The 57534-nt window shown below is 33.0% G+C and carries 72 protein-coding genes (1 of these 72 only partly in view); 68 read left to right on the forward strand and 4 right to left on the reverse strand.

The genetic code is table 11. The annotated features are described in order from the left end of the window. Window positions 1-284: 284 nt before the first annotated feature. On the forward strand, window positions 285-1868 hold the full coding sequence (locus ACVYAD_RS22825; protein ID WP_476428040.1) for a DNA cytosine methyltransferase: 1584 nt from the start codon (window positions 285-287) through the stop codon (window positions 1866-1868). A gap of 77 nt (window positions 1869-1945) precedes the next feature. Here ACVYAD_RS22825 and ACVYAD_RS22830 read toward each other — a convergent pair whose 3' ends face one another. Next, complete coding sequence (locus ACVYAD_RS22830) at window positions 1946-2074, reverse strand: hypothetical protein (RefSeq protein ID WP_476428041.1); 129 nt, start codon at window positions 2072-2074, stop codon at window positions 1946-1948. Between the two features lie 356 nt (window positions 2075-2430). On the opposite strand from ACVYAD_RS22830, the gene ACVYAD_RS22835 reads away from it, so the two are divergent. The 4 genes from ACVYAD_RS22835 to ACVYAD_RS22850 all read left to right on the forward strand — a co-directional run bounded on the left by ACVYAD_RS22835 (window position 2431) and on the right by ACVYAD_RS22850 (window position 5622). Then, window positions 2431-3051 (forward strand): hypothetical protein, encoded by a 621-nt coding sequence (locus ACVYAD_RS22835; RefSeq protein ID WP_476428042.1) that lies wholly within the window; start codon window positions 2431-2433, stop codon window positions 3049-3051. 151 nt (window positions 3052-3202) lie between these two features. Then, window positions 3203-3475 (forward strand): winged helix-turn-helix transcriptional regulator, encoded by a 273-nt coding sequence (locus tag ACVYAD_RS22840; RefSeq protein ID WP_476428043.1) that lies wholly within the window; start codon window positions 3203-3205, stop codon window positions 3473-3475. A gap of 151 nt (window positions 3476-3626) precedes the next feature. Further along, window positions 3627-4961, forward strand: coding sequence for a ParM/StbA family protein (locus ACVYAD_RS22845; protein ID WP_476428044.1), 1335 nt, complete (start codon window positions 3627-3629; stop codon window positions 4959-4961). Window positions 4962-5037: 76 nt separating this feature from the next. After that, window positions 5038-5622, forward strand: a complete 585-nt coding sequence (locus ACVYAD_RS22850; RefSeq protein WP_476428045.1) for a hypothetical protein — start codon at window positions 5038-5040, stop codon at window positions 5620-5622. 523 nt (window positions 5623-6145) lie between these two features. Here the strand turns inward: ACVYAD_RS22850 and ACVYAD_RS22855 are convergent. Next, window positions 6146-6382 (reverse strand): helix-turn-helix domain-containing protein, encoded by a 237-nt coding sequence (locus ACVYAD_RS22855; RefSeq protein ID WP_476428046.1) that lies wholly within the window; start codon window positions 6380-6382, stop codon window positions 6146-6148. A gap of 742 nt (window positions 6383-7124) precedes the next feature. On the opposite strand from ACVYAD_RS22855, the gene ACVYAD_RS22860 reads away from it, so the two are divergent. The 54 genes from ACVYAD_RS22860 to yneA all read left to right on the forward strand — a co-directional run bounded on the left by ACVYAD_RS22860 (window position 7125) and on the right by yneA (window position 48096). Then, on the forward strand, window positions 7125-7607 hold the full coding sequence (locus ACVYAD_RS22860; RefSeq protein WP_476428047.1) for a hypothetical protein: 483 nt from the start codon (window positions 7125-7127) through the stop codon (window positions 7605-7607). Window positions 7608-7622: 15 nt separating this feature from the next. Then, window positions 7623-8846 (forward strand): S-layer homology domain-containing protein, encoded by a 1224-nt coding sequence (locus tag ACVYAD_RS22865; RefSeq protein WP_476428048.1) that lies wholly within the window; start codon window positions 7623-7625, stop codon window positions 8844-8846. A gap of 16 nt (window positions 8847-8862) precedes the next feature. After that, the gene (locus ACVYAD_RS22870) at window positions 8863-11247 is read left to right on the forward strand and encodes a hypothetical protein (RefSeq protein ID WP_476428049.1); all 2385 of its coding nucleotides are present in this window, start codon (window positions 8863-8865) and stop codon (window positions 11245-11247) included. Window positions 11248-11260: 13 nt separating this feature from the next. After that, a complete protein-coding gene (locus tag ACVYAD_RS22875) occupies window positions 11261-11704 on the forward strand; it encodes a hypothetical protein (RefSeq protein ID WP_476428050.1) in 444 nt (147 codons plus the stop codon). Between the two features lie 17 nt (window positions 11705-11721). Beyond that, a complete protein-coding gene (locus ACVYAD_RS22880) occupies window positions 11722-12549 on the forward strand; it encodes a CpaB family protein (RefSeq protein WP_476428051.1) in 828 nt (275 codons plus the stop codon). Further along, complete coding sequence (locus tag ACVYAD_RS22885; RefSeq protein ID WP_476428052.1) at window positions 12533-13390, forward strand: hypothetical protein; 858 nt, start codon at window positions 12533-12535, stop codon at window positions 13388-13390. The genes ACVYAD_RS22880 and ACVYAD_RS22885 overlap by 17 nt, the downstream gene beginning before the upstream one ends. A gap of 2 nt (window positions 13391-13392) precedes the next feature. Continuing rightward, a complete protein-coding gene (locus tag ACVYAD_RS22890; protein ID WP_476428053.1) occupies window positions 13393-14799 on the forward strand; it encodes an ATPase, T2SS/T4P/T4SS family in 1407 nt (468 codons plus the stop codon). Window positions 14800-14870: 71 nt separating this feature from the next. Then, window positions 14871-15845: a hypothetical protein gene (locus tag ACVYAD_RS22895; RefSeq protein WP_476428054.1), complete on the forward strand. Its 975-nt coding sequence runs from the start codon at window positions 14871-14873 to the stop codon at window positions 15843-15845. 126 nt (window positions 15846-15971) lie between these two features. Further along, the gene (locus ACVYAD_RS22900; protein WP_476428055.1) at window positions 15972-16727 is read left to right on the forward strand and encodes a hypothetical protein; all 756 of its coding nucleotides are present in this window, start codon (window positions 15972-15974) and stop codon (window positions 16725-16727) included. 143 nt (window positions 16728-16870) lie between these two features. After that, on the forward strand, window positions 16871-17134 hold the full coding sequence (locus ACVYAD_RS22905) for a hypothetical protein (RefSeq protein WP_476428056.1): 264 nt from the start codon (window positions 16871-16873) through the stop codon (window positions 17132-17134). An 87-nt stretch (window positions 17135-17221) separates the two neighbouring features. Then, entirely contained in the window at window positions 17222-17605 is a 384-nt protein-coding gene (locus tag ACVYAD_RS22910) for a DUF4320 family protein (protein ID WP_476428057.1), read from the forward strand. Between the two features lie 287 nt (window positions 17606-17892). Further along, the gene (locus ACVYAD_RS22915; RefSeq protein WP_476428058.1) at window positions 17893-18279 is read left to right on the forward strand and encodes a hypothetical protein; all 387 of its coding nucleotides are present in this window, start codon (window positions 17893-17895) and stop codon (window positions 18277-18279) included. Between the two features lie 75 nt (window positions 18280-18354). Then, window positions 18355-18768 (forward strand): hypothetical protein, encoded by a 414-nt coding sequence (locus ACVYAD_RS22920; RefSeq protein WP_476428059.1) that lies wholly within the window; start codon window positions 18355-18357, stop codon window positions 18766-18768. 39 nt (window positions 18769-18807) lie between these two features. After that, window positions 18808-19731, forward strand: a complete 924-nt coding sequence (locus tag ACVYAD_RS22925; protein WP_476428060.1) for a VirB6/TrbL-like conjugal transfer protein, CD1112 family — start codon at window positions 18808-18810, stop codon at window positions 19729-19731. 1 nt (window position 19732) lies between these two features. Then, on the forward strand, window positions 19733-20086 hold the full coding sequence (locus ACVYAD_RS22930) for a hypothetical protein (RefSeq protein ID WP_476428061.1): 354 nt from the start codon (window positions 19733-19735) through the stop codon (window positions 20084-20086). 2 nt (window positions 20087-20088) lie between these two features. Next, window positions 20089-20490, forward strand: coding sequence for a PrgI family protein (locus tag ACVYAD_RS22935; RefSeq protein ID WP_476428062.1), 402 nt, complete (start codon window positions 20089-20091; stop codon window positions 20488-20490). Continuing rightward, window positions 20432-22846, forward strand: coding sequence for a VirB4-like conjugal transfer ATPase, CD1110 family (locus ACVYAD_RS22940; protein WP_476428063.1), 2415 nt, complete (start codon window positions 20432-20434; stop codon window positions 22844-22846). The genes ACVYAD_RS22935 and ACVYAD_RS22940 overlap by 59 nt, the downstream gene beginning before the upstream one ends. 3 nt (window positions 22847-22849) lie before the next feature. After that, the gene (locus ACVYAD_RS22945) at window positions 22850-25402 is read left to right on the forward strand and encodes a bifunctional lytic transglycosylase/C40 family peptidase (protein ID WP_476428064.1); all 2553 of its coding nucleotides are present in this window, start codon (window positions 22850-22852) and stop codon (window positions 25400-25402) included. Window positions 25403-25429: 27 nt separating this feature from the next. After that, entirely contained in the window at window positions 25430-25699 is a 270-nt protein-coding gene (locus tag ACVYAD_RS22950) for a hypothetical protein (protein ID WP_476428065.1), read from the forward strand. After that, window positions 25683-26366, forward strand: coding sequence for a CD1107 family mobile element protein (locus ACVYAD_RS22955; RefSeq protein ID WP_476428066.1), 684 nt, complete (start codon window positions 25683-25685; stop codon window positions 26364-26366). The genes ACVYAD_RS22950 and ACVYAD_RS22955 overlap by 17 nt, the downstream gene beginning before the upstream one ends. Then, complete coding sequence (locus ACVYAD_RS22960; RefSeq protein ID WP_476428067.1) at window positions 26366-26881, forward strand: hypothetical protein; 516 nt, start codon at window positions 26366-26368, stop codon at window positions 26879-26881. Before ACVYAD_RS22955 ends, ACVYAD_RS22960 begins: the two co-directional genes overlap by 1 nt. 4 nt (window positions 26882-26885) lie before the next feature. After that, on the forward strand, window positions 26886-28454 hold the full coding sequence (locus tag ACVYAD_RS22965) for an InlB B-repeat-containing protein (protein ID WP_476428068.1): 1569 nt from the start codon (window positions 26886-26888) through the stop codon (window positions 28452-28454). Window positions 28455-28636: 182 nt separating this feature from the next. Next, window positions 28637-28849 (forward strand): Maff2 family mobile element protein, encoded by a 213-nt coding sequence (locus ACVYAD_RS22970; protein ID WP_476428069.1) that lies wholly within the window; start codon window positions 28637-28639, stop codon window positions 28847-28849. Window positions 28850-28921: 72 nt separating this feature from the next. After that, window positions 28922-30757, forward strand: coding sequence for a VirD4-like conjugal transfer protein, CD1115 family (locus ACVYAD_RS22975; RefSeq protein ID WP_476428070.1), 1836 nt, complete (start codon window positions 28922-28924; stop codon window positions 30755-30757). Between the two features lie 44 nt (window positions 30758-30801). Then, entirely contained in the window at window positions 30802-31308 is a 507-nt protein-coding gene (locus tag ACVYAD_RS22980) for a helix-turn-helix domain-containing protein (RefSeq protein ID WP_476428071.1), read from the forward strand. Window positions 31309-31333: 25 nt separating this feature from the next. Continuing rightward, window positions 31334-33973: a type IA DNA topoisomerase gene (locus ACVYAD_RS22985; RefSeq protein ID WP_476428072.1), complete on the forward strand. Its 2640-nt coding sequence runs from the start codon at window positions 31334-31336 to the stop codon at window positions 33971-33973. A 185-nt stretch (window positions 33974-34158) separates the two neighbouring features. After that, window positions 34159-34761: a recombinase family protein gene (locus ACVYAD_RS22990; RefSeq protein WP_476428073.1), complete on the forward strand. Its 603-nt coding sequence runs from the start codon at window positions 34159-34161 to the stop codon at window positions 34759-34761. A gap of 275 nt (window positions 34762-35036) precedes the next feature. Further along, entirely contained in the window at window positions 35037-35210 is a 174-nt protein-coding gene (locus ACVYAD_RS22995) for a hypothetical protein (RefSeq protein ID WP_476428074.1), read from the forward strand. Window positions 35211-35691: 481 nt separating this feature from the next. After that, window positions 35692-35898, forward strand: a complete 207-nt coding sequence (locus ACVYAD_RS23000; RefSeq protein ID WP_476428075.1) for a hypothetical protein — start codon at window positions 35692-35694, stop codon at window positions 35896-35898. A 98-nt stretch (window positions 35899-35996) separates the two neighbouring features. Continuing rightward, window positions 35997-36317, forward strand: coding sequence for a hypothetical protein (locus tag ACVYAD_RS23005; RefSeq protein WP_476428076.1), 321 nt, complete (start codon window positions 35997-35999; stop codon window positions 36315-36317). Between the two features lie 26 nt (window positions 36318-36343). After that, window positions 36344-36862, forward strand: a complete 519-nt coding sequence (locus tag ACVYAD_RS23010) for a hypothetical protein (protein WP_476428077.1) — start codon at window positions 36344-36346, stop codon at window positions 36860-36862. 1050 nt (window positions 36863-37912) lie between these two features. Then, entirely contained in the window at window positions 37913-38260 is a 348-nt protein-coding gene (locus tag ACVYAD_RS23015) for a hypothetical protein (RefSeq protein WP_476428078.1), read from the forward strand. 102 nt (window positions 38261-38362) lie between these two features. Next, window positions 38363-38509, forward strand: a complete 147-nt coding sequence (locus ACVYAD_RS23020) for a hypothetical protein (protein WP_476428079.1) — start codon at window positions 38363-38365, stop codon at window positions 38507-38509. Window positions 38510-38763: 254 nt separating this feature from the next. Further along, window positions 38764-39003 carry a DNA-binding protein gene (locus ACVYAD_RS23025; protein ID WP_476428080.1) on the forward strand — a complete coding sequence of 80 codons (240 nt, stop codon included), beginning with the start codon at window positions 38764-38766 and terminating at the stop codon, window positions 39001-39003. Between the two features lie 37 nt (window positions 39004-39040). Further along, entirely contained in the window at window positions 39041-39232 is a 192-nt protein-coding gene (locus tag ACVYAD_RS23030) for a hypothetical protein (RefSeq protein ID WP_476428081.1), read from the forward strand. 252 nt (window positions 39233-39484) lie between these two features. Continuing rightward, window positions 39485-39733, forward strand: a complete 249-nt coding sequence (locus ACVYAD_RS23035; RefSeq protein WP_476428082.1) for an antitoxin VbhA family protein — start codon at window positions 39485-39487, stop codon at window positions 39731-39733. A 41-nt stretch (window positions 39734-39774) separates the two neighbouring features. Next, a complete protein-coding gene (locus ACVYAD_RS23040) occupies window positions 39775-40530 on the forward strand; it encodes a Fic/DOC family protein (protein ID WP_476428083.1) in 756 nt (251 codons plus the stop codon). 752 nt (window positions 40531-41282) lie between these two features. Continuing rightward, window positions 41283-41438: a Spo0E family sporulation regulatory protein-aspartic acid phosphatase gene (locus ACVYAD_RS23045; RefSeq protein ID WP_476428084.1), complete on the forward strand. Its 156-nt coding sequence runs from the start codon at window positions 41283-41285 to the stop codon at window positions 41436-41438. A 114-nt stretch (window positions 41439-41552) separates the two neighbouring features. Then, a complete protein-coding gene (locus ACVYAD_RS23050; RefSeq protein ID WP_476428085.1) occupies window positions 41553-41798 on the forward strand; it encodes a hypothetical protein in 246 nt (81 codons plus the stop codon). Window positions 41799-41817: 19 nt separating this feature from the next. Beyond that, window positions 41818-42375: a hypothetical protein gene (locus ACVYAD_RS23055; protein ID WP_476428086.1), complete on the forward strand. Its 558-nt coding sequence runs from the start codon at window positions 41818-41820 to the stop codon at window positions 42373-42375. Window positions 42376-42427: 52 nt separating this feature from the next. Further along, a complete protein-coding gene (locus ACVYAD_RS23060; RefSeq protein ID WP_476428087.1) occupies window positions 42428-42700 on the forward strand; it encodes a hypothetical protein in 273 nt (90 codons plus the stop codon). Between the two features lie 52 nt (window positions 42701-42752). Beyond that, window positions 42753-43103 (forward strand): hypothetical protein, encoded by a 351-nt coding sequence (locus tag ACVYAD_RS23065; RefSeq protein ID WP_476428088.1) that lies wholly within the window; start codon window positions 42753-42755, stop codon window positions 43101-43103. Window positions 43104-43120: 17 nt separating this feature from the next. Continuing rightward, window positions 43121-43369, forward strand: coding sequence for a hypothetical protein (locus ACVYAD_RS23070; protein WP_476428089.1), 249 nt, complete (start codon window positions 43121-43123; stop codon window positions 43367-43369). A gap of 308 nt (window positions 43370-43677) precedes the next feature. Beyond that, window positions 43678-43959, forward strand: coding sequence for a hypothetical protein (locus tag ACVYAD_RS23075; RefSeq protein ID WP_476428090.1), 282 nt, complete (start codon window positions 43678-43680; stop codon window positions 43957-43959). Next, the gene (locus ACVYAD_RS23080) at window positions 43949-44164 is read left to right on the forward strand and encodes a hypothetical protein (RefSeq protein ID WP_476428091.1); all 216 of its coding nucleotides are present in this window, start codon (window positions 43949-43951) and stop codon (window positions 44162-44164) included. The genes ACVYAD_RS23075 and ACVYAD_RS23080 overlap by 11 nt, the downstream gene beginning before the upstream one ends. Window positions 44165-44760: 596 nt before the next feature. Beyond that, window positions 44761-44913 (forward strand): hypothetical protein, encoded by a 153-nt coding sequence (locus tag ACVYAD_RS23085; RefSeq protein WP_476428092.1) that lies wholly within the window; start codon window positions 44761-44763, stop codon window positions 44911-44913. Between the two features lie 174 nt (window positions 44914-45087). Further along, window positions 45088-45264: a hypothetical protein gene (locus ACVYAD_RS23090; RefSeq protein WP_476428093.1), complete on the forward strand. Its 177-nt coding sequence runs from the start codon at window positions 45088-45090 to the stop codon at window positions 45262-45264. Window positions 45265-45383: 119 nt separating this feature from the next. Beyond that, window positions 45384-45632: an LPD11 domain-containing protein gene (locus tag ACVYAD_RS23095; RefSeq protein WP_476428094.1), complete on the forward strand. Its 249-nt coding sequence runs from the start codon at window positions 45384-45386 to the stop codon at window positions 45630-45632. Window positions 45633-46025: 393 nt separating this feature from the next. After that, window positions 46026-46496 (forward strand): hypothetical protein, encoded by a 471-nt coding sequence (locus ACVYAD_RS23100; RefSeq protein ID WP_476428095.1) that lies wholly within the window; start codon window positions 46026-46028, stop codon window positions 46494-46496. Window positions 46497-46535: 39 nt separating this feature from the next. After that, window positions 46536-46772 carry a hypothetical protein gene (locus ACVYAD_RS23105; protein ID WP_476428096.1) on the forward strand — a complete coding sequence of 79 codons (237 nt, stop codon included), beginning with the start codon at window positions 46536-46538 and terminating at the stop codon, window positions 46770-46772. A 207-nt stretch (window positions 46773-46979) separates the two neighbouring features. Then, window positions 46980-47102, forward strand: a complete 123-nt coding sequence (locus ACVYAD_RS23110; RefSeq protein ID WP_476428097.1) for a hypothetical protein — start codon at window positions 46980-46982, stop codon at window positions 47100-47102. A 143-nt stretch (window positions 47103-47245) separates the two neighbouring features. Beyond that, window positions 47246-47527, forward strand: coding sequence for a hypothetical protein (locus ACVYAD_RS23115; protein ID WP_476428098.1), 282 nt, complete (start codon window positions 47246-47248; stop codon window positions 47525-47527). Next, window positions 47520-47702, forward strand: coding sequence for a hypothetical protein (locus ACVYAD_RS23120; protein WP_476428099.1), 183 nt, complete (start codon window positions 47520-47522; stop codon window positions 47700-47702). Before ACVYAD_RS23115 ends, ACVYAD_RS23120 begins: the two co-directional genes overlap by 8 nt. Window positions 47703-47796: 94 nt before the next feature. Next, window positions 47797-48096 carry a cell division suppressor protein YneA gene (gene yneA / locus ACVYAD_RS23125; protein WP_476428100.1) on the forward strand — a complete coding sequence of 100 codons (300 nt, stop codon included), beginning with the start codon at window positions 47797-47799 and terminating at the stop codon, window positions 48094-48096. A gap of 519 nt (window positions 48097-48615) precedes the next feature. Here the strand turns inward: yneA and ACVYAD_RS23130 are convergent. Further along, complete coding sequence (locus ACVYAD_RS23130; RefSeq protein WP_476428101.1) at window positions 48616-49176, reverse strand: hypothetical protein; 561 nt, start codon at window positions 49174-49176, stop codon at window positions 48616-48618. A 75-nt stretch (window positions 49177-49251) separates the two neighbouring features. Beyond that, window positions 49252-50742 (reverse strand): DUF3801 domain-containing protein, encoded by a 1491-nt coding sequence (locus tag ACVYAD_RS23135; protein ID WP_476428102.1) that lies wholly within the window; start codon window positions 50740-50742, stop codon window positions 49252-49254. 260 nt (window positions 50743-51002) lie between these two features. On the opposite strand from ACVYAD_RS23135, the gene ACVYAD_RS23140 reads away from it, so the two are divergent. The 9 genes from ACVYAD_RS23140 to ACVYAD_RS23180 all read left to right on the forward strand — a co-directional run. After that, window positions 51003-51710, forward strand: coding sequence for a plasmid mobilization protein (locus tag ACVYAD_RS23140; protein WP_476428103.1), 708 nt, complete (start codon window positions 51003-51005; stop codon window positions 51708-51710). Between the two features lie 17 nt (window positions 51711-51727). Continuing rightward, window positions 51728-53041, forward strand: a complete 1314-nt coding sequence (locus ACVYAD_RS23145) for a relaxase/mobilization nuclease domain-containing protein (protein WP_476428104.1) — start codon at window positions 51728-51730, stop codon at window positions 53039-53041. A 75-nt stretch (window positions 53042-53116) separates the two neighbouring features. Continuing rightward, a complete protein-coding gene (locus ACVYAD_RS23150; protein WP_476428105.1) occupies window positions 53117-53320 on the forward strand; it encodes a hypothetical protein in 204 nt (67 codons plus the stop codon). 225 nt (window positions 53321-53545) lie between these two features. Next, window positions 53546-54361 (forward strand): hypothetical protein, encoded by an 816-nt coding sequence (locus ACVYAD_RS23155; protein WP_476428106.1) that lies wholly within the window; start codon window positions 53546-53548, stop codon window positions 54359-54361. Between the two features lie 170 nt (window positions 54362-54531). After that, entirely contained in the window at window positions 54532-54951 is a 420-nt protein-coding gene (locus tag ACVYAD_RS23160; protein WP_476428107.1) for a hypothetical protein, read from the forward strand. 168 nt (window positions 54952-55119) lie between these two features. Next, the gene (locus tag ACVYAD_RS23165) at window positions 55120-56055 is read left to right on the forward strand and encodes a tyrosine-type recombinase/integrase (RefSeq protein ID WP_476428108.1); all 936 of its coding nucleotides are present in this window, start codon (window positions 55120-55122) and stop codon (window positions 56053-56055) included. A gap of 218 nt (window positions 56056-56273) precedes the next feature. Beyond that, window positions 56274-56495, forward strand: a complete 222-nt coding sequence (locus ACVYAD_RS23170; protein WP_476428109.1) for a hypothetical protein — start codon at window positions 56274-56276, stop codon at window positions 56493-56495. A gap of 543 nt (window positions 56496-57038) precedes the next feature. Beyond that, window positions 57039-57254 (forward strand): hypothetical protein, encoded by a 216-nt coding sequence (locus tag ACVYAD_RS23175; RefSeq protein WP_476428110.1) that lies wholly within the window; start codon window positions 57039-57041, stop codon window positions 57252-57254. A 219-nt stretch (window positions 57255-57473) separates the two neighbouring features. Beyond that, on the forward strand, window positions 57474-57534 hold the start of the coding sequence (locus tag ACVYAD_RS23180; RefSeq protein ID WP_476428111.1) for a hypothetical protein. It continues 227 nt past the right edge of the window; only the first 61 of its 288 coding nucleotides appear in the window; the start codon lies at window positions 57474-57476; the stop codon falls past the right edge of the window.

Genomic DNA, 57534 nt, shown 5'->3' on the forward strand with positions numbered 1-57534 from the left:
TTTCCCTTTGGCGCAGCGCAATCTACCAACTTAACGCCTGACATCGGCCTGGAATTGGGCGAGCCTCGCTACTCTTCCCAATCCCCTGCCGTGCAGGCGTAACACAGCTCCAGCAAGGGGCAAAAAACTTTTTCTAAGCATGCCTGGAGGCAGAAAAAGTTTTTGTGCTGTTAACCCTTGCTTCGCTCTGTTGGCGTTGGTTAGCCTGCAGCAACCAAAGGGGAAAAATTATCCCTTTTGGGGAACATTTAGCGCTTTGCCAAAAGCAAAAAGGAGCAGAACCAATGATAAAAACAAGAAAAGCAAAAAAATCAAATCGTGGTTTATATATTCAAGATATTGAGCTTCAGCAAACAAATTTTGAAATCGGTACTCACTTTAAATACATTGTGGATCAGGTTCATAAAAAAATTGTTATTCTGCCTTCAGATGAAAATACTCCTAATATGGTATCTAAAAGAACCGTAAAAAATGGTCAGAAACCTGTTCTTGATATTCGGAATAAAAAAGCCCTGGAAGTATTTGATGATGCTGATTATCTTCAAATTGAAATCCATGAAAATGAAATTTATGTTAGTGGCTATAAAAATGAAGAAAAAAGCATTGGATCTTCACTCAAAAATAAAGTTCAACGATTTATTTCCAAAAAGAAAAATGTAATAGATATTTCTTCTTTAATTAATGTGAAAAAGACTTTCGATGTTGTTTTATCGAAGAAGGAATTAGATGAAGTTGTTGGCCAAAGTGCATATCAACAATTATCGTTATTTGATGAAGTAATTGAACAAACAGAATCATTTACAAAAAAATCGGTTAACTACATAAAAAAAGCAATTCATAATCTTCATATCCAATTAAAAGCTATTAGTTGCTACAGCGGATGTGGCATTATGGATAGTGCCTTTGTAGATGAAGGATATGATGTTGTTTTTGCCTTAGAGCTAGAGGAAGATGCTGTTAAAACATATCGCTATAATCATAAAAACCCTATCCATCATGGAGATATAAGGGAATTTGATAAGTCAATTTTTGGACAGATCGGTGCGCCAGTTATGTTTGCTGGGCCACCATGCCAGGATCTAACGCCAGCAAATCAAAGAAAAGATAAGGAAAAATATTTAGATAGTCCGAAAAATAAATTGCTCAAAGAATACCTTGAATCAGTGAAGGCGAATCCAAATTGCCAAGTAGTTGTGATAGAAAATGTACCTCAGCTATTAACTGCTGGTGATGGACGGTTTAAAAAAGAAATTGAGAACGAGTTATCAGATTTTGAAGTTACTTCAGGTGTACTCACAGCGTCAGACTATGGAGATCCACAAGATAGAAATAGAGCGTTTGTAATTGGATCTAAAATTGGACGAATTGAGCTACCAAAACCAACACATAAACCTGAAGATTATGTAACCGTAGAACAGGCATTTGATGGATTAAATAATGATATACCAAACCAACTTGATTTCTCGAAGCCACGAATAGATACGGTTGAACGAATGTCCCATGTTCCACAAGGTGGTAATTGGAGAAACGTTCCGATGCATTTGCTACCTAAAAGTATGTCAAAAGGGAATACACATAGTTCAATATACAGACGGTTGCAAAATAACAAACCATCTATTACCATCACAAATCCAAGAAAGTCATTAATAACGCATCCTGAATTGAATAGAACATTATCTGTTAGAGAATGTGCAAGATTATTTAGCGTAAAAGATGATTTTGTTTTTAAAGGTAAGCTGGATTCTATGCAACAAATGATCTGTAATGCTGTACCTGTAAAAATGGTAAGAGCAATAGCTAAACAAATCAAAAATAAAATTGTAGAACATAATTCAATGGTTGCTAGAAATAACTTTTCACTTGTTTAGTAAAGTCATTAATAAAATGAATATAGATTTTGTTAAATTTGATTATAAATTTACTAGATGGCCCTTAGAAGCAAAGTTTAACTTTTAGGGGCCTTTTTAGTAGCCTTCTTTTTCTTTTTATTAGGGTAAGTAGGGAAACCATAACGTTCGGATTGTTTTTTTACACCTTCAATAATCTTACGTCTTTTTTCTTCTGTTGTACTCATGTACCTATCACCTCATATTATTTTTTACTTTGAGTATGACCAAAATAAATTTTTCTTAAACTCCTCATACACAACAGATCCAAAAAAATAGCTTTAGTTCAAATTGAATTGAACTAATTTAAACTAATTTAAACTAGTTTAAATTAGTTGTAAGGGCAGATAACCATAAATTTGAATATAACTAAAGAGGACTTAGGACACTAGGCTATTGAGGGACGAGGGAAGTGGAAAAAAATAATCTTCTGTAAACGTTCTAGGACAAGGGCAGATGGCCATAAAGTGGACTATAACTAAAAGAGGACATAGGACACTAAGACACAGTCCTAAAAATATTTTGCTATTGGGGGTTGAGGGAAGTGGAAAAAAAGGGCGAAAGAGGTCAACGTTCAGATAAGAAACGTGATGTAAAGCCCACTTTGAAATTGGATTTAAAAGATGCAATTTATCGTTTATCACACATCACATACACTCCAGTAAAAGACGTTTGTCCATCTCTTTGCATGTACGTCATAAAAGATCGGAATGTAATTGAACACTTGTCTCAATTTTTTAAAAGAGATTTATTGTTTGATACCACTATTTTCCGTGGTCATGTTAGTAACAAAACAGTAGAGAAACGAATTAATGATCCTGGTGAAAGAGTCACAATTAGATTTTCTCAAAGAGAATATTCAGCAATTGCGTTATTAGCTTTTGCACTAGATTGTACTGTATCAAGAGCAACCGCAATTTTATTGGAAATAAGCATGAGCCAAGCAAAGTTTGTAAATGCTTATATAAAAGAATTCTTACAACATGAATTAACAGAGTCAGAAATGAGAGAATTTAAAGAGATATTAAGATATATAAACAGAACAGGTGAATCGCACCATTCTTGGGCCTCGTTGCTTGCACATGTTGTGGATGAGGTAGGTTCGCCAGTGAATAGGATTAAGGAGGCTATTAGTAGTTTCATTGATTTAAATTGGAGAGAATAAAGAAATGTCTAAAATCCAAGACGGCAATTGGCTATCTTGGTCTTTTTTGTATCAATGGTAAAACTTAATGGAAATAATTAATGTAATCGTATCATATTGTATTGTATTATATCGTATAGTATGTTATGATATTTACAAGGAGGTAGAAATCATGCCGTTATCAATTCCACTTGAAGAAGTAATAAAAACATTGAATGACACAAGTTGGCAATTATTAAAGTTGATTCAAGAAAATCCGAATTATTCATTCAAAGATATTCGTAATGAATCAAACCTAAGTCAAGAAAGATGTTATAAGGAACTTTGCAGACTAGAGGGTGGTGTATTGGTTGTAACAAATCGAGACCAATCTGACCGTAGAGTTAATGGATATAGTATTACACAGTATGGTCAAGCTGCACTTGAACATTATTACAAAAAGTAAATTAGTTTAAACTAATTTAAACTAATAGAACTAAATTAATTTAAACTAATTTAGTCAAAATGAAACGAATTAAATTAAATCGAATTAGATAAAAATAACTAAATTAAACTAATTTAAACTAGTTTAAATTAAACTACTAGGAGGGTTTTAAATGAGCAATATTTCAAATAAAGAAACGACAATGATGTTATTTACAGGTATTGATCCAGGGAATATTACTACAAAAATCTCATTTCTAAATAATGCAGGTAATCCAGAAAGCTTTAATATACCAACGGTGATTTCTAAAGCTCCTGAAACAGCTGTAAATTACAATCAACAATTTGATAAAAGTAACTCTCAATTAGTTGAGGATTATATTCATATTAGAGTAAAATCTAATGCTTTAGGTAAGGACGAAAGCAATAAAACATTTTATGTTGGAGAAATCGCTAAAAATGGTGCTGAAAAAGAACAGCCTAAAATGTTAGGGAATGGTGATTCAGAAGATAAATTTACAGATAGCAATAGTAAAGTGTTTATTCTTCCAATTTTAGCTGGTATGGCGATTGCTGCAATTAAAAACGGACAAAGAAATGTTATTGCTCCCTTATCTACTGGCATGCCATCGAAAAGTTATTTGAAGCATGAACAATCATTAAAACAACGATTCATAGGTGAGCATAGTATTACATTTATTGATGGGCCGTATGTTGATCAGGAAGTTAAAATTACAATATTACCGAACCAAGCTCAAATACATGCTGAAAGTGTTACAACTGCCATCGCTTTGAAATATGATGTTCAAAAGTTTCAAATTGTAGAAACGGAACTAAAAGAAAAATTAAATGGCAAAACATATACAATAGCAGACTTAGGAGCAGGTACAAGTGATAAAGCTGTCTTTAGTGAAGATGGACTAGATAAAGTAATGACTCGTTATCTAGCGGAGGCTGATAATCTAAGTCAGGTTGGTACAAACGGCTACATTGACCGTATTATAGATGCTGTTTATAACGATCCAGCTTTTGCTTCTCAACGAGCTATAATTGAAAAAATTGATGATGAATCACGTAAACCTTCAGAATTGACATCACGAGAAATATTTATGAAAAAGATCATTAAGCCAGTAATTGATAATTTCTTTGAATTACAAAAAAATGATCCTGATGTAAAAGTGGAAGATGCTCTGAAATTCCATTTTTCATGGACGAGTGCAAGGAATATTGACATTACAGAGCATGTAATGAAAGAAATGACATCATACGCTGAAAAACAGATGCTAAATATTGAAACAGTATGGGTTAATGCGAATACTGATTACATTTTAGTTGTTGGTGGTGGTTTATTATTCGGTTACTTTGGCGGAATGAATAAACTTGAAGAAATAGGAGCTTTAATTCCTAATTTGTTAGACTCGCAGTATTTTAACAGCAAAGCGTATTTAATTATAAATTATTTAACAAATATGCCGACTGTTGAAGAAGTAGCTAGTACTAATAATTGATTAAAAATAAGAGGTGATAAACTCACCTCTTATAATGATTTTAGTTATCGTGCCTGGAAAGGAGCTGAACTTATTAATGAATAATGAGAAAGGCTATATATCTGCTGGAAAGGGTTTCTCTTTCACTCCTTCAAGAAATGCAAATTGGATTGATGAATATAATGATATGCTGAAGGTTGAAGATGTCAGTAGGAATAAATTAACGGAGAAACTGATTGTTCTTGGCATTGAGGCGAAGAAAAATAATCACAATTTGAATGAAGTGAAAAAAATACATTCAGATGTAGAGTCTTTTGTGATAAATAGTCCGTTGTTTTCAAAAGAACAAATCGAATTGCTTCATACAGCACATTACAGTAAGATAATCGAATCGTTTGTTCTTCAACTATTCAGCTCTACAGCAAGCGTAGAAAAGCAAGTTATGAATACATTTGCTTTAGAACAAAAAGCTATTGAAAGCCCTTCTGTAGTGCCGATTGAAAGCCCTTTGGTAGCCAACGAACCATCAAGTGAGGATTCAAAAGGCGGTATTGTTGTTGAAGCAGTAGCAGCGACTGTTCAAGTTGAAGATAATAAGGAGTCTGAAGGAAATTCGAAACCTTTAAAAAAAGCAAATCCAGCTGAGATCCATAAATTATTGAGAAGTTTTAAAGAAGATTAACACGCTTATTATAGCGTGTTTTTTTATATAAAAGCATACGTATACACGTTTTATCGTAGAAAAGTAAATTAGTTTAAACTAGTTTAACTTAGTTTAAATTAGTTCATTTTTGAACTGAATCTACTTTTCTTGGGTCTGTTGTGTTCGAAATGTTATAGAAATCGCAAGAAATGCATTAATTTCACCGCAAAAAAGTAAACTAGTTTAAACTAGTTCGTTTTTGAACCTAAGTTACTTTTTGAGGTTGTTGCATCCGAAATGCTATGAAAGTAGCAGGAAACAAAATAACCAGACGACTATAACAATCGCCTGGATTAACTAGTATTTTTTCAGCTGGCAAAACTACTAATCTTCTAAGTAGTTAATGATATTTCCGTTTTTATCACATTCAACTAACTCGTTATAAAAATGCCCACGCTGTTCGGCCCACTTTAAGTAGGCATTCACGTTTTCGAATTCCTCTTGTAATGCTTCATCCTCATGGAAGATTTCAGAGTGCTCACGTACTGCAATTTCAGTCCATTCAGCCCATTGTTTTAACTACTTCAGTATCAGTGTTTTTTAAGAACATCTTCTTTTTCTCCAGTCCTTCTAGTCGGTATTTTTTAGGGTTAGATTGCGTTGCGTCAATAGCCCAACTATTCCCGATTTTTTTAGCGACGACTTCACCAGTTTTGCACATACGTTTAATGTGATCTTGACTTAATCCCCATAATTCTGAAGCTTCTTTTGTGTCGATAATGTTATCTAAAATATTCATATTAAACCCCTTTTCGAATTATCCGACATCGGCCATTTGTTAATACAAGTATACCACGGACAATAATGTCCGTCGACGGATAATTGAGGTTGTTTTATTCATTTTAAAACTAAAAAAAATCCTGCTAATTCTGCAGACTTCCCATAAATTATTAGCTTTGTATTAGTGCAATAATTTCATCTTAAAAATCAAGTTAGTTTAAACTAGTTTGAATTAGTTTTTTTATTACAAAAAATAAATTAGTTTAAACTAGTTTGGAGTGGTTTAGGTTAGCTCGTTCTTTAAATTAGAGCTACAGTGGATCCAGGCCAGTTAAATAAATTGCACAACAGAATAGTACTAGCAAGAGCAATCTCAAGATTGCTCTTTTATTTTTGTATGAAATCTTTAGCCAGGCCAGGAAAACAAAAAACGTTCTCTAGTTATCTATAGGTGCCACTGTAGCATTAATAAGATAGTTAAAACTGAACGGATAGAAGTACCTGTGCATGTTATTCAAAACATTGGTAAAACGATAATAAATATAGGAAGTAATTAAAAATCTTAAACTGAAAGTAGCTCAAAACAGCTTTTTATCTATTATTATATTTACAAATTAAATTATATTTTCTTTGTGTATGATATTTACAAGAAACTTTTTTTCATTTATAATATAATAAAAGGTAAATAAACGTAACTTTAGTTTTTATTACTATAAAGGCAAAAGATTATAAAAGGGGGCTAGTTAATATAGAGGTGAAACATGACATTTGAAATTCATATCTTTGAAGTCTTTCTTTTGGTTTATATGGCTTTCAATTGTTACACAGATTTCAAATGGTTAATTACAAAAAATATATGGCACTTAACTTTTCTAAACTGTATAGCTTTTTATTCTCTTGTAGCTAAGTCCACCCCGGACATGTTAATTATGATGATGTTTGGCTTTTTCATTGCTTACACCTTAAGTAAACTACCAGGGGTAGAATTAGGGGCTGGAGACTTCAAAATGCTTTCAGTTATATCATCTTTTTTAGGGGCTGTATATGGAGTGGTAATTAGTAAATTTGCAATCTTTATAGTGCTATATTTATTTAGTGATTTTCTGATCGGTTTAATTTTACGCTTAATTAGTAAGAGGTATAAAAAGATTATCCGTTTTGGAAGTTACAAAGTTGAAAATGGCTATATTGAAATGCCACAGGCTATACCACTTTTTATTGCGTGTGTATCAATAATTATTTAATTGGAGGGAATTGAAGTGAAAAAATCATCAATTTTTGCAATGGCATTAACTGCATCGTTAATAACACCAGCAATTGTTGCTCCTTACGCAACACCTGTAGAGGCTGCAGTTGCAACGACAAAGTTTAAGGATGTTCCTTCGTCTCATTGGGCGTACAAGGCGATTACAGAAGTAGCGAAGAAGGGGCTTGTTACAGGCTATTCTGACGGTACATATAAACCTTCGGCACAAGTTACTCGTGCTGAGTTTGCGACATTCTTATCTAGGGTGTTCGATAGTAAAGATCGCACTACTGCGAAATTTACAGATGTAGGTTCACATTGGGCAATGGATGCCATTCAAGAAGGATTAGCAGTTGGATTTATTCAAGCGAGCGACTTTACGAACAATAAATTTGAGCCAAACAGACCAATGACACGTGGCGAAATGTCACGTTGGCTTGCAAATGGTCTAGCTAGTGCAAATCCTGAATATGCAAAAGCAATTGAGGAAATGGCAAAATCAAGCCTTACCTTAATTCCAATTCCAGAGTTCTACAAAGGTGGGGTAAACAAAAAAGATTTACCGTACATCGGGGTAATGTTAGGCACTGGATTACTTTCAGGTTATGAAGATTTCACATTTAAACCGAATGGCAATACAACTCGTGCTGAGGTTGCAACGATTCTTATTCGCTTTATGGATGCTATGAAGAAATCGCCAAAGGATTTCACTGGATTAGAGGAGCTAAGAGAGGTTGCTAACACAGGTACAAACATCTTAACTCTAACTAACTATGAAAAATCAAAATTTGGTGGTTATGAAGATGTACTAGGAAAGCAACACACTTATTTAAATAAAGCTGGCGTAGCAACAATTGAACGTGCGATTTTTGTTGATACTACAGGTAAAACAGCAAAAGGAATCTATAAAGACATGTTCTTTGACGAGTCCGAGGAAGCATTAAGATTAAATAGAAATTCATATCGTATTTTTTATGAATACACTTTTGAGCCTAGCCGTGATGTAAGTTTCCAAAGTGTTAGGAACGGTTCTGATATGCATTATGCATCACAAGATATTGTGGAAAAATCAAAAATTGAACAATTTAAAATTCCATCTCCTAAAAGTTATATAAACAATGATTTTAAAAAGGGTGAAAATTACAGATTCTGGGGTGCTAACGGAGTTAAGAATGGTGGGGATGTTAGTGGCAGAGCAGATGATGGAAGTCGGTTCTATTATGTAATTCCGAAATAAAGGAGTAGACATGATCGTGAACAAATTTAAAAATAGACTAATTTGTATTATATCGTTCATAGCAGTTTTTATTTTTTGGTTTAATATTGGTGGTTCAATTTCTGCATCGGCAGAACGAATTTATGTTGAATCTAACCCAATCCCAATAAATCCTATCGTACATTGGTGGCAAATAGATGATGGCTCCTTTAAGGCATTGAACTTCGCAGGAGAGATTACATCCCCGAAAGGGTGGAAACAGGACAAGCCTGTTCCAGAAACTAAAATAATAGAAAATAGACTTAATTTAAATAACTATCCAATGCCTAGTGTTTATCGTGATAAAAACGGTATAGAATACCCAGCGTCAGATGTAATAGATAAAGAAGCGATGAACCCTGAGTGGGATAGTCAGTCTGAAGGATACAATTATAGGGGAGTCAGCAAAGAAATTATATATAAGACTACTCTACGAATTTACGTGGAAACTGGCGGTATATATAAATATTCTCTTTACGACGAGTATGGAAAAAATCCGCATGGCGAACCAAAGGTTAACGTTTCCTATCCTACTCCTATGTACATCACATGGAAAGGCTACATAGAAAAAGGTGGCGAATCAGGAGGAGGAGACCCTACTGGGGATGTTTGTCCGATACCAAAAGATGTACCCAAACGATATGAACATGAACTTGATTTAATTGTTAGCCGTTTAGATGCTCGTACAGTAGACATTGATACGAATACGAAAACAGACGTTTATGTAGAAAGAGCCGATTTTTCAAGTTCAAGAGAACAAGCTAAACAAGAATTCAACGATTACATCGAAGATACTAAAGCTAAAAAAGCTGATTGTGAAGCATTGATAAACAAATGGGAAGCAGAAAAGGCAGCGTTAGAAGCGAAAAAATCAAGTTTGGAATCAGAGTATTCAAGTTGTCTAAACAGTGGATGGTACGATGACGATGGAAGGTATCATTCACCGAGCTGTGGCGGGTATTCTAGTCAAATTTCTTCTGTTCAATCAGAAATATCATCGACAGAAGCTAAAATCAGTAAAGGTAAGGCAATGTTGCCGGTTTACGATCAAAAATTAAAGTTGGCCCAGGATGAATTGAATTACATTAAGTCCAATGAAAGTAAATATCAAACGGTACAACCAACAGTAGATTTAAAATATGATGGTTCCGCAGTAGGCCAAATTACAGTTAGCTTAACGGAAGGCCAAAAACAACGCTATTCATTCCCTGGTTGGAAGGTAACACAACAAGGAAAAGACATTATGTCTCAAATTAATAGTAGTGGGCCATATCAAGAATTTAAGTATACGGATTTAAAAGGCCGACAACAGCAATCATTGGGTTATAACACATCATTAGGGCATGTTTTATATTCAAATACAAGCTCTAACAACTGGAAAGATACAGGACAATATGTAGCCACTTATAAAGGCCCGTCATGTCCAGCTTTTGAATCAGACCAATATTTTAAGACTCAAACAGTACAGGATATAGTCCGTACTGTAAACGAAAATGGAAATAAACGTAAAATTTACGAAGTTTTAACAACTAATTTTACAAAACTACCTAGAGAAAAAATGCGAGCAGGGTACGGTTTTGAGTATGTCATTACAAGTGTGTATAAAAATAATGATATGGAACCCGAACCAGCTAATGCAACAGGTACAAAAGAGGTTGAAAGCTACTTCCCAACTTTAAGAAATTATCAACCATATAAAAGAGGTGGCGCACGTACTGAATTCGATTTGTACGGAAACGTTATACCATACGGTGGTATGGATGAAGGGTATTTAGTGCAAATGGAAACAAAAAATGCATCTGTTCAAAGAGATGAAACAAAAAATTGGATTTTACCTCCTGTGGCAGTAGAAGAATTCAGTGGTAACATTTTCACAATGAATAATAGAGACCATATTAATCATGCGAATCGTAACATAAACGAAAACTTATTAACGGTTGATAAAAAAGGGAACCCATTACACAAATGGTATACAAACTTTACCGATCCTGACGGTGTTTATGATTTTCGGGTAAGAACATTAAACGCTGGTGTAAATCATTTAAATACATGTCACAACGCAAAGGTACTAGTTGAAGGAACCATTACCGGTGATCCGAAAGGTAACGATGATTATGTAAAACGTGCTGTAACACCGGAAAATCCATTTCCTGCAGGCGTAGGGTGGAATTGGGATGGTGAAGTTGACAAAATAACTAATCTAACAGATTGGTATTTACATTGGTATGCGAAGCCGTCAGATGCACCTATAAATCAATATAGAAAGACTTTTTATTTAACGCCCAAAATCATGAAAGAAATTAATAAATACACTCAAAAACATCCTCAAATCATTTTAGGGGAGTCAGTAATGGATGAAGTTTCTATTCCTATGGATAAGTAGGAGGAAAAAATAAATGAGAACTTACACCCAAGCTATATTTCTATTTATTGCATTAATGATTATCACAAGTTTTATATTTTCGTTCGAGTATTTCAGTATAGGGGATAGTGATAATCAAACAGCTGTGGTCAACTCAGCTCGAAACGCAATGACTGAAGCTATTAATTTAGGAAACGCAACAGTTAACGAGGAAATAACAATTAATGAAGATGTCGCAATTGAAGCATCATTGCGAATGTACGCTGCTAGTGCGGATTTTTATGATGGAGCGAGATATTTAAGGATTTACGATGTGAAAAGTGAACCAGCTATGATAGCAGCCGAATCCTATTTAGAAATAGGTACGCAATTTAGGAAAATGGCGAAGATATACAAGCCAGACATAGAACTTAAGCCAGACATAGGACGAAGTAGGGAAATAGTAATTTACGAAGCGAAAAGTCTTGTCAAACCATAGGTGAGGAGAGAGAAATATTGAAAAAGAGTTGGAAAAAACGCCTTATTCCGCTGATTATAACTATACTTCTAATTCTAAGTATAGTCGTGTATACGAATATGAAAATTGATTCTGAAGTAAATGAAAAAGTTGTTTACGTTACTAAGGTAGATATTCCACCACGAACAAAAATTACTCAGGATATGATTACTAAACATTCTACACCAAGTAGAGGTATTCCGTTAAATGCGATAACAAAGCCTGAGGATATTATCGGAAAATGGACAGTAGCAGGATATGGATTGTCGGAAAATTCGTTCATTTATGAAGGGAAAATTGTAAATCAAAGTGAATTGCCAGATGCAGGGTTACTAGAACTGAAAGAAGGCGAAATGGCTATACCATTATTAGTTGATTTAGAAACGTCTTTAGGAAATAGCATCATTCCAGATACACACCTAAATTTGAATTTTAGTAATGTTTCATACGAACAAAGTGATGCAAAAGTAATCTTAGGCCCAGTAGTTGAAAATGTTCGGGTGGTAGCTGTTAAAGATTCTCAAGCTTCAAATGTATTTGATGCTGAAGGAAAAGATAAAACGAATACAAATGAAGTAACAAATACAAGTTCAAAATCACTTGCTAAGATCTACATTTTTGCTGTACCTGAAGAGTTAGGGGATGTAGTTCTAAAAGGAAAAGAAATCGGTAAAGTATTCCCTGTTGTTACAGGTGATGCCTACAAAAGTGATTTAAAAGCCGTTTCTACTCAAAATGAAGTAATTGAGTATATTAAAAACGCTTCAAATCCAAAAGGTGTGAATTCTAAAGAAGGAACAGGTGAAGAATATGCCTCAAATAATTAGTTTTTATAGTCCAGCTGAATCACAAGGGAAACGAACACTGTCATTGGCATTTGCGAATTTATTAGCATGTGAAGGCTACTCAACGCTATATGTAGAGCTGAACATTGATAGGCCTTCAATAGCAGTTACGAATCAAATAACTAACCCACTCCGTAATGCAGTTAAATATTTTCAAGCAACAGTTAATAAAAAAGAATTTGGACTTGACGAATATATCATTAATAAAAATGAACTGCTACAAACTGAAAATAAGCAGCTGAAGCGCATATTCAATGAATACCCTAAAGAGTTGGAATTTTTAGTGCTACCAATTGAATACAATGAAAATTCATTTCCACTTATTGTTGATGGAGAAGAAAAAAATGCTGAAAAGACAGCTCATGATTATATACAAACATTTATGTATACTTTGAAATCAACTAACTATCAATTTGTAATATTAAATTTGCCAAATAACATAAGTAGTATATTTGGCTTTGAGGTTATTGGATTATCGGATACCTTGATAAACATAGTTACACCAAGCGCTAATAGAGTTCATGAGAATAGACAAATACTAAACTATTTGACTAACAATATTCCTGGTTTGCAAGAGCGCTTAAAGGTAATTATTAATCAAGCTAGTTCTGCATTGGACATTCAATCTTATAAAGATTTACTAAAAGAATATGATCCTTTTGTTATCAACTTTGACAATGAACGTCAAGCTAAAGAAATGTCTTTAGAAATGGGTTCACCAATCATAGATGATGAGCTTGAACGCCTGGCCCTTCAATTAAGAATTTCGATTGCTCCTAAAGAGAAAAAGAAAGGTTTTTCAATATTTGGTAGGGGGGAATAGTTGTGAAGAAAAATGTCATAAATTTAAAGGGTCATGAAAACAATTCTAGAAATAAAAACACTATTTCATTACAAAAGGCCGTTTTTAATAAAGATAAAGGAGACCTGAAGAAGCCTGAATTAATCATTAACAATTTAAACAAGCAGGTTGTGGATGATGTTAAAAAATTCTTAGGTGAAAAACACGGTATTACTTTACAAAACAGTTTCGCTAATCAAGAAAAGAAAAATGAATTAAAGACAATTATTCACAACTATGTATCAAGCCGTGAGTTTTTGAATTCTTTTAAAAATGTTATTACAGATTATGATTCTGAAGAATTAGCTGAAATTCTAGTAGAAAAAATTGCTGGTCTTAAAGTGCTGCAATCCCTTGTAGACGATAAGAAAGTAACGGATGTTAAAGTTATTAAGTATGACAATATATGGGCAAAACACATCGAGAAGGGATTATATAAAACGGAATTGGCATTTGAAAGTCATGAAGATTACAAAGAGTTAGTAAGCAGATTTGTATATGCTTCAGGTGCCGTTTTTTCTTATGCTAAACCTTCAACTAATGCTAATTTACCTCAAATGAGGATAAATATTGTGGGTGAAGATCTATCACCTACAATAAACACATCTATTCGTTTAATTTCAAAAGAACTACGTTATAACGAAAAAGAAATGATTAGTAGTGGTTTTGCTTCCAAACCAATGATTCAGTTATTAAAAATAACTTTTGCAAGTAATAGTCATTTAATTGGTGGAGAAACAGGCGCAGGTAAAACGGAGGTTTTGAGATATTTTGCGAAATATTTGCCGAATAATAAAGATATTGTAGTGATTGAGGATACTCCGGAAACATACCTAGATGAACTTTATCCGGAAAAGCCAATTATGATGTGGCGAAATAGGGAAGCTTCAGATGATACAAAATCTGAATTTGGCTATTACTATCACATTCGTAATGCATTACGACAAAACATAAAAATTGCTGTCCTTCAAGAAACTAGGGGGGGCGAAAGTTACTGGATTCTTAGAGCAGCTGCTACTGGTGCAAAAGTTTTTACAACACTTCATGCTACAGATGTTCTAGATATGCCACATTCATATATTGAAATGTGCCAAATCGAAAAAGAACTTTCAGATAACTACTATGGTAAACGTATTACTAAGGCATTTCCTATTGGAATTTATATAAAAGAAATAGGGAATAAACGAGTTATTTATCAAATAGCTAATTATATTGGCTTTGAAGATGGCGAGTTAATAGCAAACATTTTGTTCCAATATAACGAGAAAACAGGAGAGCATGATCAAGTTGGAAAATTATCGGAGGAAACATGGAACCAATTGTTAGCTTTCATACAAAACGAATCAGAGACTAAATTATCGACAATTGCAGAACTATCACCGTACATTTAATCGTGATGATTTGGGAGGTTTTAAAATGACTAATGAGACGAAAAAAGATGTAGTGAATAGGGGGAAATGAAATGTATGAGATTCTTTCATATCTTCCACTAATAATTATAGCAGTTTTAGCTTATTTAGCTTTAACAAGGTTTAGTAAATTACGTGAAAAGGTTAAGCGAAATCGTTTGTCTTATATGCTCGATAGTGTGAAAGGGCCAAATAAAAAAGATGAATTAAAGTCTAAGGTAGCTAACAATCGAATTTTGAAATATCTCTCTTTTGAATATATTAATTCAGAAGCAGCTAAAAACGGATATGAAATGTCAAAGCAAGAATATTTAATTCACTTTGTAATTGGAACAGCTCTTGCTTTATTGATTTCCTTTAGTTACCTTAATTCATTCTTTGTGTTTATGATCCCGTTCTCATTATTAGGTGGCGTTCTGTTGATTGAAAACAAATTACACAAGATATGGATAGAAAACACAGAATTGCAAGAGTCCAAAATAATAGTGTATATGTCCGGGGTAACATCGTCTATCGGAACAATTAAGGATGTAAAAGGAGCGTTAGAAAGTGTATTACCAGCTCTGGAAAGTCCGATTAAAGAAGATGTCGAGAAAGCAATGTTGCATTTAGCAGATGGAAAAGATGTAAAAACGGCATTTGAAGAAATGAATGAAAAGTATAGTTTAAATGAGTTAAAGCATTTCCATGAACAAATGGACATCATTGTTAAGAGTGGTTCCTATGATATTGGTGGATTAATTACCTTAGTTAGAAAAATGAGAAATAAATCTAAGTACCGTCGAATTATACAATCAGACCATAGAGCATCATATCGTATTTGGAAGTTATTCGTCAAAATGACATTTGCTATGCCGATTCTTCTTATAGTATTTGGACATTTTGATAAATTTTTTATAACTTTTAAATCACCTATATTAAGTGCAGGATTTCTCTTAGCAATTATTTTAATGATTATTAGCCATCTAAAACTAGAAAAATTGCAACGATACGATCCGACAATAGATGAAGAAATAAGATTAAATTAAAGCGAGGTGATTAAACTGATCTATTCTAGTCAAATTACTCAATATACCATTTTATTAATAATAATTTTTTCATCTTATATCTTGATTGATAAATTTTTCAAAAGAACTAAGAAGAAAAAATTTATTATGAAAAACTTCCTGCAAAAAGAGGAAGAATCAGAGAATAAATTTTCTTATTTAGACAGATTCACTTCGTTTAAAAAGTATAAAAGTTATATCGAAACTGAATTAAGGGAAGCCGATAGTTCAGAAAGTGTAGAGAAATATTTAATAAAAAGAATCGGTTTTTCATTAATAGTATTTCTGCAATTGGTATTTTTATATGAAATTACTAACTTTAAACTCTTTATTATCATTTCAATACCGGTCTCAGTATATGTGTATATCATGCAGAAAAAGAATTTAGCTAAATTGAAAAATAGAAATTATATAAGAAAGAAAAATCAATTATTAGATTATTTAATCCATTTCGCATTGCTATTAACTAATTACACATCTAAAGAAGCTGTTCTTAGATCTAAAGATTATGCTGGGCCTATGATTAAACCTAAAGTTGAAGTTTTACTTGTAGGTATAAATCTTAATAGTGGCTCACATAAACCCTTTTATGATTTTGCAGATAGTATAAAGATGTATGAGGCTAGAGAGTTTATGGCTGCTGTAGAACAATTAGTAAAAGTAAATGCAAAAGAAGCTAAGCAAATCCTAGACACTCTAATAGAAAATCTACATGCAAAACAGGAAGAAGCATATCAGGAGCAATTGGAAAGACAAGCAGATTTAGTGGAACCTTATATAAATAGTATGTTATATCCACTATTTATAAATTTAATGCTTATGCTTGCTGTGTTGGTTATGGATATATTTTCAAAATTGTTCTAAGGAATTGTGTGTCAATCCAATTATGCCTCAACTGAAAGGGGTGATCTGTATGTAATTTTTGTAAGAAAAAACCAAAATAGTTAATAGTTAACTTATGTTACACTCGTATTTTCCATAATAATAAAAAGTCGGAGGAACCATTTATGAAATCAACTTTACTAAAAATGAAATCAAAATTTAAAAACTTTATCTCTAGTGAAAAATCAGCAAAAGGACAAGCAGAAGAAGGCTTTGGTGTTTTCCAAAACCTCATGATTGGTTTAGCACTTATGGCAATTCTACTCCCTGCAATGTCACTAATTTATAATATCGTGATGAATAATACTGCAGATGGTGTTACAGGGGATATTGACCAAGCTGGCCTAAAACAATGGGCAGATGAAACAAGTGGATTTAATCGAAAATAGATTGATTTAAAGTAAATTTGAAGAGACTTGTTTATCAATTCAAACAAGTCTCTTTTATAATAAACAGTCTTAGAGAGGGGTATTATAATGAAAAGTTATACAGCATATGCAATGATATTCATTCCACTTATTATAGGTGTATTATTTGCGCCTGAAATCATCGTATATGGTATCCAGAGTAGTAAGGTAAATGATGTAGTAGAACAAACTACAAAACACGCTGAACTAGTTGGTGGGATAACACCTGAAGTAGAAGAAAGATTTATTGAAACATTAAAAGAAAAAAAACTAGATCCTGAAAAATTTAAAGTGGAATACAGTAGAAAAGGAACAGTAGAACATCGAGGGAAGTTTGTAGTACAAGTTACAGGATCTTATACTGTAACTTCATTTGGTCTTTTAGGTTATCAATGGCTTACACTTCCAATTGTAGGTGAAGATTCGGGTATTAGTGAGGTATGGATCCGTTAAAAATAAGTTGAATAAATTTAGATGGCCTCTTTTAAAAGAGGTTTTTTTATTTGTTATTAAATTTACATTTACAATGATATTTACAATGTAGTATAATATTTACCGAAGAGATAATATTTTACTTGTTTTAAGGAGGTGTTTTATAGCTGGATTGTCATTTTAGTTTTAAACAAAAGTGATACTATAATTTGGATTGTAAGTATCATGACTATTGTCTATAAAAAACAAAGGATATTTGGTATCATAGGAGGTGAAATAATAGACTTTTTTTATTGGAGAGAAAATAAATGAAACGTATACCTAGAACAATGCGAGTGAGAGAATCTACCCTCAAAACGTATTATTATTTAAGAGCAACATTTAAAATCGAGTCTAAAGAAAGCGAATCATTTGTATTTGAACAGATCCTACTTGAAGGCATAGACGCAGTCAGAAGTCTGATTGGGCAAGGTAAGAAGATTATTGTTTCTTCATACCGTGGTAAGCGTTATGTTATTGGTGGGAATCTTTCTGCTGAAACAAATGAAAAATTCCAAGAAGTTGCCAATGAATTTCATTGGGAAATTCAGGAGTGCGTGGAAGTATTAATTTACTTTAGTTCGATGAATAGGTTATCTGAGGCTGAGCAACATTTCTTTGGGCTGCCTGAGATGAATATTGTTGTTTTGGAATAATACGTAGTTTTGAGGATTGTCTCTTGCAGACAATCCTTTTTTTATTTGTTTTGTTCTAGCGTTCAGGAGTGAGATATGAAAAAGAAGAAAAAACTTGTGGAAGAGCAAAATATACCTAGAACAATGCGAGTGAGGGACTCCATCCTCAAAACGTATGCCTATCTAAAAGCTATATTTAAAATTCAATCCAAAGAAACTGAATCATTATTCTTTAATCAGATCATTCAGGAAGGTATCCAAGAGGTTCAGGAGATAAATAAACAAGGGAAAGTGATACTTGTTTCTGCTTACAGGGGTAAACGCTTTGTAATTGGAGGAAATCTTTCTGAAGAAACCAATGCACAGTTTAATGAAGTTGTGAAGGAGTTTAATTGGGGAGTGCAAGAATCTGTGGAAGTGCTAATTTACCTCAGCTCATTAAAAAGGCTTTCCAAATATGAACAAGAGTTTTTTGGATTACCTGAAATGAAGATTGTTGTTCTAGTGTAGCTGTATTTATATTGAATTGAATTATAAAGAGGTGAGGTTATGGATGAAGAAGTTGTAGATGATGGTAGTTGGTATGATCCTATAATCCATCCAATAGATAGCATAATTAAATCGATTAACGAATTACTTTATGATGTATTTATGTCTGGTACAGAATATTTTCTCAACCAGATATTAAAATTTTTTGATAAGAGTGTAGCTACTATTCAAACACAGGTTTCTGAAACACCAACAGAATTCTCACAAAATCTTGTTGATACAATGAGAACTGTTTCTGAAACAGCTATTTTGCCAGTGGCCGGATTGATTTTGACCTATATTTTCTGTTATGAGTTATATAATTTAGTCGTTGAAGAAAATAAAAGTGGTAACTTTGAGACAGGCCGATTATTGTTTTTAATTATTAAAACAAGTGCCATGATTATGCTTTTAACTAATTCCTTTGATATTACATTAGCTGTATTTGATGTAGGTAAATGGATTACCGAACAAATACCTAGTTCTACCTTAGCGATGCCTAAAGATATTACAAAAGCTATCATTGAAGGTGTACCTAAAAATGCAGTTGGTGAAGCTTTGGCATTATGGGTAATGGCAACAATTTCTCTTATCATGGTTTTTGTTATGACAGGTGTTATTTATTTAGTTGCCTGGAGTAGGATGGTTACAATTTTGCTTTACATTTCAGTTGCACCACTTCCATTCGCAACATTTATGAATAAAGATTGGATTGGTTCAATTGGACAAACATATGTCAAGAATTTATTAGCTTTAATGTTGCAAGGTTATTTCATGTTAATTTGTTTACTCATATATACAGGCTTAATTGAGAAAACAGCTACGCTTATAGGTGATGATAGTGGTTTATATGGTTTGATGATGATGCTTGTTTCTATGGCAATTTTGGTAGTATCACTAACTCGTACACACTCACTTGCTAAATCAGTAATGGGGGTAGTTTAAATTGAAAAAGATTTTACAAAAATGGATTACAGAAAATAAAAAGTTATTAGTGATTTTTGGGATTACTTCTCTTATTACGTTAGTGATAACAGGTATTGAAATAAATTTGATTTTATCAAGTGCAAATGATTTACAGACCTATGCAACAACAGGTGTTGTTTCTAAGGAGTTAAAAAAAATTAGTATTCTGGGTTTTTTTAATGGTGCGATAATTGTAGCTTGGGTTATCACTTTTTCTATTGTTCTGTTAAAAATGATTTTCCCTAATCGTAAAACAGTTAAAGATGCATTTTTCTTTGATGAATTAAATTTTTTAAAAGATATGCCTAACCAACTGAAAAAAGGGGTTAGATAGAAATGAATAATAATTTTGTTGTATCTATTCCTAAAGATTTGAAGAGCATAAAATCAAAATTGATTTTTGGTTTAACTAAAAGACAATTAATTGGATTTTCGATTGCTATAGCAATATCACTTCCAGTTTTTTTTCTACTAAAAAATATTAGTTTGGATGCTGCAATGTACGGTCTTTTTTTTACAGCTTTACCAGTAATATTTGGCACTATTTACACTAAGGATGGAATACCTGGAGAAACGTGGGTGAAGCTTTATTTAGAATATACGTATCTTAATCCGCTAAATAGATACTTTAAAGTATCAAAAAGAAATAAAAAACTAGCGGAGGAAAGGAATGTGTTAAATGGCAAAAATAAAGTTAGAAAAGCTAAACCTATTTCAAACACTTCAGAAACTAGTTGATTCCAAAAGACCAAAAGAAAAATCGACACAAGAAACGCTAAATTATAACAAAATGTATCCTAATGGAGTATGTAATGTTAGTGGACAGATTTACAACAAGATGATTCGATTTTCTGATATATCCTATCAACTTTCTCAAGACGAAATGAAACAAAGAATTTTCGCACAACATAGTACATTGTTAAATTCATTTGATGATTCTATTGATATTCAGTTTTGTTTCATCAATTATCGTATGAATAGCGAAAATAATGTACAAGAAGTGTTAGAGTACAGTGAGCAATATAGTGGTATTGAAGATTTTGAACAATTACGTGGTGAATATTTTTCCTTTTTGGAAGAACAGAAGCAGAAAGGAAGCAACGGTATTGTAAGAAATAAATACCTGGTCTTTTCAATTAAAGAACAATCATACGAAAATGCTGTTAGACGTTTGGAAAGTATTGAAAGCAATGTAAGAGACAATTTTAAATCAATGGGTGCTGTTATCGAAGAATTAAATGGTATAGAACGTCTATCTATCATTAATTTTTTACTTAATGGTAATAGCGTCCATTATTTAGAGCTAGAAAATTTAACTGCCGAACAGTTAAGCAGTGGAACAACAAAAGACTTGATAGCACCTAAAGATATTAAATTCGGCAATTTTAATGATGAGTTTAAAGTGAATAAAAAATATGGAACAACTTTACATCTAAGAATAGAAGCGACTGAATTATCTGATCGTGTTTTAGCTGATTTCCTTGACCTCGACCTTGAAATGCTTGTAAGTATGCACATAAGAACATTAGGACAGCAAAAAGCTGTACGTATGGTTAAAACAAAAGCATCTGACCTTGATAGTATAAAAATTGAGGAGCAGAAAAAAGCGTTAAAAAACGGTTATGATATGGAAATTTTACCAACTGACCTTAACATGAATGTTGAAGAAACTAAAAAAACACTTTCAGATTTGCAGCGTGAAAATGAAAAATATTTTTATCTTACTTTTACGATTACAGTATTCGAAAACAGTCGGAAAGAGTTAGACAATGCGGTATTCCGATTGAAGTCTATTGCTCAAAAACAAAATTGTTCATTAGTTAAAATGAAGTTTCAACAAGAAAAAGGGTTAATTAGTGCATTGCCTTTAGGTGAAAACTTAAATGAAACTAATTTAGAGCGAGGATTAACAACTTCATCAACGGCTATCTTTGTTCCATTTACAACCCAAGAGTTGTATCAAGAAGAAAAAGAACCAGTGTATTACGGTTTGAATCCTTTGAGTAATAATATGATTCAAGTGAGCCGTAAGGCGCTCAAAAACCCTAATGGATTATTCTTAGGTACACCGGGTTCAGGGAAATCTTTCGCAGCAAAACGAGAAATGATTGATACGTATTTACGAACAACTGACGACATACTTATTTGCGATCCTGAAGGTGAATACTATCCATTTGTTAATCGCTTGGGAGGCGAAGAAATAAAACTCTCCCTCGATTCTAAAGATTTTATTAATCCTTTAGATATATCCCTAGAATACGGCGAAGGCGAAAATCCTATTTCATTTAAGAGCGATTTTGTCATTAACTTGATGGAATTGGTTGCCGGGGGGAAAAGGGGTTTAACTGCAAAAGAAAAGACAATCGTCGATAAATGCACACGCCTTATTTATCGTCCTTATTTTGAAGATCCAAAACCGGAAAATATTCCGATACTTGAAGATTTATATAATGCCTTTATCGAAATAAATCGAGCCGAAGGGCAGGAGTTAGCAGACGCATTAGAATTATACGTTTCAGGTTCTTTAAATGTGTTTAATAACCGCACAAACATAAATACCAATAATCGTCTAATCTGCTTTAATATTCAAGAATTAGGCTCGAATTTACGGGAGTTAGGCATGTTGGTATTGCAAGATTATGTTTGGAACAAGGTAACTGTTAACCGTAATCGCTCTAAAAAAACATGGTATTACATGGACGAATTTCACAAATTGTTGGCAAAAGAACAAACATCAAATTATAGTGTTGAGTTCTGGAAGCGATTTAGGAAATGGGGCGGTATCCCAACAGGTATTACGCAAAACGTTAAAGACTTATTATCAAGTCCAAAAATTGAAACAATTATTGATAATACAGATTTTGTTTACTTGTTAAATCAGGCAAGTAGTGATCGAGCGATTTTACAAACGAAATTTGAAATTAGTGATTATCAAGCAAACTATATTACTAACTCAGGTGAGGGTGAAGGTCTACTTGTATATTCGGGAGAGATTTTACCATTTAAGGATAAATTCCCTAAAGACAACTCGCTATACCCAGTGATGACTACGAAACCGGAAGAAATTAAAAGATTGAGAGGAGCTGCTATGTAAAAAGTGAAGAAAGATAAGCCAACCAATCAATCTAACAGTCAACAACAAGATAGTAAGCTAAAAAAGCAATACTCCGAACAGCCAAAAGAAGAATTTCGACAACAAGAAAGTATCGTAGGTAAGGTTGATAAAGCTTTAAATACAAATGGACAGCAACAATTAAATCAAACAACTGCTGTGCTTGAACGTCCAGTGAATGATAATCGAAATTCAAGTAGCAATGATAATAAGTTGAAAAAGCAATATTCCGATCAGCCGAAAGAAGAATTTCGACAACAAGAAAGTACCGTGAGTAAGATTGAAAAAAATTTAGATACAAGTGGACAGCAACAATTAAATCAGACATCCAAAGTACTTAATGGGTCGGCAAATAATCAAAATTCAAGTAGTAATGGTAATAAGTTAAAAAAGCAATATTCCAATCAACCGAAGGAAGAATTTCGACAACAAGAAAGTACTGCTAGTAAGAATGAAAAAACATTAAATACAAGTGGCCAGCAACAATTAAATCAAACATCTAATGTACTTAATAGAACGGCAAATAATCAAAATTTAAGTAGTGAAAAAAGCAAGCTGAAAAAAGTTACACAAGCTGCTTTTAAATCAGGTGCTAATGGTACTAAAAAAGCCGTTTCTAAATACCAGAAAGAACTTGAAAAAGACGACCAGGGCGTTAAGGTTGCTAGTAAAGGAGTAACCGGAACGGTAAGGTCAATAAAAGTAACAGCAAAAGTGTATAGAAAGTTACGGCAGAAAAAAGTAACAAGCGTAAAAAGAAAAAAAGCCGTATTAGCTAAACCAAGAAAGTTAAAGTTAAAACAAAAAAATGCCGTATTAGCAAAACCAAGAAAGTTAAAGTTAAAACGAAAAGTTTTAAATAATAAAAACTTTAAAAAAGCACGAATAAACTTGTCAAAAGAAAAGCTAAAAGTAAGTAGTAGTAAAAAAGCCGTATTAGCAAAACCAAGAAAGTTAAAGTTAAAACGAAAAGTTTTAAATAATAAAAACTTTAAAAAAGCACGAATAAACCCTTTGTCGAAAGAAAAGCCAAAAGTAAGTAGTCTGAAAAAAATAACAAAGATACCAGCCGTATCATTTAAAAAAGGTACTTTGAAGTATCAAAAAGAGTTAGAAAAAGGCGACGATGGCGTTAAGCTAGTTAGTAAAGGGGCTACTTCAGTAGCAAAGGCAGGAAAAAAATTACTTACAGGTAAAAGTAAAGTTAGTGCAAGATCGGGCAGATTAAATAAACAATCTACTAAGTTATTGAAATCGAATTTGAATAAAAATAAAAAATTGCAGGTGCAGTCGAAAACTGCTTTAAAGAAAAGAGCTATCAAGAAAAAGCTATATTATGCGCCACAACGAAATAGAGTAAATGCGTTTAAAGGTGCTATGTCCAGTTTTTCAAATCGCATAAGCCAAATGTTTAAAAATATTGGCAAATTCAAGCCGAGTGATATTAAGAGATTCATAGGTGCGAAAATTGCAGCAGCAGCAGGCGGTGGTTTGCTTACTGTTTTGCCTCTTATAATTGTTGCGATACTTTGCCTAATAATAGCAGGTTTAGTAGCAGGTGTAGGTTCACAGAAGGTTGCCGATGAAATGCAAATGGGCAGTGATTCAATTTCACCGGAGGTTAGAAAATGGTGTCCATTAATAACGAAAGAAGCACAAGCGCAAGGTATGGAGGCCTATGTAGATTTATTAGCATCTATTATTCAAGTCGAATCAGGCGGTAAAGGCAGAGACATTATGCAATCGTCAGAATCAGCAGGCCATCCAGTGAACTATTGGCCTACTGAAGAACTATCAGTAAGGCAAGGTGTAAAACATTTAAAAAATATTGTGAACATCCTGCAAGGTTTTGGTTCTGGATTTGAAAATAACACAAAGTTATTAGCACAAGCCTATAATTTTGGTTCACCTTTTGCTGGATATGTTGGCAGACAAGGGGGTTCATATACCCTTGAAGTAGCTGAAGCTTATTCGAGGGATGTAGTTGCTCCATCTTTAGGAAACCTTACTGGTGCTACTGTGCCATACGTTAACGATACATCCGTAAGATTAGGTAAACCTTATAGATATGTAAATGGAGGTAATTTTCTATATGGCGAACTAGTTGGTCAATACGGAGGTTGTAATGGTGGTGGCGGTGGTGCAGCAAATATTACAGGTGACTTCGCAATTGTTTTAAAAGAGATTGAAAAATATAAAGGTTGGCCGTATTCATGGGGTGGGAAAAGTCCAAAGACGGGCTTTGATTGTAGTGGCCTTATATCATGGGGCCTAAAACAAATTGGAATAAATTTACCTTCATATGCTCAGACACAATATAACATGACTGTGCCAATTTCTCCGGCCGAAGCTCAACCAGGTGACTTGATATTCTTTAAAGGAACTTACGGTGGGCCGAACCATATTTCACATGTTGGGTTTTACATAGATGAAAACACTATGTATGACAGTAACGGCAGTGGTATAGGTTATCACAATTGGAAAGATAAATATTGGCAAGCACACTTTGCTGGGATCAGAAGAGTTGTTACTAAATAAGGGTAATGAATGAAGGAGTGTTTTCGTTTGGAAGAACGTTTAAAAAAATTAGAGGAGCGCATAGAAAAAAGAAAAGAGCGTATTGAGAAATCACTTTCTTCCATAAAGGAAGAGAGAAATAAGTTAAAAAAAGACGAAGAGACCTTGAAACACCTTAAATATGACGAAGTGCTAAAACGTATGCACGAAACAGGATTTAGTCCTGATAAAGCATTGCGAGCGATTGATAACGAATTAGAAAAAAGTCGATCAAACGACAGTCAAGGAGGAGAGCAAAAGCATGGGAACAACTATTAAACGAGTATTTCTTACAACATTGTTGTTATGTTCGTTGTTATACATTAGTTTACCTAATCTCGCATATGCAGAAGATCAAAAAGGTAAAGAGCCAACTACAGAAAATGTTGGGAAAAATGGAGATGTGGCAGAGCCACCGTCTGGGCCAAATACTACCATAGATACCGAAACACAAGAAGTAGAAATTGAAACACCAGCTAGTGTTACAGGGAAAAAAGTAGAAGGTACAGGTACTGTAACTGATTTTACTACAAGTGGTTCTAAAGCGTTTTATACGATTACAGACAACGAACAAAAAGTGTTTTACTTAATTGTTGATCTCGATAAAACAAATAACAACGTTTATTTCTTATCTGATGTAAACAAGTCTCACCTAGAAGGGACAGTAGAGCAAGAGCCAAAAGAAAATGTTCAACCTGCACCGGTAGCACCTCCACCGACAGAAACTGAAAAAGAGGAAAAGCCAAAAGAAGGTGGAAGTAATTCATTCTTATTAATGGTACTACTTGTTAGTGCAGCTATTGTAGGAGTTTATTATTTCCGTATGAAAAAGAAAAAAGAACAAGGTAATACAGAAGATGAAGATGAAATGAATGAAAATTATGAAGAAGATGACGTGTTACATGAAGATAACAAGGACAACAAGGACAACAAGGACGATAAGTAATGCTTATCAAAGCTTACATCAAAAAACACATGTTTCATCTTCCTATGAAACAAGAAGTTTTATTGGAGCAAGTTGAGCAGGCTTTAAATAAAGATGTTGATAAATCAAGTGTTGCAAAGTTAAACCCTCTTACGAAAATTGAGGATAATGAAAACATTTTGATTGAAAAGCAACGTACTAATATTTTCCTTCTCAACTTGTTGTTAATGGTCTTAAATCACAATGAAAATGATATTACGGATCAAGAATATTACAATGATACATTTATCATTTCCAAATTAGAAGAAGAAACGGAATTAAGCTTAAAAGCGCTACCCTTTGAAGGGGTTGAGAAAGAAGTCCATAACTACTTAAAGCCAACTTTTGATAAGTCACAAATTGATGATAGCCCGCAAATTGATATGAAGAGTGAATTTGAAACAAAGAGTGAAAAGGAATTTTCATATCTTGAAAACATTCAATTTAGTGTTAATTGGCTAAAAGGAGCGCAAAAAGAATTAAATCGAAGGGAGTAGCAGAATGTGGAAAAAAACAAAGTTGATTTTATTGAGTAGTGCGCTTACTTTTTCTCTAACATGTGGTTCAACGAATTTTGTTGCATTAGCAGAAAATAACATAGAATCCGGAGTGAGAGAAAATATTACTCTAAATTATTTGAAAATAAAGTATGAAAATAAAGTTTTGTTTCATGAACAAGTACCTCAAAAAACCATTATTCAGGTACTGAACACAAATGGCGAAGTGCTTGAAAGTGAAGTGTTGACAGGTGAGAAAGAAATGGAACTTGCTGCACCAAAAATCCCGAAAGGTAAAATGTTAAGTTACTGGGGTGTTTTCAAGCAAAAAGACAAAATTACAATTGATCCAATGTTGATAGATGCAAAAGAATTGACAGTGAAATTTTCTACAACAGAAGGAGGTGGAATATTAGAAAATAATGCACAGACAAAAGAAATTGTTAAAAGTGTTAATAAAAGTACAAATTTAAAAGATGTTCTACCTGAAGTAAGTCCAAAAAATCACTATAAGTTTACAGGTTGGTTTACAGCTACTGCAGGACAAGAGGAAAAGTTGAAAGAGCTTGATGATATGAAGATTCTGGATTCTAAAGGTGAATACTACGCTAAATTTTATCCTGATTTTAACGACAATGGAATTGATGATCAAACGGAAGAAATTACTCTTAAATTCGTAACAAATTCACAACAAAAATTCAAGGATATTAAAACTCAAGTAGGCAAACAGCTTAAGTTGCCAGTACTCAAAATGAATGATTCAGTGTTTATGGGATGGTACACAGATGAAGAATTTAAAAATAAGGTTACGGACAATTTTTTCACTGAGTCACAGACGCTCTATGCCAAATGGGAAAAGGCAGAAAAAGTGATTGAAGAAGCACAAACCAAGCCAATCACAGACAAAGATATTTCAGATCAAGTCGAGAGTATTCTGAAAGAAAGCGTTACACAAAAACCTGTTCAGCCCCTTTCTAAAAATGATAGTGGAGCAAATAACCCTGTTATTGCAGAGGTAAATAAAAATCAAAATCAAATTAATGACCCAGGAGTAGCACCACAAAGTAATACGTTTAAAGAAACGAAATATGTTTTTACAAATAAAAACATAGGTGAACAATATATGGTGAAATTCTTTGATGAAAATGAAAGGTTCCTTTTCAGTCTTACGTTGCCTTACGGTAAAACCATTAAAACGTATGACGAAGATGACCGATTCCATGATGAATACGCAGTTAGGCAGGATACAACGATTACATTAAATACCAAAGAATATATTCATGAAGATTCTTTCTTGCTAGGATTTAAAACACGTGAAGTGAAGGTGAATTCTACACAAATCACAGAAGTTTATCCTGATATCAAAAGTAATGTTAATACAGCTGCAAATGAACCATATGATCACCAAAAAGAGCTAGAAGAAAAACAAAAAGAGCTAGAAGAAAAAAACGAAGCCAAAATGAAAAATATTATCATATACAGCTTAGTTACAGTAGCTTTAGTTATTTTTAGTGGAGTGGGAATTTATTTATTCAAAAAAAGAAAAAAACGAGCTCTACTAGATACTATTTGAAGGGCGGTAAACTGCTATGTTAATAGTCCTTGATGTTATTCAAATGATCTTATTAGTGATAGGTGTAGTGTTTATGATCAAAGGAATTGTAACACTTGCTAAGTATTACAACATAGATAAATTTATCTATTTTTGTATAAAAAAAGAATTTCCAAATATTAACGAAGAAAAGAGGAAATGAAATGAGCTTTTTTACTAGTGGTGTAGATGTAATAAAAAAAATAGTTATTTTACTTGGTGCGGGTTTAGCTATTTGGGGTGTCATTAACCTTATGGAAGGTTACGGTAATGATAACCCAGGGGCGAAGTCACAAGGTATGAAACAATTCATAGCAGGCGTGGGCGTTGCTGTCGTTGGAACGACACTTGTTCCACTTCTATCAGGTTTATGGTGACCGGCGTAATAAAAAAAAGAAAAAGGGCGAGTTTATGTACTCGTCCTTTTTCTTATAAAGAATGGTGATAATGTGGAAAAACTAAAAGAAAATAGAATATATATCATTTTGGGTGTAATCGCGTACATTCTATTAAACTATCTCTTTTATTACTTTAGAACGTTTACAGGAAATGTCCTTGATAAATTCAATTATTTATTTTCAGCGCCAAAATATCTTTTATACGCATTCCCCTTATCCTTTAATACCACTGATTTATTGATTCCATTATTTGTGGTGGCTTTCGCAATGGTAGTGCTGATAGACAAAAAAAACAACAAAAAGAAATACAAAAAAGGTGTTGAACATGGCTCAGCACAATGGGGCAGCGTACAGAAAGATCTGAAAAATATGTACGATGAACAAGATCAGTATAATAATATTTTGTTTTCACAAAACACAAAAATTCTATTAGATGATAAAGACGCTCCGTTTGATGTAAGACGTAATAAAAACGTTTGTGTAATTGGTGGTTCGGGTAGTGGTAAAACTCGTTTTTTCGTTAAACCAAACATGTTACAAATGAACGCAAGTTTTGTATGTACCGATCCAAAAGGAACAATCGTCAATGAAATTGGAATGGCGTTGAAAAATGTAGGTAAGTACAAAATAAAGATATTGAATACAGTTAATTTTAAGAAAAGTATGGGCTATAATCCGTTGAAATATGTGGAAAATGAACAAGACATATTAAAGTTAGTAGAAACGATTATAGCTAATACAAGTGGATCAGACGGTGCAGAGAAACAAGATTTTTGGGTGAAAGCTGAAAAACTACTATATCAAGCTTATTTAAGCTTAATCATTGCGAAATTCCCTAAGGAAGAACAAAACTTACCAACGTTGATGGATTTAATTTCTTATTCAACAGTAAAAGAAGATGATGAAGAATTTAAAAATCCGGTGGATTATCTATTTGAAGCCCTGGAAGAAGAGGATAGCGACCATTTCGCAGTAAAGCAGTATAAAGCCTATAAATTAGCAGCTGGAAAGACGGCCAAGAGTATTTTAATTTCATGTGCTACACGTTTAGCACCTTTAAATATTCCTGCAGTGCGTGAACTATTGTCGAAAGATGAACTTGATTTAAAAACGTTAGGTGATAAAGGGCGCAAGACAGCGTTATTTGTTATTGTACCTGATACTGACGCAACATTTAACTTCATTGTCGCTATTATGTATTCCCAACTGTTTAACATGCTTTGTACGATTGCTGATGATAAATACAAAGGATCGTTACCTACGCATGTACGGTTTATGCTAGATGAATTTGCGAATATCGGTTTAATCCCGAACTTTGAGAAATTAATTGCTACGATCCGTTCACGTAATATTTCAGCAACTATTATCTTACAAGCCTACTCGCAACTTAAATCAATTTATAAAGACAATGCAGACACAATTATAGGTAACTGTGATACTTCTATATTCTTAGGTGGTAAAGAAAAATCAACGGTTAAGTCGTTAAGTGAGGAATTAGGGAAAGAAACAATTAATGATTATAACGAATCAAAAACACGTTCTAATAACGATAGTTTTGGTCAAAATTACTCTAAAATGGGCAGGGAATTAATGACACAAGATGAACTGCTAACAATGGAACGTGATACATGCATTGTTCAAATTATTGGTAAAAGACCATTCAAAGATAAAAAATATGATTTAACAAAACACCCTAGATATAAGTACCATTCCAAAGGGAATAAATACTGGTTTGACATTGATAAATATTTGGCCGTACTTGAAAAAGGAAAAACTAAAACAACAAAAAATAGTAGTGCTGAAGTAGTTCCTCCAGTAAGAAAAGAACCGAAATTATCAATTACAACTATGGACGAATCAGGGAATGAAGGTAACGTTGCTATGTAGATTAGAAATTACTTTTAAAGAACGAACCGAAGGAGAGGGTTTTTATGGATATGAACGAGGCAATAAGAACAAGAATACACCAACTATTATATGAAGAAGGATGGTCAATAAAGGAGCTAATCAGAAGGTCAAATTTACACGCATCAACTGTAGCTGAGTTTATGATGGGAACGAAGTTTCCGACAATTAGTACACTCACAGAAATATCGAAAGGATTCAATATGACTCTTTCGGATTTTTTTAATAATGAAATTTTTATTGAATCAGAGAAAGGTGTTAATGATAAAACAATTAAAGAAATTTTTGCTGATATAAAAGTGAGCGAACATAGGTATGGTTGCCTTGAGTTGAATGATTTTCCAACTAAATTGTTGAATAGGGTTAAGGAGTTGTTTTCTAAAATAGACAGTTTAGAACCATTTGATGATCAAACTGATAATGAAGGGGTACTTTTGGGGAAACAGGGCTACGAAAAGTTTAAAAAAGTCGTTCATCATCTAAATGAAATTGAAAAAATTATAAGTGTACAAGACAGTAGTGAACGAATTTGAAAATAGAGAAAAGGCGGTCGTTGAAATGGGTGTAGTTATATTATGTGAAAAACCATCACAAGCAAGGAATATCGGTAGCACGTTAGGTATTGAATGTAAGCATGATCATTACTTTGATATAAAAAAATCGGGACTACTGCCAAACGGTGCAACACTCGTTTGGTCAGTCGGCCACTCAGTATCATTAAAAGAACCACATGAGTATGATCACAAATATGAAACTTGGCGATTAGAGGACTTACCGATTAAGCCTGAAAGATATGAATATAAAGTAGACGAGAGTAAACGAGACCTTTTCAATACAATGCAAAAACATTTGGCTGAAGCCAAAATAATAATCAATGCAACAGATGCTGGGATTGAAGGTACTCATATTTTCTTTGCAATTCTTGAAACTGCTAATATTGACACATCAAATAAGTCGCTTAAACGCTTGTGGATTTCGTCAGAAGAAAAAAGTGAGGTATTACATGGCTTCCGAAACTTAGAGTCAATAGATAAGGATTTACTACGCTTTGAACGAGGTAAAGCAAGAGCGATTAGCGATTGGTATTTAGGCATGAATACAAGTAGGTTTGCAACACTTAAAGCAAAAGAAAAAACTCCTAATATACCTAAAATCGCAATCGGCCGAAATATGCAAGTGGTACTATCCATGGTTTATCAGCGTCAAAAGGAAATTGAAGATTTTGTTTCTAAACCTTTCTACGAACTTGACGCTAATTTTATTAGTGATCAAGGCGAATACAAAGGGAAATCTAAGTTAAAGTTCGATACTAAAGACGAGTTAAATGCTTTCATAGAAAAAAATAACCTCGCTCCAGGTAAAAATCTTGGTTCTACGATTTCTAGTGTTACAAAAGAAACTAAGAATCAAAATGCGCCTACATTGCTAAGTCTTTCGTCACTTCAGAAACTTGCGTTTAAAAAGTATAAGTATAGTCCAGATAAGACGCTTAAAATTGCGCAAGGCCTTTACGAAAAGCGTGTATTATCTTACCCACGTACCGATAGCAAATACATTAGTGAGAATGAATATGAGTATTTAAAAGATTTAGTTAGTGATTTAAAAATACTACTCAATGCTGAATTTGAACCAATCTATAAACCTTTAAAAAAGCATGTTGATGCTAGTAAGTTAACTGATCATTACGCACTTCTACCCACTCGGAAACTTGCGAATCTATCCGAATTGTCAGCTGAAGAAGGTAACATTTATTTAGAGGTTGTTAAAAGTGCCACAGCTCTTTTCATGGCTGCTTACCAATATGAAGAAACAAAAATTGTCACAACTATTAATGATGTGTCGTTTCACACAACAGGTCGTATCGAAAAAGTACGAGGATGGAAAGAAATTTTACAAGATGTAGATTCTAAAGACACGATTTTACCAAGTGTTGGGGAAGGCCAAAGAGTAGATGGTACACTCATAGAAATTGAAGGACGTACAAAAGCGCCAAAAGCATACAATGAGGGCGATTTAATTGAACTAATGGAGTATGCTGGACGAACACTTGACGATGAGGAATATAGTGAGGAACGAGAAATATTATCTGAAATTAAGGGGATCGGAACAGCAGCCACTCGTAGTGGTACTATTGAAAAAATATTCAAAAACGGTTATTTGGATTTAACAGATAAAAAAATCGTTTATGTAACAGATACAGGGATTTCATTATGTAAGTTGGTAGAGGGTACTAGTCTTGTGAGCCCTGTGATTACAGCAAATTGGGAAAAATCTTTAAAAGACATTGAAAATGGGACTATGAAAGGTGAGGAATTTATTATGACAATCGAAAAAGAAGTAACAGAAATTAATGAAAAAATCACTGAAAACCTTGATGCAACTGAATTTAAAGCAAAAGATGAAGATGCTCCATCCTGTCCAAAATGTAAAAAGGGCAAGATTATAAATAAAGGACAAGTATTTGGTTGTACCTTATATAAAGAATCAGGTTGCGACTTCTCTGTTTTTAAAACGATTGCTAAAAAAGAGCTATCTAATAAACAAGTTCTTGATTTGATTGAAAAAGGACAGACAGGTGTTATTAAAGGTTTTAAATCAAAAGAGGACAAAGAGTTTGCAGCAATTTTAAAATTAAAACAAGACGGTAAAATAGATTTCGTATTCCCGGAAAATCCAGTGTGTCCTAAGTGTAAAAAAGGTGAGATTGTTGATAAAGGGAAATTAGTTGGCTGTACACAATTTAATGAAAATGGCTGTGATTTCTCCATATTTAAAACGATTGCTAAAAAAACACTATCTGACAAACAGATTCTTGATTTGATTGAAAAAGGACAGACAGGTGTTATTAAAGGTTTTAAATCAAAAGAGGACAAAGAGTTTGCAGCAATTTTAAAACTAAATGCGGATGGTACAATCGGTTTTATATTCCCTCAAAATGCAATTTGTCCAAAATGTAAAAAAGGTGAGGTCGTTGATAAAGGGAAATTAGTTGGCTGCACTCATTATTCAAAAACTGGTTGCAACTTCTCTATTTTTAAAACAGTGGGCAATAAGGCCCTTACGGAAAAGCAACTAACTGATCTAGTGCTAAAAGGCAAGACGGGGAAAATAAAAGGTTTCGTAGGTAAATCCGGGAAAGAATTTGATGCTAAATTAATATTAAATAAAGATTTCAAAGTAGAATACGATTTTAGTTGATTTAAGGAGATGTTTAAGAAAATACAGGTCGCCCATTAATAAATATCTAGCCACCTTTAAGGTGGCATTTTTCTTAAGAAAATTGTTCATTATAAGTAGACTTTAAATGAATAAATAAGAATGCAGTAATATCAATGTGTTAGAATGTTCATTATAAGTTGTTTAATACGAGGAGTTGGAAAGTAATGATTATAGGTTATGCGAGGGTTAGTTCAGCTGAACAAAATTTAGATCGCCAACTTAAGGAGCTTGAAGCCTTTGGTTGCGAAAAAATATTTACAGAGAAAAAGTCAGGGAAAGATTTTTCCCGATTAGTTTTTCGTGAAATGAGATCGAAAATGCGGTTTGGTGATGTGTTGGTTGTTCATGATTTAAGTCGTTTCGGACGTAATAAACAAGAAATTCTTAATGAATGGAAGAACATAATTGAGGAGGAAATTGATATTGTTGTTTTAAATATGCCGATCCTTGATACACGTAAATACAAAGAATTAGAAGGTGTCGGACAGTTGGTGTCTGATTTAGTTTTGACACTTCTTTCATGGATGGTAGAAGAAGAAAGAAATCGGATTAGAACAGCGCAGCGTGAAGGGATTGCTATTGCGAAAGAACGTGGGGCTTTCAAAGGGAAGCCAAGAAAATATCATGCTGAAGCAAAGGGGAAGGATCGTCTTATTTATAATGAGGTTGTTCGTTTATTAAAGCAAAATGAATCAGTAGTAAATATCCATCGTGAAACTGGGCTTGCTAGAAATACTATTTATGCAATTAAAAAAGAACTGAAATAAAAAATCGAATGTTCGGCTTTTAGGGGAATCAGGAATTGTGGCCAAGAAAAATTGTTCGTCTTTTCGAGGAGGATAATCCAGGTATTTGTTGCTGCAGCTGATTAATATGTAGGATAAATACGAACGATCAAGAAATTGTGTTTGGTGTTAAAAATGTGGCAATTATTCAATAATTATGTATACAATGTATACAGTTTGTGGTATTATTTGTATACATAGTATACAAATGTGTTTGTAATCTGTATACATTATTACAATGTAAAGGGGATATGAAAATGAATAAAGAAAGAAATGTACTTGAATTTTATATGGGGAAACTGGGCCAAGGTTCTAAAATGCGTATTTTTAAAGAAAAAGATTTTAAAAAGGAGTTAGCTCCGGCTCATGCAACTATTGAGTATATTAAAAATAATGACGAGAAATTAGTGAGAATGACATATAATGTTTAGTTTGTTTATGGAATTGGTCAGAGATAACCGTTAAATAAAATGAAGAAAAGGTGTAGCTTTATAAAAAAACTTTGATAATAAATAGGTTGGAAATATTGGTTTTATAAACTATTTCCCTAAATTCGTTTTGAAAAAAGATTGATCAAAACTCTAAATCATCATTAAGTTTTCGAATATTTTTTATAAAAAAGTTTGAACATTTTAGAAAGATTTTGTGAAGTAAAAGAAGCAAAATGATAAATAAAAAAATCTAAAATTTGCGAAGGGATGCCAAATATGAAAATAACAGATGAAAAACATGAAACTTTTAAGGTTGTTAAAGGATTAATGTTAACATTGCTATTTTTTATTATAGTGTTAGTTTTAATGAAATTTAACATTATTTAAATTGAGGTAAAGTAAAAATTCTCAAATAGTGATTTTAAAAACAATTACAGAAATGATTTTAGAACCATATTACGCAATAAGTAGGGGAATAAAAATGGAGATTCCTAAAGAAATTAAGGACAGTATAAGAAAGTCTGCTAGAGCGTTCCGAATGGCAAGAGAACACGAAAGAATAGTAAGGGGATGGCTAGAAAAACAGGGTCTTGAAAATGACGGAACACATGATGCTTGGATTGATAGCGTTGAAATGGGGAATGGGGATTCGAAATACTTTATTGATTTTATTGAAAAATATTGTTGAAAAATTTGAAGATAAAACTATTTAACTTTTTTACAAACATCGTGACTTTTTTATAAACGTCGCAACTTTATTTCAATTCTACAAAAGGGGTTTTGAAAATGGGGAAAAGTAAAGCTGTTTTCAAGTTTAGGGATGAAATGAACGAGATGTGGTCTGCTAAGGAGATGGAAAGACTTCAGAAATTTTCAAGAGAGTTTAATGAACTAGCTAATCAAGGTAGAGTTCTAGGGCAATATACAGTAACTCAAAGATTATCAATGGTTCAACGATTACATTTATTGCAAGGAACAAAGGAACAAATGTTACTTACTTGTTCAATGCAACAGTTGCCTCTGTTGCCTGTAACTGATGGGGATTACAATGCTCTTGTTTTTGCTGAAACAGGAAGAGGAATAAGCTGTAAAGTAAGTAAATATTAAATGTTTAGGTTGTCAGGAGTGTTGATATGAAAAAAGCTACCCGAAAAATTTTAGAAAAGTTCCCTGATTTTGAAAATTATATATATGCTTACGAAAACATGTTGCTAGTCCATGATGCATTGAAAAATTTGGACAGTGTGCAATCGACCTTTTTAAAATTAGTTTGGTTCTTTGAAAATCCTGAACAGGAGAATTTTGATCTCCGTTTGTTGTATCTTAATTTAGATAATGATTGGTTAGAATTTGCTTTAGAATTGATTACGGAATACTTCCGTGAAGATACTTTATTAATTCGAGAACCTTCCTTTGCGTTAATAAAGGACGGTTCATCTTATTTCAGTTTAACGCAATTTGCTGATTACTTAACAGCGCAAGGGTTGCGATATGATCGCCAGAAATTAAATTTGTATTATAGTCGTGGATTAGTACCGAAGCCTGATCTTGTTATTGCTGGTGTGAAATATTGGTCTAAAAAAACTATTGAAGAGTATAAAAATCAGGAAGAAATTCGTCTGAAACCTAAAAATAAGGTGAAAAAGGAGTAGTAACGTATATTCTAAACTAATAATGTAGCTACACAACCGTCCATGAAATAACATTTCGAACAAATTGTGTAGCAAGAGGACGGAGTAAAATACATTGAATGTAAAAAATCTATGGTTAGGTACATCTATTTTTTTGAGTTTAATAGTTTTGGTTGTTGGTATCCTCATGTTCGTTATCGGGCTTTATTTTAAAATGAGGAAAAACAATAATCTTTATATGAGAAATGGTTCATTTCTTGTGATTGGCTCCATTGCTATTCTTATCTTTGTTTGGTATTTGTCATCTAGGATGTGAAATCACCAGGTTATTGCTCTCAAACACTTATTGTATATTAACAACTGATCCTCCTTTAGGTGGATCTTTATTTCTTGAGAAGTAGTTTTTAAAGTGAGCTCAGACACAATGAAAAATAAATTATCGAATTTTTATTTGCTCTCATTTATTTGAGGGCTTTTTTGTTAATTAAAAGATAAAAAGATTAAAGCTTTACTTCGGGCGGCAGCACTACAGATTGTAGAAATATGGCCATCTACGGTAAGGCGTGTAGATAGCCATATTTCAACATTCTGTACGTGTCACTGTGGCACTAAACGGCTCGATAACTAGGGTCTGTACGGCTCATGCTTCGCCTACATGCCCTAAGTTCCTGATCCGTTTACCTATCGGCACGCACCCCATGAGCCGAAAACCTTAAGACCATAAGAATAGGGAATTTTCAGCTGAAGCAGAAAATAGCGTCGCTATGCTCCTTACTTTTTCCCTTTGCCTTCCGAATCGTAAAACAGCGCAAGCCGTCTAAGCTTCCTGCAGGTCGAGCCTCCTAGGCTACGCCCTCCACCTGCAGGAAGCTAAGACAGCGAGCCAGTCGTTCAAGGGCGGAAAAACTTTTTGCTTAAGAACGCTACGCAACAGCAAAAACTTTTACCGAAAGCCCCCTTGACCAACTGTCTATACGTGTTTTTCGTTCTCCATGTCAAAGGGGAAAAATAATCCCCTTTGGGAACTAATTTCGCTTCTACAGGCAAAGCGAAAAAAAGGAGTAAATTAACATGACGAAAACACTAAACATTAATGAGATACTTCATAACGGATTTTTTACAGTAACAGCAAATTTTGATATGGCAAGCTATGGTGATTTACAAGTAGAGAGTTTTCTACAACTTGAAAAAGCTATCGAATTTGCCAAAACGATGAAAGAAAATTTTTTAAATGAAATTCCTGATAACGGTTCATTAGATGAAGAAGATTCAATCCAAGAGCATGAGGGTTATTACGACAGTGACCCAAATGTGCATTTTTACTTTTATGGTGTATCTGAAAATGGTGAGAATTCTGTCGCAGTTATGGTTACTCAAACGACTTTTATGGATGATAAAGCTTTATCTTTCGCCGGATGAAAGGAGGTGAATAATGGAAAAAGAGTCAAAAAATTATACAATATCTATTTACATTTATAAATAGATATTGTATAATAAGTATATAAAGGAGGTGAATATTAAGTGGATGTATTTGAAAAAGTCCTTGCGCTTGTCGCACTTGTTGCAACGGCATTTAAAGCTTTCACGTCAGGCTTTAAAGACATTCACGACATGAAGCAAGGAAAAAAGAAAAAGCGACGTTCCACCGCAAAGAAGAACCGTCGCTAATATCGGGAAGGGGGTTAACACCCCTTCTTTAATAAAATTATAACACATCCACTTAATTGTATATATGAAAAAGGTATTCGAAAAATTTGGTTATGTAAATATGGCTTTACTATTTGCTGGTACAGTTATAATACTGAAGTATGTTGATCTCCAAGAAAGCCCAACCTTTAGTAATGTATTACTAGCCCTGTATGGGACCACAATTTTAATCCACGCTATAAGACTTACGTTTATAATTAAAGTGAGGTGAAATTGTGAAATATAAATTTGAATCAACTGAAGAACTTCTTGGATTTTTAAATGAAGAACTAGTGTCCGGAACTGAAGCAGCGTTGATATTAGAAATATCAACGGCCCGGCTTGGACAATTAGTGAAAGATGGAAAATTAATAGTTGCTAAAGAACAACCTAAAATGTTTTTAAAAAGCATGCTCCTGGAGAAAAAAGCCGAACTTGAATTACTTCGAAAAAAATATAGACCTTATGAGGGTTAATCGATAAAAAATGTGCAGTGAAGGAAGGATGAAAGAGATGTCTAAAAAACCAAAAACAGTTGGAGAAATGATTACCGTTCTACGTAAGTACAATAAAGATTATCCACTACGAATTGAACTTATTAAGAACGATGGTAATGAATCCTTACATGCTCAAATTGATGATGTGTATAGAGGTGAAAACATAATCACTGATAAAGAAACGGTGTTTATTAGATTCGAAGCTTAATGAACAATTTGAGGATTATATTGAGGTGATTTAATGAAAGAAAAAGATGAAAATATGGAAATCGTAAAACAGGCTGGTACTGTTGCACCTGTAATCGGCGTTTCAATGGGTGTTATAGGTCTAGTTTTATGGCTTTATGAGCTTTTTTAAAATTAATCGAAAAACGCAATTAAAGTAGTTTTTACTGTACATTTTGAGGGAAATGGTTATATATGTGTTTTAAAAAACATAATGAAAATAAGGAGGAATAATATGAGTACTATAGTTGCACCACCGAGGAGGAAGAGTGTGAATGAATATAGCCTGGCAAATACAACTAGAGAAGAACGTGCGAAAAGATCAGCAGAAGCAGAAGCAATTAACAGCCTAGGAGCTAATCCGGTAGCACCTGAAGATCAGGAACTATTTCAAAGGCATATTGAAGGTGAGTTGGAGATTGAGGAAGTTACACAAATGTTGATTGATAAATACAAAAAATCTCCTAAAGCTCTGAATGATTAACTTCAGAGCTTTTTTGAAATTAATTAGGGAGAGTGATAAAGGTGAAAGATGATTACTTAATACCGAATAGCCTTGTGTTAAAAAACAAATTAAATATTACAGAACAAGAAGAATTAGATAAAGCTGAATCTGCTATCTCCAAAGCAAAACTACATACAGTTAATGAAGTTAAAGGGGATTATGATTATAAACATTTAATGGACATACATAAGCACATTTTGGGAGATATTTATGAATGGGCCGGAAATCCTCGTTTGATGGATATAGAAAAGCCAGAACCAATACTTTATGGTAAAAGTGTCCAATATGGTTATCATAAACTAATTCCTAATGAAGTTGAAGCAGCCATTAACGAATTAAAAAATGTGAATTGGAGTAATTTAAATACATATGAACAGAAAGCAGAAGCGTTCTCTAAAAATATGGCTACGCTATGGCAAGTACACCCTTTCCGTGAAGGTAATACTCGAACTGTAACGGAATTTTGTATACAATATGCAGCTACTCAAGATATATTTTTAGACCGAAAGCTATTCGCAGAAAATGCTACATATACTCGAAAAGCCCTTGTTATGGCAAGCATCGAGCCATACTCTGAATTTGAACATTTGAATAGAATTGTTAAGGACGCTATGGAGACCGGAGATAAGACCAGGTTAAGCGTTAAAGAAAAAACCGAACAAACTAAATCATCATACAATGATATTTTTTCTTTAAAAGGCCTTAAAGAGATTGATGCTAAAATTAAAGAACAGGATCGCCAAGTTAAAGAAAAGAAAAGTGATCTATCACGTTAAATGTAGGGTTACATACCAAGTTCGCCTTAAGGCGGGCTTTTTTTCTTAAGAATAAGTTTTTATGATTTCCTGCTCCAGGAACGCTCAGACATAATCAAAAATAAATTATCGGATTTTTATTTGCTCTCATTCATTTGAGAGCTTTTTTAATTGATTAAAAGATAAAAAGATTAAAACCTTACTATGGGCGACAGCACTACAGATTGTAGATATATGGCCATCTACGGTAAAGCGTGTAGATAGCCATATATCAACACTCTGTACGTGTCACTGTGGCACTAAACGGCTCGATAACTAGGGTCTGTATGGCTCATGCTTCGCCTACATGCCCTAAGTTCCTGATCCGTTTACCTATCGGCACGTACCCCATGAGCCGAAAACCTTAAGACCATGAGGAAAGGAAATTTTCAGCTGAAGCAGAAAATAGCGTCGCTATGCTCCTTACTTTTTCCCTTTGCCTTCCGAATCGTAAAACAGCGCAAGCCGTCTAAGCTTCCAGCAGGTCGAGCCTCCTAGGCTACGCCCTCCACCTGCAGGAAGCTAAGACAGCGAGCCAGTCGTTCAAGGGCGGAAAAACTTTTTGCTTAAGAACGCTACGCAACAGCAAAAACTTTTACCGAAAGCCCCCTTGACCAACTGTCTATACGTGTTTTTCGTTCTCCATGTCAAAGGGGAAAAATAATCCCCTTTGGGAACTAATTTCGCTTCTACAGGCAAAGTGAAAAATAACAAAAAGAAAGGAGAGCAAAAAAATGAAAAAGCTCAATGAAAAAATCAATAAAAAACGAGAAGAAATGATAAACGTAGCTGAAAAATTGGGGTTACAGTCTCCGGCAGTATTAGCTATATCACAGGAACTAGATATTTTAATCAATGAGTATTTTGCACGAAATGCTAATTTAAAGTAAAAAAGCCGATTGCTTTAAGCAACCGACTGGGACGAAAGATTGCGACACCCTTCGTCCCTCTATTTTAACATAACACTAGGCGCTTTGCCAAAAGCAAAAGGAGATTGAAACAACATGAAAGATTACATGAAAAAATACCTTTACACATTATTAGAAGAAAAAGGCGTAGACCTGGACGAAACTTTTAATATTGATGCTAACGGCAACTTGAATATTTTTGAGTATGGCGCAGTGATTGAAGCTATCTTAAGCGCTTCAGAAGAAGAGCAGCGAGCAATTAAAAAAATGCTATTAATGATTGATTTTAGAAATGGTGATATTAAGCATTATTTGCGCCATCTAGCGCAAGCACTTGTTTAAGAGAAGGGGAGTTGTACTAATGGTAAGACTATTTGATAAAGAACACGTTAAATGTGTTTTAGATAATAAAATATACGGTTTTGATTCAGATTCAGGAAGAGTTACGTGCGATATAGAGAAAAAAGAATGCGATTTTGATAGATACCACTTTGAAAAACGTTCAAAAGAAATGGCGGTAACAGTAGATTTTATAGAAAAGAAAATTTCAGGTGACATGATTGCCTACGGTGAACATGGTGGAATGGAATTGAGTGAATGTATCGAGTTGCTGAAAACATTAGAGCCACATGAAATTATACGTGATTTCAGTAGTTTGGTGAATTTTTCAATGGCGGAGTTGGAAAAAAGGTCTAGAGCAATGGGGCATAAGTTTATAGCAAAAGCAAACTATCCGTTGGGTATGGAGCCGTCAGAAGAGTTATCGTTAGATGCTCATGAAGGTGAAACATTACAAATCATTGAGTGCGCTCAGGAAACAAATCAATACAAACTTCTGAATACTTCATTAGAAGCACCGGAAGCATGGTTTATTGTTTCACCAGAGGATTTAGATACATTGGCAGGTGGAAAGGGCTAGAAATACTAGCCCTGATAACTTGAAAAGAGCGAAAAAGAGAGGGAGTTTTTAAATGGCATTACTAAATAGTGAGCAAATTATTTACGAACAAGGAAATCAAAAACTTGACTTTGATAGATATAACTTTGAAACACGTTCTCAAATTGCAACAAAAGAAACTTCGGTAGTAGTCAATTTTAATAAAAATGAAATTTCGGGTGACAGAATCGCTTACGGTTCATGGGATGACATTGAGGTGGATGAATGTATTGAGCTATTGGAAACATTGCAGCCACATGAAGTCCTACGTGATTTTAGTAGTTTAATAAACCAGTACAAGAAATGAAAAACAAAGGGCTAGTAAACTAGCCCTGGTAACTTAAAAGGAGCAAATTAAAATGACTAAAATAAAATTATATCCAAAGAAAGTTCAAATAAAAGATATAGAGATAATCGAATGGGTAGATATAGAGGGAAAAGAACATTTTCCACGCTATTGTCACAAATGCGGTGAGGGAATGTATCAAGGTCATATTTTAGAAAGTGGCTGTTATTTTGACCCTGGATGTTTCGAGAAACGTTTCACGGAGGAAGAAGCAACTGAAATGTATGAAACTGGTATTCAATATTATACAGAATGGGATGAAAGTGATTTTGACCAAAACGTTTATGAATTAGTGGAAAATCAAACGAACTTTATGGATGCTTTATCTTTTATGGATGCATTATCTTTTGTAAGTCGAAAATAGAGAAAGAAGGTTGTTCAATGGGAACGTATAAAATGGTTAGTTTGAAAGGCTTACAGTTTTCTAATGGTAAAGGGGTTATTTGTGAATTAACTGGATTCCACGGCTTATTTATTGAGGGGAGAGGGTATATTTCATTTAAAGATAATGACAAAAAAGAGATTGTTAAAACACCTTATGCAAACACAAAAAAAGTTCTTCAGGAAATTATTGACGCTGGAGGGTTAACCGATTTTTCTAATGTTGAGTTTTTACATCCTATTAATTAGAAATATTTAGGGTGTAGGGCTGTGAGACGATTCGAGAAGGTCTTTTATGTAGACTGGTTCAACTCGAATCGTTTCATAGATGGAAACCTGATCAATCCGATTTTGGCCGCCAACACCAACATGATCCAGGAGAGCAAAGGACGCTCTCTAGGATTCTGTAGGTGTTGAACTGGTGTGTCATTACCTCATATTGCTTTTTTTGAGCCTTTTAAAATAGAAGTTCAAAACATTCAATATATGTGTATATACAAAATGTATATACACATATATAATTTAACTAAAATAGGAAAATAAGGGTGTGCTTATTTATGAACGAAATTATTTGGAATGTAAGTGGCCAAGATGAGTATGATTTTGATTATTTATTAAAATTAACCGATGCAGATTTTGTTAGAGCTGTTAAGAGAGATGCTTCTAATCTTCAATCTATAAAAGTGACTAATTATTCTTTGGTAGTACAAGTTTTGGTAGTAACTTCTGCTGCCGTCTATATTCATTTATACCAAAAAGATGATAAGACAAAAACTTTTAGCATGTTGACTTGTGTTGATATTGATTGGATTGGTAGTGTTATGCGAAATGTCGAATAAAACCTTTCAACGTAATTACCGAATGGATAAAATAACATTGGCTTATCTAGATGCAATGGAGAAGAAGTTGGAATTGCAAAATGAAAAAGTGAATCATACTGATTTAGTAAAACAAGGTGTAGCTTATTTAGCGAATTATATTCTCGATAATGACGAAATTAATAATATAAAAATGGAACTGCTATTTAATGATTTTGGTAATTAATTATGTGATACCTGGTTTAATCAGCTGGAGTTTTGCATGAATTTTAATAAAATGCATTAATAATGAAAGTCGTTGGGCGTCAGCACCAACAGGCTACCAGGAGAGCAAAAAACGCTCTCTAGGTATCTGTAGGTGTCGCTTCGGCATTAAATGGCCCGATAACCACCAGCTGTACGCTTACGCTACACCTGGTAGGTTCCTGTTCCATTTACCTCCGGCCATACCGAACGAGCCGGAAAGAAGAAGATCCTAAAAGAATAAAGAAAAAAGGAAGGCAGCCAAAAAACGGCTGCTTTTATTGTGGATTTTTTCCCTTTGGCGCAGCGCAATCTACCAACTTAACGCCTGACATCGGCCTGGAATTGGGCGAGCCTCGCTACTCTTCCCAATCCCCTGCCGTGCAGGCGTAACACAGCTCCAGCAAGGGGCAAAAAATTTTTTCTAAGCATGCCTGAAGGCAGAAAAACTTTTTGTGCTGTTAACCCTTGCTTCGCTCTGTTGGCGTTGGTTAGCCTGCAGCAACCAAAGGGGAAAAATTATCCCTTTTGGGGAACATTTAGCGCTTTGCCAAAAGCAAAAAAAGGAGAAATAAAAACATGGGAATATTAGAAAAAGGTAATCTACCTAACGGTACTAAAATCCAAATTGAAGATTGGAGCAAAGATTTTTCGTTTTATTCATATGGTTCTACGCTTGGTACGTATCCGAAATCGAAACAAACTTTAGAAGGTTCTTTTTCACCTAACTAAAATCAAAGTTTCCGTTTTGAACTCAAATTTAACTACTATGATGAAGCAAAAGAAGCCTTTACGAAGCTTTTAAGTGGTGAAAAAACACTAGCAGATTATAAAAATAATTTCACTGAAAAAAAAGAGTATTTGAAATGTATTTAAATAAATTTTAGGGAATGGGGTTAAAAGACAATGGAAAATCAAATTTTAGATATTTTGAAAAGATTAGAGGAGTTTAGAAGCAAAATCAACAGTGGGGAGATTAAAGAGGGCGATAGTGATTGGTTAATAAGTATGTGTGAAGCTGAAGTTGCACGAGGGTATTTTGAAACTAGGGCTGAATGGAGGGAATTGTTAACTAAAAAGTAACCTCTTTTAAAAGAGGGGATTAGATCCACAGCACCAACAGGCTACCAGGAGAGCAAAAAACGCTCTCTAGGTATCTGAGTTAAATATAAATACTGTTTTAAAAAGGGAGCGAATGAAAAATGACAAGACATGAAAATATTCTACAATCAGATGAAAAATTTAGGTACCAATTATTGAGTCGTATGCAAAGTGACTGTAATTATTATTTAGGTTATGGAAACAGAAGTAAAAATGCATTATGGGCAGAGGATGAAAAGGAACAAATTGAAGTTATGAAAGAGTTGTGGAAAAGCTTTGCAGATGATGAAAAGCCAGAATGGTTGACATGGAACGATATTTTGAATTATGAAAATCAAATGATTGGATAAAAAGAATTCTAAATAGTTGGGCGTCAGCACCAACAGGCTACCAGGAGAGCAAAAAACGCTCTCTAGGTATCTGTAGGTGTCGCTTCGGCATTAAATGGCCCGATAACCACCAGCTGTACGCTTGCGCTACACCTGGTAGGTTCCTGTTCCATTTACCTCCGGCCATACCGAACGAGACGAAAAGAAGAAGATCCTAAAAGAATAAAGAAAAAAGGAAGGCAGCCAAAAAAAACGGCTGCTTTTATTGTGGATTTTTTCCCTTTGGCGCAGCGCAATCTACCAACTTAACGCCTGGCATCGGCCTGGAATTGGGCGAGCCTCGCTACTCTTCCCAATCCCCTGCCGTGCAGGCGTAACACAGCTCCAGCAAGGGGCAAAAAACTTTTTCTAAGCATGCCTGAAGGCAGAAAAACTTTTTGTGCTGTTAACCCTTGCTTCGCTCTGTTGGCGTTGGTTAGCCTGCAGCAACCAAAGGGGAAAAATTATCCCTTTTGGGGAACATTTAGCGCTTTGCCAAAAGCAAAAAAGGAGGAAATTAAAATGATAAAAACAGCAAACATAAAAGAAATGAATGAGGAATTCGTTAATGTTTTTGTTATATATGACAATCAATATTTAAAATATGAGGACGCTCTTTTTATACAAGATACTCAAGGGAATATGAATGAACAAATAAAAATCAAAAAAATAGATCGTAAAGTTCCGGTATTCACTATTTACGCAGGTGTGCAAATAGACGCCCTGGTTAACTGTTTGAATTGTGGTCATAAACAAGAAATTAATATAAAGAAAATTTATAAAGATAAATTAGGGAAATTTACGATTTGTGAAAAATGTGATTCTAGCTTTGATTTATGTTTATAGCATTAACAAGTTACTAAGAAAATTGGAGGGTACAGATAAATGAGTAAAGAAATGAATATTAAGGATTTAGAATTATTATATAAGTCATGTCTTTTAACACTTAGAGATTATAAAATTAATTACGCTGAAAAGCATGAAGAATTACTTAATACAATTATTAGTTATACAGATACAGATGCAGTAGAATTGTTAAATGTCATAGAGTCTTTGCATGAACGAATTTACAATCATGAAGATTATAAGCATTATCGACAGTTGGACAGTGAAGAAGATTAGCTTTAACATCGTAAAATTAGGGTTGAAAAAGAAGTATCTTTATATTATAATGATATTAGTTGAGGTTTTATATAAAAGGTAGAACTCATATGAAGAATTTAGCGGGGTTAGCAGTAAGTAATACAATCTTAGAAACAATATGATATATCAAATTTATATATCATATCCAGCTGATAAATATCAGATTATTACAAGGAGGAGAAAAGAATGAACTGTTGGTTATGTGGCGCAGATGTAGATGTAGAAATCATTTACGAAAGTGAATATGTAGGACAGGTTGAAGGCTACGAGTGCAAACATTGTGGTCATACAGGAGAAACAGGCTCATAAAAAGAGATTACGGCATGTGAAGAGCTTTAAAAGCAAAGGGGGCTTAAGCCCCCTAATGATAATTTTAATATCTTTAAACCAGGGCTGAAAACAAAGTATCGTTATATTATAATGATATATATATATCGGAAGAGGTAAGATGAATGAGAGAAAAATATACGATTGCAATAAAAGATAACTTCTCCTGTGGTCTCTTTTATGAAATAGGACATTGTTTCCAATGTGAAATTGAGGGTGATAAAGTTACTCTCAGTAATGACAATGTTTGGTGGACTCAAACGTTACAATTTGCACAGTTTGAGACTGATTTTAAAGAAATGAGCAAAGACGACTATACGACATATGTAGATGCTGTTAATAATGGGGAAGATAAAATGATTGAAACAGTAGTAAAAAAATACTTAGGAGGAATGAAAAATGTCTAAAAAATTGTCTATACTGCAAAAAGAATTAAGAGAAAGGCTTCTTTTACTGCAAGAGGATATTGACGATATTCAGAGTGGTGACGAGTATGAACCGAACATATATAAAGAAACGGTTTTGGAAATTGATTTCTTAAAAAAGACTTTGAACCGTATTTGGGAGATTAAGCATGCTTAGTGTGTAGTTTGTTCAAAAATCTTTATTCAAACATAATTTCTAATTTTTTTAAATTATTATGTATCATTATAATATAAAGATAGGGGTTATATTCATGAAGTTTATAAAAAAATGGGCGTTTCGTTTAGGAGTTTTTTTACTTTTAAGTACAGCAAGTGCTTTTGTTTTAGGTAACCTACTGGAAGAGAAAGAATATATGGAAATAGAAGTACAGCCAGGAGATTCTGTTTGGTCTATTGCTTCTGAATGGGCTCCGAAAGGAGAATATCAAACAACAGCGATGGTTAATTGGATTGTTGAAAAAAATTACATTTGGGATAACGTTATTCATCCGGGAGATACATTAATAATTCCAGTGGAGCAAAAAGAAATCCAATTAGCAAGCCAAAATTAAAAGAGGAGTGTTTCATGATGCATTCATTAATAATAAAGTTCTTTTATTTTAAAAGGATCAAGAGATTAACTCTCATGATCCTTTTTTGATTTTTTTTTTTGGGAACATGAAGTGTTTTTTTATGGTGTAGTTCAAGGGGCATTTTATTAAAACTTTTTGAGTTAATTCGCCTAACCTTGACGTACATCATATATGTTGATTTGAAGTGGTTGTTTACGTATGTTTTTAGCGCGATATACTTGCCTTCTTATTTTTTGGAACAATAACTCACGGATGAAGAAAAAAGTCCTGTAAGCGACTGTGTGGGCTTAAATTTGCAACGTTAATATTTAGAAGTGTGTGAAGCAAAAGCTCCCACAGATAAAATTACAAGAATGATACCAATAACAAATTTTACGAGTGCAAATGAAATTGTGAACGCAAACTTTAATAATTTAAAAGCTGCTATAACAATAAAACTAAAAGTTTTAACAGAAAAATTTAAAACGTTACTTAGAATGTTCATATAAAATCGCTCCTTTATCTTTCAATATCATCTTTTTGTTTCTTTTCCTGACCTTTGCTTGTCTCTTTGCTAGTTAAATTTTTAATAATGTCTAAATCAGCAATAGTTTGAACACTGTTTTTTGTATCATCAATATCTATTCGTTCAGGCACACCATCATTATCTAAATCGACTTCTTTGATGCTTTCGGCATATTTGGCCTTTATTTCATTATCCACTTTTGCTACTACTTCCAACGTGTCTTTTCCTAATTTTTTTTGTAATTCATTAGGTTTAATAGCTGACAGATTCTTAAGGAATCTGTTTTTATACTTTCCTTCAAATAACTTTTGGTATGAAGGGAATTCTATGGTTTGAAAATCTAAGTTTTCCTTTGTTAAAAAATCGAATTCCTTCAAATCATGATCTTCGGTGTTTTCTAGTTCTGCTAATCGAGTAGCATTGATTTCATAAACGACAGCCCCAGTAACATTTAAATATATATCTTCGCAATAATTCTTTTCAAATTCACAGAGTTTTTGATAAGCTAGTTCCTTTTCGATAGGTTCAATTTTATCTAAAATCATTTCATCCATAAAGAAAAAACACTCCTTCATTTTAAAATAAAACGATAGGCGTAAAACACGACTATCGTTTTTCTGATTGTAAGATTATCTTTCTAAAGATGGCTTTCGAGTTTTCTCTTGGTCATTTTCTTTTTGTTCGGACTTAATTTTGGAATCAATTTCTTTGACACCTTTCATTGAAAAAACTGCTGAAGACTTTTGTTGTTCAGTTTGTTTATTCGTTATTACATTATTAACTGTTGCGCTGACTTTATCAGCGTGTAATCTTCCTTCAGGAGCTATTCTTGCTGTAGATATATTTTTATTATACAATTCTCGAACTTTTTCAAATTCAGCTTCGCTGAAGTTTTCTTTTAGATTTCTCAATTTATTAGCATATTCGTTAGTTGGCTTGTCTGCAAAAGCGTTATTTAACGATTCAACTTCTGCATCGTTTATTTTCATAAATAATTCTTGTTCTTTTGGTGTAAGTTGATTAAATATATTATCCATCCTTTGTTCAGGACTTAAGTTTTTATCTACTTCAATCTGAACATTATCTTTTTGTGAATCATCCATAATGGTTCTACTAATTATATCAGGATTAATTTTTTTTCCTGGAGATACATTTTCGTTATGCAATTTAGAAACTTTTTCAATTTCAGGTTCGCTGAATTTTTCTTTTAATTTATCTAGTTTTTTGGATTCTTTATAAGTAGGTTTATCGGCAAAATGATTGTCCAATGATTCTACTTCTGCTGCGTTTATTTGCATAAATAAATCTTGTTCTTTTGGTGTAAGTTCATTAAATATATTATCCATCCTTTGTTCAGGACTTAAGTTCTTATTTACTTCAATCTGAACATTGTCCTTTTGTGAATCATCTTTACTTGTTTCGTCTACATTTAAAGTGATTTCTTTGTTCCCGTATTGATTATTAAATAATTCCTCTACACGTTTAATTTCTTCCGCATAAAGTGTTCTTTTTACATCATCTAATTCTTGTAGTTTTGTAAATAATAATTTTTCTTTTGAAGATAAATTATTTAATTTTTCATTTAAAGTATTTATTTTATCAACTTTTTCAGGAGAGGCTGTTTGATCGTATAATTCTTTAACTTCTTTAACTTTTTCATTTGGTAATTCATCTTTTAAATTATTCACATCTAATTGTAGGTTTTTTACTTGCTCATTTTCTAAAACATTACTTTTGCTTTCTAGTACATTTTTTAAAGCTTTTTCAATAATATTTGCTTGTTCAGCAGCAAAGAAAAATGAATAATTATCTTTTCCAGTTTTAACAACAGAAAAATCCACACCCATTTTTTTTAATTCTTTTTGATAGTCATTTAATTGCTGCTTTGTTATATTTTCATCTAAAGCAACAACCCCGTCTTTATGTTTATTCAATAAGTCAGTAATTTTTTGTTTACCTTCTTTTGTATTGTTATCAATTACGAAATTTTGTTCTTCTTTATTCTTCCCTAACATTTCAATCAGTGATTCCAAAACTTTTAATATAAGTTGCTCACTCAATTTAACCCCCTGTGAAAGGATCTCTATACTTGCTTGTGTATGTTCATCAACTGACGCCATTTTTTCTTTTCCTCCTTTATGATATTTACCTATATTATAACATCTACATGGAAAAAATGATATAATTAGGAACGTAAAATATGGGTTTTTAAGTAAAGGGCAAGCTACGGGATTACCATGGTAATCCCCAAAAACGTTGTTTTTGACTTGGTAGGAGATTCCTACGACCTTTACAAATATTTAGCTGTTATTTTTGGGAAATAAGCAGCTATATTTGTTGTCGCTACGCTCGAATTTTTAAAAGGTTGGGAGGCTTTTTTATGTTTATAAATAAAACTTATTTTCAACTAAGTGTTACAGAAGATGAAAAAAAATATCTAAAGGAAAAAGCAAAAGAATTAGGGTATAAGAGTGTGTCTGCTTTCGTAATTGACAGTGCTAAAAGCCAATTCAAAATTGAAATTGATATGAAAGTTTATAGAGAATTAACCAAAGAAATTAACTACATTGGAAAGAATGTAAATAGCTTAATAAGAAGGATAAATACAGACGGATTTTATTCAGATAATGACATTGATTTTTTAAGAACAAATCAAAAAATGATTATTAGTTTGATGAATAAAGAATATGACCGTTTACTTAATTTGAAACAGAAATATACTAGCGAAAATCTAAGTATAAAAGAAAAAGAAAATTTGATTAAAGCATTGCAACAAAATGAAATTGATGTACCCTTAAAAGTAGTCCTGGAAGAAGTTTTCGAACAAATAAAAGATGATTTCCTTTATATTGGCGAAGCTATTGAAAATTCACCTGAACAAGAAAAAGAAGTTGCTGATTATGTTTGGGAGTATTTATATGGGAATACGCTTTTTGAATTAGACAAAAATAAACTGATTGAGTTCGCTAATAAAATCTTTATCTTTACTCAAAAATTAAAAATGAAATTGTTGAAACTAGACAATGTATTTGATGATGATGATTGGTTCTCTTTGAAAGACATTTTAGATGAATACGAAATTTATTGATTAAGGATTGATTTAATATGTCTATCGTTAAAATACAACAGGTTAGAAGTTTAAGAGCTGCAGTTAAATACAGCATGCAAGATCATAAGACAAATGAGGATTTAGTGACTTCATTTGAATGCAATATTGAAACGATTGAACGTGATTTTAAAAGTGTGCTTTATGATTACAATGGAAAGAAAAACAGCAACAAAGATATGAGCGCAAGAATGATAATTCAATCGTTTGATAGTGATGATAATTTAACGCCTGAACAAGCTCACCAGTATGGTGTAGAGCTGGCTGAAAATTATTTGAAAGGTAAGCATCAATTTGTTGTTATAACGCACACAGAAACCGACAACCTCCATAACCATATTATTTTTAACTCGATTAACTTTGAGGACTTAATAATGTTTAATAGTAAAAGGCAACATACTATCAATGATCTAAGGATGGAAAATGACAAGGTATCTAAAGAACACGGATTAAATATTATTGAAGGTGGACGAAGAAAAGAAATTACTTTTAATGAATATGTAGCAAGAGCAAAGAAGCAATCTTTTAAAGGGAAAATAGAGGGAATAATTGATGATACCATTTTAAAATCTAACTCTTTTGAAGAATTTTTAGATCTCATGAATAAACAAGGATATGAAAGCAAGATGGGGAAATACTTATCCTTTAAAAACCCTAGGTCAAACAAATTTATGAGAACAAAAATGTTAGGCATGAACTACTTTGAATCATCTATTAAATACCGGATTGCTAATAAAGATTATATACCACTTAAACAGACCTTTATTGACAAACGATGGATTGATAAATCACAAGCTAAATTTAAAAATAATAAGGGTTTACAAAGATGGGCCACTAAACAAAATATTAATTACTTAAATGAAATAAGCAGCAAGCTATATAAACAAAATATTACACTTCGAGAGTTAAATGAAATTGAAATCAAAAAAGAAAACTTAATAAGTGGTTTTGAAAAGCAGCTTGAATTAATCGACGGTGAAATTTTCAAACTGGAGAAGATGAAGGATTGCTTCGATATTTATCAAAGTAGTTATTCGTTAATTAAAGAATACAAAGAAGCTGATGATAAAACGGAATTTAAACAGACCAATTACTCGAAGTTCAAGCAATATGATACTGCTAAACGTGATATAAATTACTTGAAAAAACATTATGATGTTACGGACGCTGCAGGGCTAAATTATAAAGTATCTCTTATGACAGAAGAACGGAATTTACTTTATGGAAGTTTAGGGAAAGATAGAGAAAAAGTAAAAGGATTAGAGAAAACAAAAACACAAAAGAATCAAAGGGAACATGAGAATGAACGGTGAAAAAGATGTAAGTAGATATGTTATGATATATTTTTAAATGCAAAGGGGTAATAAATATGAGGGAGTGAGATTTTTTTGTCGATATGGGACGACTTCATGACTGCTCGTGAAGCAAGTGAAATGCTTGGGAAAAATCCAAAGTATGTTTATCTTCTGTGGAAAAGAGAATCCAAGCTTTTGTTAAAAGGTAGTGTTGAAATGAAAGATACACTTCTTATCACTCAAGAAGGTTATGAACATTTAAAGGCTATAGTAGATAAAAAATCAATGGGCAATTAAGATTTCGCCTATTGATTTTTTTGCTTGATTTATGGGTTTAAAAAAATAAGTCGAATAAATTTAGGTGGAAGAATATATATTAAAATATATTTACTAATTGTTTCTAATAATAGTGTATATATTAAAATATAAAATTGTATATATTAAAATGTATTTACTAATTATTTCTAATAATAGTGTATATATTATAGAATCATAATAACTATAGCGAAAAGAGGGACTGTAATGTTAAAAAGTATAATTGAAACAGCAAAATTGATTTTCACATCAAAAGAATCGAATGAGGTAGATGAAATAACAAAAAATAAACACCAGGAGTCAGAAAAAATCTTGTTCCGTAATTTGAATGAAATATCATCCAAATATGGTGTTTCAGGTGTATACACATTAAATGAACGAATTGGCGCTGATGGTGACAATTTTATTCAGTATGAGTTTCAAGAAGTGGAATCGAAAGTTGAAACATCTATAAAAAAATCTTTTAAGGAAAACTTAGGAACACTTTTCATTATTGATGAAGAAAGAAAGAAAATGATAAATGCTAAGTTTTCACTTAAACAAGATTGGCTAAATTCTCACTTATTGAATAAATCCAGACTATCCAGCGCACCTGATTTTGTATATGAGGTAGAAGGGCAACAGGTTTGGGTAACGTTATCTTCAATTAGAAACCAAGAAGAAGAAGTTGAACATACAAAACACTTAGAATTGCTTTATAAAGCTTTATTTAATGCGGAACAAATAAAAATAGACATTGAAATGGGTAGTGAAATTGAAGAGAAGTGGTACGAGTTAGTGCAATTTAGATTAGATAGAAACTCTCTTTTCCTTGTTATTAGAGATCTGGAGAGCAAAGAATATCATTCTCATGAATTTAAAAATATCTCAAGTATTGATCATATAATTCTAGGAGATGATGAATTAAAATATTGGTTGAGAAAGTTAGACGGAACACCAACAAATCGTTTCTATGTGCCATTTAAAGAAGAAGAACTACTTGCCGAGTATATACAAGTAGATCCGATAATTCATAGATATTAAACTTAAATATTTAAATAACAAATTATAGAACAGTAGATAATATGTGAATTATCTACTGTTTTTTTGTGTGCCAATCATTAGTAAAACAGTAGATAATTCGGTATAATTTAAAATAGAAAACAGTAGATAATTCGTTTTCTGTTTATTGCAAGGGGGAGGGGCGTTTATTTATGACACTAGTAGACGATTTCATAGAGAAAATTTCTGATTTTGAAAATAACCATTTTGTCGCTGTAATTATAAAAAAGGGAGGAGAGGATAAAGCAGAGTGGATCTATTCAGAAAGTTATGTGAGGGCTTTGAAAGAGAAGTGTTTAGGTAACTTCACGCGAAAATCTGATAGGTTAAACGTAATGCGAAAAATTATTGATTTATATATTGAAAATAAAATTAGTGTTGTATCTATTCATGCAGCTTTTTTTTGTTTATTTAAAGCAAAGTTATTTTCAATGGAATTTGTAACAGCTGATGGTATGAATGTAAAACAAATCGGAATAAAAAGAATGAAGGCATTTGGGGGTATTCCCGAAATACGAGTTATACCTGATCATGAATTTTTAATGTACCAGGTAAATGACATAGTAAATTAGAATGTAGTAAATGTCTATAAAGTGTAAAATGTGGATATAGAACGAAGGAAACAAATCAAAACCTTAAAGTAGTCAATTAAACTTATATAACGTATAGTGCTGTAACACTATACGTTATCCTGGTGTTACCTTCGCCCTCTCTAAAGCATAACATAAGGGGCGTTTATATTGAATGAGAAACCAAGCAACAACTGGAAAAATATACATTTTAAAGATTGGTTAATTAAACGAGCAAGTACAGACAATACAATAAAAACTTATGAAAAAGCAGTTAGTTACTTTAACAATTGGTATTCTATGGTGTTTCATGAAGAAGTGGATTATAGAAAGGTTAGGCCAAATGACATAAGAGAATGGAAAAATTATTTGATTGAGGAACAAAAGAAAAAAGACGGCCAGCCATTATCCATTAGAACGATCAATAATTATATAGAAAGTATTAAAACATTCTTTCGTTATTTAGTAAGTATTGGAGAGATAGACGTTAATCCTACCGAAAATATTAAACCTCAGAAAATAGATATGGAATACACTCCACGATGGCTCGATAAGAACGAACAGATGGAGCTTATAAGAACTATAGAAAATCCAATATTAAAAAACAAAAATCCATGGTTGTATTCGAGGAATCATGTGATTGTCTATTTATCTTTGCATGCGGGACTTAGAATAAGTGAAATTGTAGCTCTAACAATTGATGATTTTAAAAACGGTTACATTCAAATTCGTAATGGTAAAGGACATTCTGCTAGGAAAGTACCAATAAATAAATCATTAGCTAAATCTATTGCTGAATGGCTAAATGAAAGAGCTGGAAGAGATCCTCAATCAACTTATTTTCTTTTATCTCAAAAGAAAAATCCATTAACGGAATCAGGTATATATAATTTATTTAATAAACTATCCGAAGAAACAAGAATAGAAGAATTAACTCCACATACACTCAGACATACATTTGCACACAATTTGATTGAAAAAGGAGAGCCTATTAACCGTGTGGCCCATTTATTAGGACATAGTGATCTAGAAACTACTAGACTATATATATCTTCTAAGAAGAAAAATTTAGAGGATGCTGTAAATAAATTATCTGATGAAGATTGATAATTTATGGTATAATATTTACAGATATACAAGAAAATTACACAAGCAACTTTCGTTGGTTGTTTGTGTAATTTTTATTTTTTAGCTACCTAGTAAATATTAAACAAATAATATGATAATTTACAATGGAAGGGTATGTAATTTAATGAAAACACTAGTTATTGAAGAAAAGCCGAGAGTTGCGAATTAATTTTTTATGTTGAAAGGAAGGAGTTATTATGATTTTTGAAGTAACAAAGGATAGCACTTTTTTTGATGTTGAACCGGAAAAACCTATGATTGAAGCCAAAAAAATTAAAAAATATAAGGGATGGTTTGTTGAGGTTGAAACCCTTGATGATTTAATTGCTTTACAAGATAAATATGGAGTTCTCGAATTGACAAAATCATGTGGCCACAAATATAAAGTTCTTAATATTCCGGATCATAATTTACTATGAATTGGGCGTCAGCACCAACAGGATACCAGGAGAGCAAAGGACGCTCTCTAGGTATCTGTAGGTGTCGCTTCGGTATTAAATGGCCCGATAACCACCAGCTGTACGCTTATGCTACACCTGGTAGGTTCCTGTTCCATTTACCTACGGCCATACCGAACGAAACGAAAAGAAGAAGGTCGTAAAAGACTAAATACAAAAGGAAGGCAGCCAAAAAACGGCTGCTTTTATTGTGAGCTTTTTCCCTTTGCCTTCCGAATCGTAAAACAGCGCAAGCCGTCTAAGCTTCCAGCAGGTCGAGCCTCCTAGGCTACGCCCTCCACCTGCAGGAAGCTAAGACAGCGAGCCAGTCGTTCAAGGGCGGAAAAACTTTTTGCTTAAGAACGCTACGCAACAGCAAAAACTTTTACCGAAAGCCCCCTTGACCGACAGTCTATACGTGTTTTTCGTTCTCCATGTCAAAGGGGAAAAATAATCCCCTTTGGGAACTGATCTCGCTTCTACAGGCAAAGCGAAAAATGAAAAGACTTAAAGGAGAAATGAAAAATGCCAAAGATCAAAACAATAAATAATAAGGATGGATCCTGGACTGTATTTAACTACATAAATGGAAAGTCAGCCAAGATTGTGAGAATTAATGAATACAACCTTTTGTCAATGCAAACAAATTTGTACCGTGTTGACTACAATGGCCAAACAGTTGCTTCTATGTTGGAACACTTTCAGACAGCTAAAAAGATTGCTGTAGAAAGAGTCAAATAAGATAGTTGAAAACAGAACGTATGTTCCGTATAATATAGATATGTATATTATACGGAGTTTTTTGGTCAATTAGTTCTATGATTATATGTTTATAATATAGATAAATTTGTAAATATTAATCCTAAATTATTAGTTCATTATATTAGTAAATGTGGTAAAATAGTATCAAAACTCATAATTTGTCCGTTTTTGTATTAATTTGTGAGAGGGAGATAGGAAATGATTGACTTAATTTTGTTAGAGACACAACAACAGGTAGCGTTAAAGAATACTGTTGATG

This window comes from Lysinibacillus sp. G1-3 (assembly GCF_056322905.1).

Bases quoted from the DNA above. Each gene is read 5' to 3' on its own strand.
- ACVYAD_RS22825 (WP_476428040.1), top strand. From the start codon at position 285: ATGATAAAAACAAGAAAAGCAAAAAAATCAAATCGTGGTTTATATATT.
- ACVYAD_RS22830 (WP_476428041.1), bottom strand. From the start codon at position 2,074: ATGAGTACAACAGAAGAAAAAAGACGTAAGATTATTGAAGGTGTAAAA.
- ACVYAD_RS22840 (WP_476428043.1), top strand. From the start codon at position 3,203: ATGCCGTTATCAATTCCACTTGAAGAAGTAATAAAAACATTGAATGAC.
- ACVYAD_RS22845 (WP_476428044.1), top strand. From the start codon at position 3,627: ATGAGCAATATTTCAAATAAAGAAACGACAATGATGTTATTTACAGGT.
- ACVYAD_RS22850 (WP_476428045.1), top strand. From the start codon at position 5,038: ATGAATAATGAGAAAGGCTATATATCTGCTGGAAAGGGTTTCTCTTTC.
- ACVYAD_RS22855 (WP_476428046.1), bottom strand. From the start codon at position 6,382: ATGAATATTTTAGATAACATTATCGACACAAAAGAAGCTTCAGAATTA.
- ACVYAD_RS22860 (WP_476428047.1), top strand. From the start codon at position 7,125: ATGACATTTGAAATTCATATCTTTGAAGTCTTTCTTTTGGTTTATATG.
- ACVYAD_RS22875 (WP_476428050.1), top strand. From the start codon at position 11,261: ATGAGAACTTACACCCAAGCTATATTTCTATTTATTGCATTAATGATT.
- ACVYAD_RS22885 (WP_476428052.1), top strand. From the start codon at position 12,533: ATGCCTCAAATAATTAGTTTTTATAGTCCAGCTGAATCACAAGGGAAA.
- ACVYAD_RS22895 (WP_476428054.1), top strand. From the start codon at position 14,871: ATGTATGAGATTCTTTCATATCTTCCACTAATAATTATAGCAGTTTTA.
- ACVYAD_RS22900 (WP_476428055.1), top strand. From the start codon at position 15,972: ATGAAAAACTTCCTGCAAAAAGAGGAAGAATCAGAGAATAAATTTTCT.
- ACVYAD_RS22905 (WP_476428056.1), top strand. From the start codon at position 16,871: ATGAAATCAACTTTACTAAAAATGAAATCAAAATTTAAAAACTTTATC.
- ACVYAD_RS22910 (WP_476428057.1), top strand. From the start codon at position 17,222: ATGAAAAGTTATACAGCATATGCAATGATATTCATTCCACTTATTATA.
- ACVYAD_RS22915 (WP_476428058.1), top strand. From the start codon at position 17,893: ATGAAACGTATACCTAGAACAATGCGAGTGAGAGAATCTACCCTCAAA.
- ACVYAD_RS22920 (WP_476428059.1), top strand. From the start codon at position 18,355: ATGAAAAAGAAGAAAAAACTTGTGGAAGAGCAAAATATACCTAGAACA.
- ACVYAD_RS22925 (WP_476428060.1), top strand. From the start codon at position 18,808: ATGGATGAAGAAGTTGTAGATGATGGTAGTTGGTATGATCCTATAATC.
- ACVYAD_RS22935 (WP_476428062.1), top strand. From the start codon at position 20,089: ATGAATAATAATTTTGTTGTATCTATTCCTAAAGATTTGAAGAGCATA.
- ACVYAD_RS22940 (WP_476428063.1), top strand. From the start codon at position 20,432: ATGGCAAAAATAAAGTTAGAAAAGCTAAACCTATTTCAAACACTTCAG.
- ACVYAD_RS22955 (WP_476428066.1), top strand. From the start codon at position 25,683: ATGGGAACAACTATTAAACGAGTATTTCTTACAACATTGTTGTTATGT.
- ACVYAD_RS22960 (WP_476428067.1), top strand. From the start codon at position 26,366: ATGCTTATCAAAGCTTACATCAAAAAACACATGTTTCATCTTCCTATG.
- ACVYAD_RS22965 (WP_476428068.1), top strand. From the start codon at position 26,886: ATGTGGAAAAAAACAAAGTTGATTTTATTGAGTAGTGCGCTTACTTTT.
- ACVYAD_RS22970 (WP_476428069.1), top strand. From the start codon at position 28,637: ATGAGCTTTTTTACTAGTGGTGTAGATGTAATAAAAAAAATAGTTATT.
- ACVYAD_RS22980 (WP_476428071.1), top strand. From the start codon at position 30,802: ATGGATATGAACGAGGCAATAAGAACAAGAATACACCAACTATTATAT.
- ACVYAD_RS22985 (WP_476428072.1), top strand. From the start codon at position 31,334: ATGGGTGTAGTTATATTATGTGAAAAACCATCACAAGCAAGGAATATC.
- ACVYAD_RS22990 (WP_476428073.1), top strand. From the start codon at position 34,159: ATGATTATAGGTTATGCGAGGGTTAGTTCAGCTGAACAAAATTTAGAT.
- ACVYAD_RS22995 (WP_476428074.1), top strand. From the start codon at position 35,037: ATGAATAAAGAAAGAAATGTACTTGAATTTTATATGGGGAAACTGGGC.
- ACVYAD_RS23000 (WP_476428075.1), top strand. From the start codon at position 35,692: ATGGAGATTCCTAAAGAAATTAAGGACAGTATAAGAAAGTCTGCTAGA.
- ACVYAD_RS23005 (WP_476428076.1), top strand. From the start codon at position 35,997: ATGGGGAAAAGTAAAGCTGTTTTCAAGTTTAGGGATGAAATGAACGAG.
- ACVYAD_RS23010 (WP_476428077.1), top strand. From the start codon at position 36,344: ATGAAAAAAGCTACCCGAAAAATTTTAGAAAAGTTCCCTGATTTTGAA.
- ACVYAD_RS23015 (WP_476428078.1), top strand. From the start codon at position 37,913: ATGACGAAAACACTAAACATTAATGAGATACTTCATAACGGATTTTTT.
- ACVYAD_RS23030 (WP_476428081.1), top strand. From the start codon at position 39,041: ATGTCTAAAAAACCAAAAACAGTTGGAGAAATGATTACCGTTCTACGT.
- ACVYAD_RS23035 (WP_476428082.1), top strand. From the start codon at position 39,485: ATGAGTACTATAGTTGCACCACCGAGGAGGAAGAGTGTGAATGAATAT.
- ACVYAD_RS23045 (WP_476428084.1), top strand. From the start codon at position 41,283: ATGAAAAAGCTCAATGAAAAAATCAATAAAAAACGAGAAGAAATGATA.
- ACVYAD_RS23050 (WP_476428085.1), top strand. From the start codon at position 41,553: ATGAAAGATTACATGAAAAAATACCTTTACACATTATTAGAAGAAAAA.
- ACVYAD_RS23055 (WP_476428086.1), top strand. From the start codon at position 41,818: ATGGTAAGACTATTTGATAAAGAACACGTTAAATGTGTTTTAGATAAT.
- ACVYAD_RS23060 (WP_476428087.1), top strand. From the start codon at position 42,428: ATGGCATTACTAAATAGTGAGCAAATTATTTACGAACAAGGAAATCAA.
- ACVYAD_RS23065 (WP_476428088.1), top strand. From the start codon at position 42,753: ATGACTAAAATAAAATTATATCCAAAGAAAGTTCAAATAAAAGATATA.
- ACVYAD_RS23070 (WP_476428089.1), top strand. From the start codon at position 43,121: ATGGGAACGTATAAAATGGTTAGTTTGAAAGGCTTACAGTTTTCTAAT.
- ACVYAD_RS23075 (WP_476428090.1), top strand. From the start codon at position 43,678: ATGAACGAAATTATTTGGAATGTAAGTGGCCAAGATGAGTATGATTTT.
- ACVYAD_RS23080 (WP_476428091.1), top strand. From the start codon at position 43,949: ATGTCGAATAAAACCTTTCAACGTAATTACCGAATGGATAAAATAACA.
- ACVYAD_RS23085 (WP_476428092.1), top strand. From the start codon at position 44,761: ATGGGAATATTAGAAAAAGGTAATCTACCTAACGGTACTAAAATCCAA.
- ACVYAD_RS23090 (WP_476428093.1), top strand. From the start codon at position 45,088: ATGGAAAATCAAATTTTAGATATTTTGAAAAGATTAGAGGAGTTTAGA.
- ACVYAD_RS23095 (WP_476428094.1), top strand. From the start codon at position 45,384: ATGACAAGACATGAAAATATTCTACAATCAGATGAAAAATTTAGGTAC.
- ACVYAD_RS23100 (WP_476428095.1), top strand. From the start codon at position 46,026: ATGCCTGAAGGCAGAAAAACTTTTTGTGCTGTTAACCCTTGCTTCGCT.
- ACVYAD_RS23105 (WP_476428096.1), top strand. From the start codon at position 46,536: ATGAGTAAAGAAATGAATATTAAGGATTTAGAATTATTATATAAGTCA.
- ACVYAD_RS23110 (WP_476428097.1), top strand. From the start codon at position 46,980: ATGAACTGTTGGTTATGTGGCGCAGATGTAGATGTAGAAATCATTTAC.
- ACVYAD_RS23115 (WP_476428098.1), top strand. From the start codon at position 47,246: ATGAGAGAAAAATATACGATTGCAATAAAAGATAACTTCTCCTGTGGT.
- ACVYAD_RS23120 (WP_476428099.1), top strand. From the start codon at position 47,520: ATGTCTAAAAAATTGTCTATACTGCAAAAAGAATTAAGAGAAAGGCTT.
- yneA (WP_476428100.1), top strand. From the start codon at position 47,797: ATGAAGTTTATAAAAAAATGGGCGTTTCGTTTAGGAGTTTTTTTACTT.
- ACVYAD_RS23130 (WP_476428101.1), bottom strand. From the start codon at position 49,176: ATGGATGAAATGATTTTAGATAAAATTGAACCTATCGAAAAGGAACTA.
- ACVYAD_RS23135 (WP_476428102.1), bottom strand. From the start codon at position 50,742: ATGGCGTCAGTTGATGAACATACACAAGCAAGTATAGAGATCCTTTCA.
- ACVYAD_RS23140 (WP_476428103.1), top strand. From the start codon at position 51,003: ATGTTTATAAATAAAACTTATTTTCAACTAAGTGTTACAGAAGATGAA.
- ACVYAD_RS23145 (WP_476428104.1), top strand. From the start codon at position 51,728: ATGTCTATCGTTAAAATACAACAGGTTAGAAGTTTAAGAGCTGCAGTT.
- ACVYAD_RS23155 (WP_476428106.1), top strand. From the start codon at position 53,546: ATGTTAAAAAGTATAATTGAAACAGCAAAATTGATTTTCACATCAAAA.
- ACVYAD_RS23160 (WP_476428107.1), top strand. From the start codon at position 54,532: ATGACACTAGTAGACGATTTCATAGAGAAAATTTCTGATTTTGAAAAT.
- ACVYAD_RS23170 (WP_476428109.1), top strand. From the start codon at position 56,274: ATGATTTTTGAAGTAACAAAGGATAGCACTTTTTTTGATGTTGAACCG.
- ACVYAD_RS23175 (WP_476428110.1), top strand. From the start codon at position 57,039: ATGCCAAAGATCAAAACAATAAATAATAAGGATGGATCCTGGACTGTA.